Origin of the sequence: Nakamurella lactea DSM 19367, assembly GCF_000426645.1 — a bacterium.
In the GTDB taxonomy this organism is placed as follows: Bacteria; Actinomycetota; Actinomycetes; order Mycobacteriales; family Nakamurellaceae; genus Nakamurella; species Nakamurella lactea.
Window position 1 is genome coordinate 1 of the sequence record NZ_AUFT01000015.1, and the last position, 57,671, is coordinate 57,671.

Here is a 57,671-nt window from a genome sequence, read left to right on the forward strand (position 1 = left end):
AGGGTGACGACACCACCCTCTCCCGTACCGGCCGGGCCCTCGGCTTCTACGCCTTCAACCGGGCCGTGATGCCGCGTCGCTGGCGGGTCCCCAAGCCGCGGGTCCAGCGCGGCTGACGCTGCCGGACATGCCGACCACCACCGCCGGCGTCACCGGACGCGGCGCCGCCCGCCGCGCGGCCATCGTGGCGGCGGCGGCGGAGCTGTTCTCCCGCAACGGCTATGCCGCAGTCGGAATGGACTCGATCGGTGCCGCGGCTGGGGTGACCGGACCGGCCATCTACCGGCACTTCGATTCCAAGGCCGCGGTGTTGGCCGCGGTCTTCGACCGGATCATCGACACCGTGGTGACCCGGCCGGCACCGGCCGCCGAGGATCCGGCACCGGCCGCCGACGATCCCACCGGGCCCACCGGGAATGCCGCGGAACGACTGACCGACGCCGTGCGGACCTACGCCGATGGTGTCGCTGCCAGCCGCACCGTGATGGCGGTCTTCGTCCGCGAGGTGCACCATCTGCCCGATCGGGAGTCCGCACAGCTGATGCAGCGACAGCGAACCCTGGTGCACCGCTGGCGCGAACTGGTGGCCGAGCTGCATCCGGATTGGCCGGAGCAGCGGGTGCGGACCGCAGTACACGCAGCATTCGGGCTGCTCAATGCCGTCGGCACCTTCACCTCTCCACTCACCGACGCCGAACTCGCCGAGCAGCTGACTGCGCTGACGTTGGCCGCGCTCGCCGGCTGACTCTCAGAGGTCGCCGGTCAGCCGGTCCAGCCTGGCCAGCGTTTCGTCCCGGCCCAGGATGCGCATCGACTCGAACAGCGGCGGCGAGATCCGGGCCCCGGAGATCGCCACCCGGATCGGGGTGAAGGCCACCTTCGGCTTGAGCCCCATGCCATCGATCAACGCCGCCCGGACGGCCGCCTCGATCCGCTCGTCGGTCCAGTCGTCGACCCCGGCGACCGCGGCCCGGGCGGCGACGAGGATATCGGCGGTGCCCGCCGGGAGCTCGGCGCGCGCGTCGTCGGCGATCGGCAGTTCGGCGGCGCCGAGGAAGAACGGCCGGACGTACCCGCTGGCCTCGGTGAGCAGCGCCATCCTGGTCTGGATCAAGGGGGCGACCGCCGTCAGCGTCGTCAGCTGCTCGTCCGTGGGCGCCGCTCGCTCCGGGCCGAAGACGTTGTCCGCCACCAGGAACGGCACCATCCGACCGACGAAGTCGGCCTCGTCCAGCGAGCGGATGTACACGCCGTTCAACCAATCCAGCTTCTTCAGGTCGAAGATCGGGCCGGCCGGGTTGACCTTGCTCCACTCGAAGCCGGCGCTGAACTCGTCGAAGGTGAAGACCTCCCGCTCGACCGGGTTGCCGGCCTCGTCGGTCTCGGTGATCGGCGGGTAGGCCAACAGCGCCAGGAAGTTGACCAGCGCGTCCGGCAGGTAGCCCTGCTCGGCGAACCAGGTGAGCCGGGCCGCCGGGTTCTTCCGCTTGCTGATCTTGGACTTGTCGGTGTTCCGCAGCAGCGGCATGTGCGCAAACGCCGGTGGCTGCAGACCCAACCAGCGGTACAGCAGCAGGTGTTTGGGCGTCGAGGAAATCCACTCCTCGCCACGCACCACATGGGTGATGCCCATCAGGTGATCGTCGACCACGACGGCCAGGTGATAGGTGGGGTAGCCGTCGGCCTTGCGGATCACCTGGTCGTCCGGACGGGGTGCCTTCACCTCGCCGCGGATGAGATCGGTGAAGGCGATCGGCGCGTCGCGTGGAATCAGCATCCGGACCACTGGCGTCTCGGCGAAGCCCGGCAGGGTCGCTCGCTCCTCGGCGGTCTTGCCGTAGCAGAGCCGGTCGTAGCCGGTGGGGCGCTTGGCCTTCTGCTGGGCCTCGCGCATGTCGGCCAGTCGCTGCGGGGTGCACCAGCAGTAGTAGGCGTGGCCGTCGGCGAGCAGTTGTTCGACGAACGGCCGGTAGGTGTCCAGCCGCTCCGACTGACGGTAGGGCGCGCACGGCCCGCCGATGTCCGGCCCCTCGTCCCAGGTCAGGCCGAGCCAGCGCAGCGTGTCGTACACCTGCTGTTCGGAGTCCTCGCGGAACCTGGTCCGGTCGGTGTCCTCGATCCGGAGCAGGAACCGCCCGTCGTTCTTGCGCGCGAACGCGAGGTTGAACAGGGACATGTAGGCGGTGCCGACGTGCGGGTCGCCCGTGGGTGACGGGGCGACCCGGTCGCGGACAGCGCCGGGGAGATTTTCGGTCATGGCGCCCCCGATCCTAGGCGGTCGCCAACCGGCCCCGAACGCTCAGGCGACGGCCTTGCGCGGGCGGCCGCGGGCGCGCTTGCGGGCGATCACCACGCCGTGGTCGAACAGCTCGCCGCCCCAGACGCCCCAGGGCTCCTCACGTTCGAGCGCGCCGGCCAGGCAGGCCGCCCGGATCGGGCACTCGGCGCACAAGGCCTTCGCCAGCTCGATGTCGTCAGGTCGCTCGGCGAACCACAGGTCCGGGTCCTCCGACCAGCACGGCAGCTCTCCGTCAACAAGCTTCAACATGCTGGCTACCTGCCCTTCGCCGGACGACCCCGAGCGGACACGACTGTCCGACCCGCTCCACTGTGTGGTTCTGAGGTAGCCACGGGCATGGGGCACGTTCCCTATCCGACGATGCGGGCTACCTCAGATGTGACATCCCGCTTGCCGGCACCGGCCGCTTCGGCGGCTCCCCCACATAGGCCGCGCTGGGCCGGATGATCTTGCGGTCGGCAGCCTGCTCGAGGATGTGCGCGCACCAGCCGACCATCCGGCTCACCGTGAAGGTCGGGGTGAACATGGATCGCGGGATACCGCACTGCTGCATCACCACGCCGGCGTAGAACTCGACGTTCGCGTACAGCTCACGGTCGGGTTTCAGTTCGGCGAGTCCGGCGACCACCTCTTTCTCGACGTCGACCGCGAACTCGATCAACTCGCCGCCCAGCGACCGGCCGATCTCGCGCAGCAGCACCGCCCGCGGATCCGCCGTCCGGTACACGGCATGTCCGAATCCCATGATCCGCTCGCCCGCCGAGACCTTCGCCCGCACCCAGTCCCTGGTGCGATCTGGACTGCCGATCTCGTCCAGCCCGTCCAGCGCCCGGTCCGGGGCGCCGCCGTGCAGCGGACCGGAGAAGGTGCCGATGGCACCGCAGACGGCCGACACCAGGTCGGCACCCGAGGAGGCAACGGTCCTGGCAGTGAACGTCGAGGCGTTGAAGCCATGATCGATGGTGCTCACCAGATAGGCGTCGATCGCCCGCAGGTGGTCCGGATCCGGCACCGCGCCGGTGACGGCCCGCAGCCAATAGTCGGCGGTCGGCAGGTCCGGCTCCGGCTCGACGACCGGCAGGTCGTTGCGCAACCGGTACAGCCGGGCGAGCAGGACGGGGGTGACGGCGCAAACCCGCAACGCCGCGGCCGCCCGATCCGCCGGCGGCGAGCCCCACAGCGGCGGCACATCGTCGTGCGCACCGAGGAAGGACAACGCGGTGCGCAGCGCTGCCAGCGGATGAAAGTCGTTGCCGGCCTTGGCGATCGCCGGCAGCAGCGCCGTGAGCGCGGGCGGCAGCTCGCGAAACCGGCCGACCTGTTCGAGCAGCCCGGTCCGTTCGGCGGCCGACGGCAGCCGGCCGGTGCGCATCAGGAACCAGGCGTCCTCGAAGGTGCGCCGCTGCGCCAGCTCGATCGCCGAGTACGGCCCGTAGTGATAAAAGCCCTCGGTGCCCCGTACGTCACCGATCGCGGTCTCCGCCACCAGCACGCCGGCCAGCCCGGCCGGCACGGTCAATGGCGCCGCGGTTGCTGTCGTGTCTGCCGTCATGTCGGCTCCTCTCGTCAGCGACCACGGTCCGCTGCCCGAACGAATGTTGTCAATGTTGATCACATCAATGTATGACGGTGTCATGACCATCGAGCCGACTCCCCCGCCCGACCACCTGAGCACCGAGCAGGCGGCCCGGGTGCTCGGCGTGAAACCGGAGACGATCTACGCCTATGTCAGCCGCGGCGTGCTGCCGAAGGTGACCGTGTCGGGCCGCCGGGGTTCCTGGTTCCCGGCCGACCTGGTGGAGACGCTCCGCTCGAAGGGGCCGCGGAACGCGCTGACCGGGATGGCCGAGCGGATCCACACCAGGGTCACCCTGCTGCACAACGACCGGCTGTACTACCGCGGGCGGGAGGCGGTGGAGCTGGCCGACTCGTCGACGTTCGAGCAGGTGTGCGCGCTGCTCTGGCAGTCCGAACCGGCGCCGCTGCCGCCACCCGCGGCGGTCGATCGCGGCGGCCTGATCGCCGGTATGCCCCGCCGGCTGGACATGGTGCGGACGTCGATCGCTGTCCTGGCCGGCTACGCCGAGGTCCGCGGTGACCTGTCCGCCGCTGCGGTGACAACAGCTGCGCGGCAGGCGATTTCGACGGCGATCGGGGTGTTGCCGTTGGTCGGTGCTGCGGCCGAACCGGACGCTCCGGCCGCCGACCGGCTGTGGCCCGCGGTCACCGCGCTGCCCGCCCGCCGCGATCGGATCAGGCTGCTGGAGGCCGCAATGATCCTGCTGGCCGATCACGAATTGGCCAGCTCCACCACCGCCGCCAGGGTCGCCGCCGGCACCAGGGCCGACCCGTACGGCGTGCTGACGGCCGCCCTCGGGGCGATGGACAGCCCGGCGCACGGAGCGGCGGCCAGCCGGGCCCGCCGGCTGTTGACCCAGGCCGTTGTCGACCCGGCCGCGGTGATCAGCGAGTACCTGGCCGGGGAACGGCAACCGCCGGGCTTCGGCCAGCTGATCTACACCGAACGCGATCCGCGCGCCGACTTCCTGCTGCAGCGGATCGCCGAGCTGCCGGGGACCGATCGGGGTTTGCTGCGCACCGCCCGGCGGTTGGTGGAGGAGTTCGACGGCCGCCGCGGCTGGTTCCCCAATTCGGATTTCGCACTGGCGCTGCTCGGCGAGGCGACCGGGATGGTCCCGGACGGCGGCGACGTCATCTTCACCATCAGCCGACTCGCCGGCTGGACCGCCCACGCGCTGGAGGAGTACGCCGAACCGCCGCTGCGATTCCGGCTGCACGGGCTGTACGTCGGCGAACGCCCAGGGTTGGGATAAATGGGGCATTTCGCCGGCGCGGGATGGTCGCAAGCGGCGCCCGGTTCTACAGCGTCAGATATCGCTGCAACTCGTACGGCGTCACCTGCCTGCGGTAAGCCTCCCACTCGGCTCGCTTGTTGCGCAGGAAGTAGTCGAAGACGTGCTCCCCCAACGCTTCTGCCACCAGCTCCGAGTTCTCCATGACCGTCAGCGCGGCCTCCAGCGAACCGGGCAGCTTGGCATAGCCGAGGGCACGGATCTCGGCGTCGGACACGCCGGAGATGTCCTCGTTGGTCGGATCGGGGAGCTGGTAGCCGTCCTTGATGCCCTTGAGTCCTGCGGCCAGCACCACCGCGAACAGCAGGTACGGGTTGGTGCCCGCGTCGGGCAGCCGGAACTCGATGCGCTGGCTGGACGACTTACCTGGCGAGTAGTTGGGCACCCGCACCAGCGCAGACCGGTTGGCCTGCCCCCAGGACACCACGGTCGGCGCCTCCTCCCCGATCACCAGCCGTTTGTAGGAGTTGACCCACTGGCAGCTGACCGCGGTGATCTCCGGGGCGTGCTGCAGGACGCCGGCCAGGAAGGCCCGGCCGGTGGCCGACATCTGGTATTCGTCATCCGGGTCGTGGAAGGCGTTGGTCTCCCCCTCGAACAGCGAGAAGTGGGTGTGCATCGCCGATCCGGGCTGATCGGGGAACGGCTTGGGCATGAAGGACGCGCGCACCCCCTGGGTGATCGCCACCTCTCGCACCACGTACCGGAACGACATGATGTTGTCGGCCATGGTCAGCGCGTCCGCATACCGCAGGTCGATCTCCTGTTGCCCGGGCGCGCCCTCGTGGTGGGAGAACTCCACCGAGATCCCCATCGCCTCGAGGGTGTCGATGGCCTTGCGCCGGAAGTGCGGGGCGGCGTCGTGTGAGGCCTGGTCGAAGAAGCCCCCGCTGTCGGCCGGCACCGGCGGGGTGCCGTCCTGCGGCAGACCCCGGAGCAGGAAGAACTCGATCTCCGGATGCACGTAACAGGTGAAGCCCATTTCGGCGGCGGCCTCCATCGACCGGCGCAGCACGTGCCGCGGATCGGCCCAGGACGGTGAACCGTCCGGCATCGCGATGTCACAGAACATCCGCGCCGAGTACGACCGGCCCTCGTCGGCCTCCCAGGGCAGCACCTGGAACGTCGCCGGATCGGGCTTGGCGACCATGTCCGACTCGTGGACCCGCGAATAGCCCTCGATCGCCGAGCCGTCGAAGCCGATGCCGTCGACGAACGCGCCCTCCAGCTCGGCCGGCGCGATCGCCACCGACTTCAGATAGCCCAACACGTCGGTGAACCACAGCCGCACGTAGCGGATGTCGCGCTCCTCGAGCGTGCGCAGGACGAACTGTTGCTGACGATCCATTCGCTCACCTTATGAGGACCATGTTGCGGTCGCGTTACGCGGGAGCGCACCGGACGGGCCGCGGACGGTCGAGGGGGTCCGCTGGCGACTCTGCCGGGGCTGGCGAGCCGGTACGGTGACGCAATGTCCGGACCCGAGGCGCCGGCCGAACCGGCCCCGAACGACGCCCCCGGCGTCGTCGGACCGCTGGTCACCGAGGACGCGGTGAGCTGGTCGCTGCCGGTCGTGGAGTTCGGCGACCGGGTCACCGGGGTCGACCTCGGCGTCGACTGGATTCTCACCGAACCGCACACTTTCGACCGCAGCGGCGGAGACTGGACGCTGCGGCTGACCAGGCCGCTGGCCCACCGGTTCGAATACCAACTCATCCTGCACCGCCCGGACGGCGACGAGTTCGTCACCGATCCCACCAATCCGCTCCGGGTGCCCGGTCCGTTCGGCGACAAGTCCGAGATCCGCTTCCCGGACTATGCCGAGCCGGCCTGGCTGGGTACCGAGGTGGTCGGCGACACCGTCGAGATCGCCGATCCGCCCAGCAGTCTCGCCGTACCGGTGCCGATCCAGCTGTTCACTCCGGCAGGCCTGGCGCCAGAGACCGCTGCGCCACTGCTGATCGCCCACGACGGCAGCGACCTGACGACCCGCGGCGGGCTGTTGTCCTGGGCCTGCGCGCAACCGGAGCCGGTCCGGGTGGCGCTACTGGATCCACCGAACGGATACCGCGACGTCTGGTACGCCGCCGAGCCCGAGTACGCCGACCACATCGGCGGCGTCGTCATCCCCGCCCTGCGCGAGCGGGTCCGGACCTCCGCGACCCTCGGGCTGGGCGTCAGCCTCGGCGCGGTGTCGATGCTCACCATTCACCGGCGCCGGCCGGAATCGCTGGACGCGCTCGCCCTGCAGTCCGGCTCGTTCTTCACCGCTGAACTCGACCCACAGGAATCGCGCTGGCCGCCGTTCGACCAGGTGGTGGCGGCGGTGTCGGCGATGTCGTCCGCGTTGCCGGGCCAGTCGCGGACCGTGCCGGTATTGATGACGGTCGGCGCGATCGAGGAGAATCGGGCCAACAACGAACAGCTGGCCGGCGCACTCACCTTCCAGGGCTACGACGTCGACGCCAGGATCGTGCCGGACGCACACACCATGATCGGCTGGCGCGATGCCTGGTCGCCGGGCCTTGACCAGCTATTGCGCAAACTGGGCTGACGGACGGAAGGTGGCGCGATGACACAGACCGAGTTCCATCAGCTCGACGCCTCGCAACTGGGCGGCGGGACCGCCGAGGTGGTGGTGCACGGGCACTACGGTCGGCCGATCCTGTGGTTCCCGTCCGAGGCCGGGTCGGTGCACGACTTCGTCTCCAACGGGCTGCTGGACGCGGTCCGCGGGGCCGTCGACGAGGGCCGGATCAAGGTCTTCTGCGTCCCGAGTTACGACACCGAGTCGTGGTCTGCGTCCTGGAAGCCGTTGGGCGACAGGGCGAAAGCCCACCTCGCCTACGAGAACTGGATCATCTGGCAGGTGGTGCCGTTCATCCGCGACCACTCCGGCGGCCGGGCCGACATCGCCACCGCCGGCACTTCGCTCGGGGCCTTCCATGCCACCCTGTTCGCGCTGCGGCAGGCCCACCTGTTCCCGCATGCCGTGGCGATGTCGGGCAGCTACGACCCGCGTCGCTGGCGCAGCTGGGGCGAACACACCGATGACGTCTATTTCACCAACCCGATGGAATTCGTACCCGGCCTGCAGGGCGAGCACCTCGACTATCTGCGGTCCGCGGTCCGGATCACCCTGGTGGTCGGATCCGGTCAGTGGGAGGACACCACCGGTTCCCTGGAGTCGACCAAACAGCTGGCGGACGTGCTGCAGGAGAAGGGCATCGGCAACGACCTGTTCATCTGGGGCACCGAATGGCCGCACGACTGGCCGAGCTGGCGCGCCCAGGCCGCGCTGTACCTGCCGGCCCTGGGCTGATCACGTACCGGCCGGTCGGCTGATCACCGGTCCGCATCATTCGCCGGCGAGGTGGTGCCACCCGGGCCGCACTGTGTGAGGATCGGCCCATGAGTGAGCGTGCGAACGAATCATCGGCACTGAGCGGGGAGTCATGACCGGTAAGAAGGACGACACCACGCATCTGATCGGCCTGCTGCTCGGCACCGAGAGCGATTGGCCGCGGGCGTTCGAGACGCTGGTACGCGGGCTCGGTCCGGTCCGGCACCGGGGCAAGGATCACCGGATCAGCACCGAGCGGATCACCATCGAGCCGTTCGACCTGCGCGACCCGGTACGCCACGACGTAGTGATCGACCGGCTCGCCTGGTGGTACTTCCACCCGCGGGAATGGCTGAAGAAGGCCTCGCTGGTCAACGACACCTATCTGTTGAACAACCCGTTCACCTTTCAGGCGATGGAGAAGCACTCCGCCTATTGCGCGATGATCCGGCTGGGATTCGACATCCCGCCGACCGTGCTGGTGCCCTACAAGAATCCGATCGATCACGAGAAGTGGGCCTACACCGCCTCCACCTACAACCTGCCGTTCGACCTGGACGAGGTGGCCGACCGGGTCGGGTTCCCGATGTTCATGAAGCCGTTCGACGGCGGCGCCTGGCGCGGCGTCTCCCGGATCGACGACACCGCCGCACTGCACCACGCCTACGACGCGTCCGGGCAGATGTTGATGCACCTGCAGTCGGCCGTCAGCCCGTTCGATTCGTTCGCCCGCTCCCTGACCATCGGCCCGGAGACCCAGGTGATGAAGTTCCGGCCGGAACTGCCGATGCACGACCGCTACGAGGTGGCGCACAACTTCCTGCCGGCCGAGGCCGGCCAGGAGGTCCTGACGCTGTCCCGCACCATCAATGCGTTCTTCCGCTGGGAGTTCAACTCCTGCGAGGCGCTGGTCACCGGGCAGCGGGTGCAGCCGATCGACTACGCGAACGCCTGCCCGGACATCGCCATCACCTCGCTGCACTACTACTTCCCGTGGGCGATCAGGAATCTGATCAGCTGGAGCGTATTCTGCGCGGTCACCGGCCGCCGCGGCCAGGTCGACACCTCGACCCGCGCCTGGTTCGCCGTCGGCGACGATCCCGACCTGAGTTGGACCGACAAGCTCGGCCAGTACGCGCAGCTCGCGGACGAGTATTTCCAGGCCGACGAGTACCGCGAGTTCTGCGCCACCAGCCTGGCCGCACTACCGGAGATGGTGCACGAGTGGATCGGCAGCAGCGCGTTCGACGACCTGTTGATCGAGACGGTGAAAGCCACTTATCCGGCCGAGGAGCACGACCGGTTCGCCGCCCACTTCCGCGGCCTGCTGGCGATGTGGCACGCAGATCAGGTCGGCGCCAGTCCCGACCAGCCCGACTCTCCGCGGGCGACGGCCCGGCCGAGCGCGCCGGTCTCCGAGGTCCGTCCGACGAGCTGACCGTGTCCCGGTGCAGCGAGCACGCCGGTGTCGGACCATGCCAGGGCGCCGCGCACGACGCAGGCTCGGACGCCGCCGCGCACCGTCATCCCGTCGTACACGCTGTAGCCGGCCGCCGAGTACTGTGCGGCGCCGTCGATCACGCTGTGCCGCAGTGGATCAAGGATCATCAGGTCCGCGTCGGCACCCACCGACACCGATCCCTTGGCCGGCGCCAGCCCGTACAACCGGGCGGCGTTCGTCGAGGTGACCTCGACGAAGGTCTCGATGCCGAACCGGCCGCCGAGCACGCCCTCGGAGAACAGCATGCCCACCCAGGTCTGCAGATCCGCCACGCCCATCCTGGCGCTGGCGACCGTCAGCCCTGAATCGGTCTTGTCGGCCAACCGCCAGGGCGCGTGATCGCTGGCCACGGTGTGCACGGTGCCGTCGGCGATCCCCTGCCACAAGGCGGCCACATCCCGCGCGGACCTGACCGCAGGCATCCCGGTGAACCGGCCGGGTTGCGGGCGGGAGAACACCTCATCGGTCAGATGCAGGTACATCGGCCGGGTTTCGACGAAAACGGGCACCCCATCGGCCCGCGCCGACGCCGCGACCGCCAGTGCCTGCGCACTTGACACGTGCACCAACACCATCGGCGTACCGGTCCGCCGGCACACCTCGACGGCCCACCGCACCGACGACACCTCCGTCTCGACCGGGCGGCTCTGCGCGAAGTGCTCCAGACCACCGCGGCCGGAAGCGATCAGCCGGCGTCCGGCCGCATCGATCAACGCGGCGTTCTCGCAGTGCACCAGGGCGATCATCCCGGCCCGGCCGGCGGCCGCTATCGCCGCCTCGATCAGCGACGGGTCGCCGCCGAAACTCGGATCGACGACTTTCAGTGCAGGGTGACCGGCGCGGGCGAGCGCCGGGATCGCCGCGACGTCCTCGGCCGTCGGGGTGACCAGGCCGGGGATCAGCAGGACGTCCACCCGCGCGTCGCGCTGCGCCGCCGCCGCATCGCGGTTCAGCGCGCCCGACAGCGTCCAGCCGTCCTCGGCGAAGGACATCTGCCCGACCGTGCCGACACCGCCGGCCGCGGCGGCCGCGGTTCCCATGGCGAAGTCGTCGACGAACCCGTTCGGTTCCCCCCCGTTCGACGCCTGCGCCGACAGGTGCACGTGCAGGTCGAGGGCGGCCGGCAGGACGAAACAGCCGGTGGCGTCGATCGTCTCGCAGCTGCCAGCCGCCGCGGCGCGGGCGCCGCCGACCTCACCAACGGCGACGATCCGGTTGCCGTCGATCAGCACATCGAGTAATCCGAGATCACGGACCGGACCGCCGTCCACCGGCGTCACGACTCGGCCGCCGGCCACCAGCAGGCTCATCCGCAGGATCCCTTCACCGTTGGGCGATCAGCAGGTGGTGCCGGCCGGCGGAACCTTCAGGCTGACCAGGTAGTCGGTTCCCGCGGTGTCCACGCAGGCGATCCCGGCCCCCAGAAACGCGGTGTGTCTGGTGCCCTTGACAGTGATCAGTGCCCCGCCCAGATCCTTGGCCAGGTCGACGCCGGCCTGGTACGGGGTGGCCGGGTCGCCGGTGGTGGAGATGACCAGGATCTTCGCCGTCAGGTTGTCGACGTTCGGGGTGTGCGGCGTCAGCGTCGGCTTTGCCGGCCAGGAGTCGCAGACGTCCTTGGTCGCGACCACCGGATCGCCGGAGTCCAGGAACGGCGCCGCCTGGTTGTACTGCTTGTTCAGTTCGGCGACCTGCTGCGGATCGGTTCGCGGATCGTCCATGCAGCGGATCGCCAGGAATGCGTCCATCAGGCTCGAGTAGTGACCGGAGCTGTCCCGGTCCTCGTACAGGTCGGCGATCCGCATCATCAGGTCGCCGTTGCCGCGGCTCAGGTCGAGCAACGCGTTGGCCAACGGCTCCCGGAAGGCCTCGGCGTACATCGCCTGGATGGTGGCGGTGTTCGCGTCGTTGAAGGTCAGCACCCTGCCGTCGGACAACGTCAGCGGTGTGTCCAGCAGCGGCCGGACCAGGTGCTGATAGACGGCTGTGGCGGCGCTCGGGTCCTTCCCGAGCACGCAGGTCGGCTGCTGGGCGCACCACTTCGCGAACTCGTCGAAGGCCTCCTGGAACCCCTTGCCCTGGTTCACCACCTCGGTTCCCGGATCGAGGTTCGGATCGATGGCGCCGTCCAGGATCATCGCCCGGACGTTGGCCGGGAACTGCTCGGCGTAGGAGGTACCGAGGCGGGTGCCGTAGGAGTATCCGACGTAGGTGAGCTGGCGGTCACCGACCGCTGCCCGCAGGATGTCCATGTCCTTGGCCACGTCGGTGGTGCCGACGCTGGCCAGAAAGGCCGCGCCGGAGATGCCTTCGTCCTTGCCGGTGCGTTCGGTGCACCACTGCGCGACCTGGGCGGCGTAGGCGTTCATCGCGGCGATGCCTTCGGGCGTGGTGCTGCGCAGGTTGGCCGCCCGCTCGCCATCCCGCTCGGCGTCGGTGCGACAGGTGACGGCGGGTCTGGAGGCTCCGGTGCCCCGCGGGTCGAATCCGACCAGGTCGAAATGCTGTCGCAGGTCGATCTTCTCGGTGGCGAACTGGGCGACCGTCGACATGCCGGAACCGCCGGGTCCGCCTGGGTTGAAGATGACCGACCCCAGACGGTCGCCCTGGTCGCCGGTGGCCGGCGCCCTGAGTACGCCGACGGTCGCCTGGCCGCTGGCTGGGTCGTCGTAGCTGACCGGAACCTTCAGCCTGGCGCACTGCAATCCGGCCGTGCCGTAGGTCTCCCGGTCGCTGTCCGTCTGCGCGAACTCCGCGCAGTCCTGCCACTGCAACTGCTGTGAGTAGTAGGCCTCCAGGCCCTTCGGCACCGGCCCCAGGTCGCCCGGCGCCGGGTTCGCGGGCGTCGGACTTGCGGCAGTGCCGCCGGCGGCGGTGCTCCCGGCAACGGTGCTCCCAGCAGCGGTGCTCACCGGTATCGCGCTGCCGACCACCCCGGCGCCGCAGCCGGCCAGCAGCAGCCCGGCGACGGCGAGCAGGCCGATCCGGGCGGCTGGACGGGAACGGCGGATTCGGGCACTCAGCGGTCGCGGCACACGATCGATCATGTCATCACTGGTTGTGAGCCGAGAGCGAGCGAAGGACACGGCGGGTGGAGCGCAGCCCAGCGACATCCGCCAACCAACCGGCATCACCGCGCTTTTCCGTATAGTCCGAACCATGGCGACATGGCTCAGATGTCGGTCTACGACTACCGACGGACTCAGCACCGCGGCTAGTGGCCGTCGCAGCACCGACCCTGGTGGCCATTCCACGGACGCGCGACGTCCCGGGATGGACAAGACGCTGCAGGATGTTCAGACCGCCCAGAACCGTCGCGCGGTCGCGGGGCTGCTCGCCGGGCTCGCCGGATTGGCAGCAGTAGCCGGATGCCACTCCAGCGCAGTTCCGGAGATGGCATTCGGATCATGGACCGTTTGCAACACGACGCGTCCGCAGCGTCCGTCAGTCCGCTTACGAGTGACAGGCTGCCAGCAAATCGTGGGCGTGTCCGGTCAACCGCATCGGGCCGGGACGGCTCGTCCGTCGCGTCCGTCGTGGTGAGGGGGTGTCGTTCTGGGTGACGAATCGGCCGGCCCGACAGCGCGGCGGAGCGCCGGAGCGGGCGTCCCGATCCCACAATGGCGGCCGCCAGTACCACCACCAGGTCGGATCTGTCGCCAGGCGGCGGTTGCTGCCGTCAGCCCCGGGGTGGTTCGTCGTTGCCGGTCCAGGCGGCGTCCTCGGCGTCGAGTTGCTCCTCGCGCGCCTTCACCGCCGCAAGGGCGCCCTCCGCCGCCTCCCTGCTCGGGTAGGGACCGAGGTGATCGGTGCCCTTACCCTGGCCCTCCTGCTCGACCTGCCCGGTGATCACGTTGTAGTACCACTGCGTGTGCTGACCGATCTCATCGCCCATCGGCACAGCGTGCCATGCCGACAGCGGGCGTCAAGTCAGCGGTTGCCCAATGGTCAGGTGACGGCGCGCATCTCGAAGTTCCGGTCGTCCACGGACACCAGCTCCACGGTGACCCTGGTGCCTTCAGTGAGCCCGTCGCTGGCGCACTTGGCCTGGATCGGCGGCTCGTCGACGGCGATCGTCGCCCGCTTCTTCTCCTGATCGATCTGCACCACGACGCCGGTGAACTGCTCGCCCTCGCGTCCCTTCAGCAGGAACGCGGACACCACGCCGACGCAGTTGCGCTCCAGATCGTGGGCCGTCCGGTCGGTCGCCTCCATGGTGTCGGCGATCGCGTCGAGCGAACTGCGCACCCAGTCCGGCACCTCGGTGCCGGCCACCTGGGCCAGGCAGATCTCGGTGCCGAACCGGTCGACCAGCCGGCGCAGCGGGGCGGTGACGTGGGCGTACGGCGCCCCCACCCCGGCGTGCGAGTGGTCGGCCGGCGGCGTCCCGGTGAACGGCGTGTAGCCGGCGCCCCTGAGCAACTTCAGCGCGTCCTGCAGGAACGCGGCGTCCGCCGGTTTCGAGCCGTCTAGGCCGGCGATCACGTCACCGGGCGGGAGCTCGTCCGACCACGGAATGCCCAGTGCCGCAGTCTCTTTGCGGAGTCTGGCGACGTCGCGGTCGGACGGTTCGGGCAGCGTGCGGAGCACGCCGTAGCCGCCGCCGAGCATGATGGTCGCCGCGCACATCCCGGTCAGCAGGCTGATCTCGGCGTTCCACTGCTCGATGGGCAGCACCGCACGGAGCTCCAGGGTCCAGTTGCCGTCCGGGCCGCGCTGGACCTCCACGTCCGGCAGGTCGAGGGAAATGGCGTGCCGCGCCCTGGCCGCCGCCAGCCGCAGCTTGCCGACCTCGGGCAGCAGCGCGATGGAGGGGTGCAGCCGACCGGCGTCGGCGTCGGCCTGGGCGCCCGGATAGTCCAGTTGTGCCACCGACCGCACCATCGACCTGGTCAGCCGCACGTCGGTCGGCGCGCCGGAGGCGTCCAGCGTGATGGTCCACAACACGGCGGCCCTGATCTGATCCGGCAACAGGCTGGCCGCGCCTTCGGACAGCTCAAAGGGGTGCAACGGGCTGATCAGGTCGGGACTGTAGTAGGTCTGCCCGCGCCGTCGGCTCTCGGCGTCGACCGCGCCACCGGCGCCGACGTAGCTCGCCACGTCGGCGATCGCGTAGCGAACCAGATAGCCGCCGTCCGGACCGGCCTCCAGGTGCACGGCCTGGTCGAGGTCCTTGGAGCCCACCGGATCGAGGGTGACGAACGGAATGTCGGTCGCGTCGTCGGGCGCGGTCGGTAGGTGCTGGGCGATCTGCACCGCCTCGTCGACGGCCGGCTGCGGGTAGCCCGCCGGGATCTCCAGGTCGCGCCGGATGCCGGCGAAATCGATGTCGGTGGCAGCGGTGTTGATCTTTCGGAACGGCATCGGCACAGGTTACGTCCGGTGGTCCGGCGCCGCCGTGGCACGCCGGATCAGCCGTACTGGAACTCCCAGCCGCCGTCGGTGTTCAGGTCCAGGACCACCGTGCCCTTGGCGCTGCTCACGTCGAGCACGACAGAGCCCTTGACGAAGGTGCCCTTGGCGATCAGCCGGGAATCGACGTACGGCAGTTGTTCCTCCGATTTCAGGCAGCCGCCTGCCTCCTCGGTGTCGGTTCCTGGTTGCGCGGTGCCCTTGGCGTCGTAGGCGACCCAGGACGGGGCGGCGAACGAACTGCTCCACAGCTCGGCCGATTCCGCACTCACGTCGCGCGGTTCCACTTCGAGGTCGATCCGCAGGAAGTGGCCCCGGCGCGACTTGGCTGCCCCGGCAACACATTTCGGATCGAGGGTGATCTTGCTGACGACGAAGATCAGCTCGCCGTCCGGCTGATCGTCCGAGGTGAAGGTGACTCCGTTGGCCTCACCCGGCTTGGCGATCAGGTCCCCGTAGGCGTTCTTCTTGCGGCCCGGTTCGGGGTTCGGCAACTTCCAGGTCCTCGTGCTCGTCACCCGGGTGGTCTGCCCAGAAGTTGCGGCCGAGGAGGCCGGCGGAGAGGGCACTGCGGGGGTTGAGGTCGGGGCTGACGTCGGAACAAGTTCCGATGGCGGTGTCGGGACTGACGTCGGTGTGGCGACTGGGGTCAGCGTCGGGACCGAGGTCGGGGCGAGCGGATCGGAGGACGGTGCCGGCGGTGGCGTCGGCACCGGGGTGGTCGCCGCCACTGCGGCGCCGCCGACGGAGTCTGCGCAGCCCGCTGTCAGGCCGAGGACGGCCATGACGGCGATGGCCAGGACGGGAACACGAGGCATCCGTCGACGATATGTCACCGATTGTCACCCTGGACCCGTCCGCCATGGCAGCACGACGTGTGAACGGCACCTGACGGGAGGCAACGACCATGCCGTGCCGGGGCCGGTGGGTCGTCCCGCTGGAGCCGACGAACTGCCGGCCCCAGCGGAGTTCAACCCCGACCCCGCGGTGCCCCTGCGTTCGCGATCACGAACTGCACCGATCATTTCACACGACCGTGCAGGTGGGCGGCCCTTCGATACGCAATCGTTGCAGCCTGTCCGGACAACTTTGGCGCAGCGACGAGTTCGGCGGGCTTCGTTACGACCGACAATGGCAAATCCTGCCGATAGTGGATCAGGCGACCTGTAAGCCGGGTCCTGTTCCCGGCGGGAGACTCCCGCCGGGCGGCGACCATCCATCTCGGCGTGCCGTTGCCGACACGCTCCAGCGGTCTACCCGCAGACTCGGGCGGGCCGCCCTCGAACGCCTGCGCACCTCCGGCCGGAGCCGGAAGTTCTTGACCTTGCTCCGGGTGGGGTTTACCGAGCCGCCCCGGTCACCCGGGACGCTGGTGGTCTCTTACACCACCGTTTCACCCTTACCGGCGGGCGAACCCGCCGGCGGTCTGTTCTCTGTGGCACTGTCCCGCGACTCACGCCGGGTTGCCGTTAGCAACCACCCTGCCCTGTGGAGCCCGGACTTTCCTCGGCGACACCGCTGCTCACGTTCACAACGGTGCCGACGCGGCCGCCCGGTCGCCTGATCCGTCGCCGATCCTACGGCCTGCCGCGCAGATGTCCGGTGTCGTTGATCGAGCAGACCATGGTGGCGCCGTCCCGGTCGACCGTGATCATGCTGATCGAGCAGGTGTCGACCCTGATCTTGTAGGCGACGTCCAGCGGCGCGGCCAACGCCTCGACCAACAGCATCTTCGTGGTCGCGGCGTGGGTCACCAGCACCACCGTGCCACCGCGATGCGCGGCCAGCACCCGCTGGACCGTGCCGCGTCCGCGGTCGCGGACCTGCGCGAACGACTCGCCGCCGGGCGGCGCGGCCTGCGGGTCGGACCGCCAGGCCTCGAACTCCGCCGGCCACTTCCGGGCGATCTCGGCGGCGGTGAAGCCGGACCACTCCCCCAGCCGACCGTCCAGCAGTCCATCGTCGGTGGTCACCGCCACTGCGGCGGAACCCGTTGCGGCGGCGATGATCTCGGCGGTACGGCGGCAACGCTGCAGGGTGGAGCTGACCACCGCGGTCACGCCGTCGCCGGCCAACCTGGCCGCCACCGCCCTGGCCTGCGCCACGCCCCGCTCGGTGAGTGCGACGTCTTCCCGGCCGGCGAACCTGCCGTGCTCCCCCCAGGTGGTGACGCCGTGCCGCACCACCAGCAGTGTGGTGGTGCCGGGTCCGGCGCCCGGCCGGTGCAACTGCAGTGACGGCGGGCCGGCGGCCGGGTCATCGGTGTCGTCGGTGTCGGCGTCAACGAACTCGTCGGCGTCAACGGGCTCGTCGGCATCGAGGTGGTCAGCATCGATGTTGTCCGTCCCTGGGCCGGCAGCGCCCTGGGCGGCTTGGTCGTCGCTGCCCGGGTGCTCGGTCGCGGTCACAGCGGTGTCCGTCAGCCCCGGACCAGAATGGCGCCGCACTCGGTGCACCGCATCACCTGATCGGCGGGGGCGGATCGGATCTGCGACAACGCGACCGAGTCCAGCTCCAGTCGGCAGGCCTGGCATTCGGCGCCGCGCAGTTCTGCGGCGGCGATCTTGCCGGTCTTGCGGATCCGTTCGTACAGCGCCAGCAGGTCGTCCGGTACCTGGCCGGCCTGCTCGGCCCTGGTGGCGCGCAACCGGGCGAGCTCGTCGTCGAGGTCGGCGAACTGGTCGTCCCGGCGCGATTCGGCGGCCGCGATCTCGGCGGCCGCGGCATCGAAGTCCGCGGTCGCGGTCGCCAGCACCGCATCGGCTTTCTCCCGGAGCTCCATCAGCTCCAGCGATCTGTCCTCAAGGGTCGCCTGCCGGCGGGCCAGGGTGTCGATCTCGTGCTGCAGGTTGCTCAGGTCCTTGGCCGGCCCGGCCCCCGCGGCCATCCGCTCGGCGTCCCGATCGGCCCGGGCCCGCACCTGATCGATCTCGAGGTCGAGCTTGCGGCCGTCCCGCTCCAGGTCGGCCACCTCGGTCTCGGCATTGACCTTGGCCACCCGCAGCGACGCGGTGCGTTCGGTGCCGGCCGCGATCAGCGCGAGTTCGGGCAGGGTGTTCCTGCGGTGGTCGGCGGCGGCAATCGCCCGGTCGGTGGCGGCAATGTCGAGCAGCCGCCTTTGATCTGTTGGATCGGCCTGAGGCACGGTCGGCGTTTCCCTTCCTGGTCGTGGTGGGCACGCTACCGGGATCGGCAGGAGTGGAACAATGATCTGGTGCCCAGTCAAGCAGTCCCCGGACCCGCGGGTTCCGCCGGAGGTCCTGCAGGCAACCGCCCGTTCCGCATCAGCGTGGTGTGTTCGGGGAACATCTGCCGCTCACCGATCGGCGAGAAGGTGCTGCAGGCGGCCTTCGCCGACGCCGGTCTGGGCTCCCGGGTGGAGGTGAGCAGCGCCGGCACCGGCAACTGGCACGTCGGCCAGGGCGCCAACGACACAGCGGTGGCGGTGTTGACGGCGGCCGGCTACCCGACCGAGCACACCGCACGGCAGATCGCCGCCGGCGAACTCGAAGAACTCGACCTGGTGCTGGCAGCGGACCGCGGACACGTCGAGGAACTGCGCCGGCTGCTCGGCGATCCGGACGGGCACGATCAGAACAAGGTGGTGCTGCTTCGCAGTTTCGACCCCGACGCGGCTGACGACGAGATCCCCGATCCCTACTACGGTCCGCGAGCCGGATTCGAGGACGTGCTGGCGATGACCAGGTCGGCCGCTCCGCACATCGTCGCCGCCGTCCGGGAGCGGCTGGACGGATGACCAGCACCCGAACCCGACCGTCCGGCCGGCCCGACGTGCCCGGGCGCCCCAGCGTTGGTGCCCGGCTGGCGTTCCTTCGATCGCCCGGCTGGCTGGGCGCGATCGCCGGGGCCTTGGCCTTCGCCGCGGTGTGTTTCTGGGTGTTGGCGCCATGGCAGTTCCACCGGCACGTGGAGCGCGACGTCCGCAACTCGGAGATCGCGGTGGCGGCCCGGGCCGAGCCGGTTCCGCTGGACCAGCGGCTGACGTCGACCGACGGGATCGACCCGGGTGAATCCTGGCAGCAGGTGACCGCGACCGGCCAGTTCCTCGCCGACCGGCAGGTGGTCGTGCGGTTGCGGCAGGACGAGAACACCGGGAACCCGGCGTCGGAGATCCTGGCGCCGTTGCAGCTCGCCGACGGTTCGATACTGCTGGTCGACCGGGGCTACGTCCCGATCGACCAGCTGACCGGCGGTGTCGCCGCCCCGGCAGCGCCGAGCGGTGAGCTCACCGTCACCGGCCGGCTGCAGCCGTTCCAACCCGACCCGCTGAAGCGGGCGCCGGTCCGGGTCGGGGAACGGCTCGAGGTGTACGGCATCGCGGCCGACTCGATCGCCGACCTGCCGGGTCCGGTACTCGGCGGCTTCATCCAGTTGGTCGACGGCAGCCCGGGAGTGCTGACCCCGATCGGTGTCCCGCAGATGGATCCGGGGCCCTACTTCTCCTACGCCTGGCAGTGGCTGGCCTTCGGCACCATGTCGATCCTGGCCATCGGATTCTTCGTCTTCCGAGAGTTCACCGACCCCCGTGATCCGGACCCGCAGGATCTGGACCCGCAGGATCCGCAGGCAAGGCAGCCCCCTCGGACCGCGGCGCGGGCCGCGGCGGAATCGGTCGGCGTGCCGGTGCCGGAACCGGGCTCGGAGTCGCCGCCGGCGCCCGGCCGGTCGAAGCGGACCAGGCCCCGCAGAGGATTCGACCGCGGCTCGCTCTACGACCCGTCCTGAGCCGCCGTGACCGAGCCGGCGTCAGCCCCGCGAGTCGCCCCGGCGGACCGCGCGGCCCTGGCCGAGCAGGCCATCCGCGCCCGCAGTCTGCGACGGCTGTGGGCACTGCCCGGCACCAGGCTCGGTGTGGTGGCCTGGCCGCCGTCGTTCGGTCAGAGACTGTTCCTGCGGTGGCACTACTGGTGGCAGGCGCATCTATTGGACGCCCTGGTGGATGCCCAGATGCGGGCACCCGATGACGAGCGCCGCGCCACGATCACCCGGTTCATCCGCGGGCACCGACTCCGCAACGGAGGTCGCTGGGGCAACAACTACTACGACGACATCGCCTGGTGGGCGCTGGCCCTTCAGCGCGCCGACGAATTGGCCGGCGTGCCCTCCGGCGCCGCCGTCAGCGGGATCACCAGCACCATCGTCGGGGCCTGGTCCGACCTGGCAGGCGGCGGGATCCCGTGGCGGCGCGGCGACGTGTTCCGCAACACCCCGGCCAACGGTCCGGCGGCGATCCTGTTGGCCCGCACCGGGTATCAGGACCGGGCGCTGGCCACCGCCGACTGGATCGATCAGCGGCTGCGGATCGTCGGCACCGACCTGATCGCCGATGGCCTGGTGCCCGGCGAGGCTGACGGCGAGGCCGCCGTCGACGAGACCGTCTACACCTACTGCCAGGGTGTGGTGCTCGGCGCCGAGCTGGAGCTCGCGGTTCGCGCGGGGCGCGATCACGGCCGGATCCACCGGCTGGTGACGGCGGTCGGCACCCACCTCGCTCCCGGTGGCGTGCTGACCGGACACGGCGGCGGCAACGGTGGGCTGTTCACCGGCATCCTGGCCCGCTACCTGGCCCAGATCGCCGTTCGGCTACCCGACGCCGACCGGCAGGACGCACGCACCAGGTCGGCCGCGGCCGAGTTGGTGCTGCGGTCCGCCGACGCCGCCTGGCGTGGTGCCCGGCACGGTCGCGACGGGCCGATCTTCGGTCCGGACTGGGCCGACCCTGCTCGGCAACCGGGTCGCGGCGGCACCGGTGCGGTCAGCGGCAACGCGATGGTCGCCGCGAGCCGCGAGCCGGAGCGGGATCTGTCGGTGCAGCTGTCCGGCTGGATGTTGATGGAAGCGGCGGCCCTGATCGGTACCGGCCCCGCACGCACAGCCGGCAGCGAACTCCCTACCGGCTCCGAACGCACGGCCAAGTCCGAACTCGCTGCCGGCCCCGGACTCAGAGCTGGATCCCGGGATGCCGGACCGACGGATCGATTCGGACGTCAGACCGACCACTGAGCAACCAGTACCCGCACACCAGGGCCACCAGCCCACCGGCCGCCGTCAGCCAGGGACCTGCGCCGGCGCTGCCCTCGCCGGCGGCGAGGACGCCACCGGTGCCGGGATCGAACCCGCGCCACAGGCCCCAGCCGAGGCCGACCAGGCCACCGACCACCAGCACCAGGGCGGCGATCCGGAACGGGTGTCGACCGGCAGGCCGGACCAACGCTGCCGCCGCACCCGCCAGCACGGTGACGCCGCCGACGATCAGCGAGACCAGGCCCGGCCGGAAGGTGCCGAGGCCCCCGGTGGCCAGCAGATCATTGAGATTGCTGCCGACCAGCGGATTGTCGCCCGCGATGGCGCCGAAGCCGGACACCGAGGTCCGCCCGCCGGTCTCGGTCGTCGTGGTCAACCAACCCAGGAACGCACCGATCAGCATCAGCGCGCCGCCGGCGACGGCGATCAGGCCGGCCGGCAGCCCGGTCCGTCGCGGCGGTGTCTTCATTGCCGCGAGGGTACCGATCAGATGCGGCCGGCCGCCGCGAGCAGGCAGGCCAGCCAGGCGCCGGCCACCAGAAAGGGGCCGAAGGCGATCGACGATTTCGCGGTCCAGCGACCCGCCGCGATGCCGCCAACGGCGACCACGGCGGCCAGCACGAATCCGAGGCAGACACCGATCAGCAGGATCTGCCATGAGACGAAACCCGTTGCCGCGCCCAGGGCCAGGGCCAGCTTCACATCGCCCCAGCCCATGGCCGCCGGTGCCAGCAGCGCGGGCACCGCGAGCACCGCGGCGACCACCACCGCGGCCAGCAGGGCCCTGGGTACGCTGCCGGCCGCCGTCGCCGTGCGGGCCGTGATGAGCACCACCCCGACGGTCACCAGCGCGCCCGGGAGGGTGAGGACATCCGGCAGTCGATGGTGCCGCAGGTCGACCGCGCTGACGGCGACTCCGAACAGTCCCAGCCAGCAGAGCAGCCCGAGCAGCGGGCTCCCCCAGCCGATCACCGCCGCGGCGGCGGTGACCAGTGCGGCGGCCGCCTCGACCGGCCCGGCCGGCAGCACCGCGCCGCGGCGCAACCGGGCCAGCAGCAGCCGGATGCCGAGGCCCACCGATGCCCCGAGCAGCAGCCCGGCCGCACCGGCCGTCAGAGCCCCCGCCAGCGTCATCGGATCAGCGTGTCACGACGCCGACGACCGGCCGGAGTTGTCCACAGCAGCCGCGGCCGGTGATCGACTGTCGGCGCCGCCCGGGTCGCCGGGCAGCGGCGGCTCGGGCTCGCCGGGCAGCGGCAGCTCGGGCGCGCCGGGGCCGACCGCCGACCGCAGCGCGTCGCGCATCGCCGCCGCCGGCGCCGGCCGAGACGTGTGCAGTTCGAACTGTCGTAACGCCTGGTGCAGCAACATGTCCAGGCCGGTGGCAGTGGATGTGCCGACGCCACCGGGCCGCCCGGCCCTGGCCGCCGCCAGCGCCGTCGGCCACGGGTCGTAGACCACGTCGAGCAACGCAGGCGCCGGCGCCAGCAGCTCGGCGAACGGATCGGCGGCCCCGGCCGGGACCGTGGACAGCACCAGGTCGGTGCCGCGCACCGCAACGGACAGCTCCTCGGCAGTGAGACCACACTCGGCTGCCGTCAGACCGAGGGTGGCGGCGAGTTCCAGCGCGGCCCGCCGGCCCTCGGGCCGCCGGCCGGCCACCGTCACCCGGGTGGCGCCGAGCTCGGCCACCGCAGCCAGCGCGGACAGCGCCGTGCCGCCGCCACCGAGCAGTAGCACCGACCCTGGGTCCGCCAGGGCGTGCGCGCGCAGCGCGCCGAGCACGCCGTCCACGTCGGTGTTGTCGGCCGACCAGCCGGATCCGTTGCGCACCAGGGTGTTCGCCACCCCGAGCAGCTCGACCCGATCGGATCGGCGGTCGGCCAGGGCAGCGGCGGCGGCCTTCGCCGGCATGGTCACCGACAGGCCGGACCACTCGTCGCCGAGCGATGCGACCAGGCCGGGCAGGCCGGCACCGTCGCAGTCGATCGCCCGATAATCCCAGTCGGTCAGACCGATGGCGGCATAGCCGGCCCGGTGCAGCACCGGCGACTTCGAATGGCCGACCGGCGAACCGACCACCGCACAGCGGTGCGCGGCAGGCTCAACCGTCGAAGACACCGTTGGCCCTGGCCTTCGCGACGCAGGCTTCGTGTTCGTCGAAGGTCACGCTGAAACACGACTTGCCGCTCTTGTCGATCTTGACGAAGTACAACCAGGTGCCCGGCGCCGGATCGTAGGTCGCCTTCAGCGCGTCCGGGCCCGGCGAGCTGATCGGGGTCGGCGGCAGACCGGCGTGCGCATAGGTGTTGTACGGGCTCGGATTGGCCCGGTCGGCGTCCGAGGTGGCGATCTGGGCCCGGTTCAGCGCATAGTTCACCGTCGAGTCGAACTGCAGCTTCATCCGCTTGGTCAGCCGGTTGTCGACCACCGTGGCAACCTGCTGCATGTCGGTGACGATGCCCTCGCGCTGAACCAGCGAAGCGATGATCACCGCCCGATAGGGCGTCAGGTGCTGCGCATCCGCGCCGGTGATGATGTTGGATCCGTTCCACCAGGCGGTCGCGGTGGAGAAGACGGACTTCAACAGGGCCTGGGCATCGGCGCCGGGTGGCACGTCGTAGTCCCCTGGCAGCAGCAGGCCCTCCAGCCGCTTGTCGGGGTCGGGTGCCTTGGCGACGTCGGCCGCTGCCCATTCGGGCAGGCCGATCTGGTCGATCGGCATGGTCCTGGCCGCCTGTTGCAGCTCGGCCACCGTGGCGCATTTCGTCGCACCGTTGAGCGGCACACAGGCCGCCTTGGCGATGTCGGTGAGGTACCCGGGGGTGGTCTTTCCGCCGGCCGTGCTGCTCAGCGCGACGTCCGCCAACTGGCGGCCGGGAATGATCTGCAACTGTCCGACGTGGTTGGCCGCATCGACGATCTGATCGGCCGCGGCCGCCGCCGACGAGTGCTGACGGACCCGGTAGTAACCCGGGTTGAGCGCAGCGACGTCCGCGTCGTTGGCCGCGCTGTCCTCGAACGCCTGGGCGCTGGCGACCACCCCGGCATCGGCCAGCTTGCGGGCGATGGTCGGCAGGCCGTCACCGCTCTGCACCCGGACGATCACCTCGGTGTCGCCGGTGCCGGCGAAGTCGCGTACCTCCTCGGTGCCGGGGCTGCGCCACCAGATGAAGCCGGCGACGATGCCGGCGCTGATCAGCGCCAGCACCAGCAACGCGATCAGCACGGATCTGCGGCGGCGCCTGGTGCGCTTGCGGGCGGCAGCCCTGACGGCGGCCTGCCGCTCCCGAGCGGCCACCCGGGTGGTCCGGGGTGAGGCATCGACCTGTGGCTTATCGGCGGTGGACCGCAGTGCGGCCCGCAGCGCGTCCAGGTCGACGCTGCCGGTGTCGTCGGGGCGGACGGCGGCCGGGCCGGAGGTGGGGTCGGCCCCGGCGGCCGGCACGCCAGCCGACCCGCGCCGGCGACCGCCCGCCCGCCGCCGCGGGTCAGCCGTCACCTGCTCGGTCACCACCGGGTGCTCACCGGTGTGCCCACCGGTGCCGAACAGGCCGAGCTGGTCGTCGTTCATCGATCGGCCGCCAACGCATCCAGCCTGGTCTGCAGGATCGCCACTGCGGCCGCCTGGTCGACGATCTGCCGACGGTTGCGCGAGTTCACGCCGCGCTCGGCCAGCACCCGGTTCGCCGTCACGCTGGTCATCCGTTCGTCGACGAACACCACCGGGAGGGCGCCGATCCGCCGGGTCAGCGCCGCGGCGTAATCGCGGGCCGCGGTCACGGCCTGCCCTTCGGTGCCCTGCAAGGTCCTCGGCAGACCCACCACCACCTCCACGGCCGCACGTTCGGCGACCAGCGCTGCCAACTCGTCCAGGTCCCGCCCGGCGCTGTCCCGTTGCAGGGTCGTCACCGGAGTGGCCAGGATCCCGTGCGGGTCGCTGATCGCGACCCCGACCCGCACGGTACCGACGTCGACCCCCACCCGTACACCACGTGGCGCTGGTGTGTCGGCCGGCGGCCTGCCGGCCGGGCCCCCGATGGGGAGGTCGGCATCGGTCCCTGACCCGGCAGTGCTCACGACTCCAGGGCGCCTTTCAGCGCGGCGATCGCGGCCGGGATCCCGGCCGGATCGGTGCCACCACCCTGAGCGAGCTCCGAGCGGCCACCGCCGCGGCCACCGATGGCCGGCAGGAAGCTCTTGACCAGATCCCCTGCCCGGTGTCCGGCGTCGACCGCCGCGGGGGTGCAGGCGACCACGAACGACACCGCATCCGCCGACGCCGAGAACAGCGCCACCACCCCGGCCTTGCCGGCCAGCCGGCCCCGCACGTCCGAGGCAAGGTTGCGCAGGTCGCCGCCGGACACCCCGTCCGGGGCGGTCGCGGCCACCAGGTGCACCCCGCCGATCTGCTCGGCGGAGTCGGCCAGCGCGCCGGCCGAGGCCAGCACCGCGGCGGCACGGTACTTCTCCAGTTCCTTCTCGGCCGACCGCAGCCGCTCGACCAGCTGCTCGACCCGCGCCGGCACCTCCGGCGCCGGCACCTTGAGCAGTCCGGCGAGTTCCGCGACCAGGGCCCGTTCGGCGGCCAACGACCGGAACGCCTCCATACCGACCGCCGCTTCGATCCGGCGGACGCCGGAGCCGATGGACGATTCGCCGATCAGCGAGACCGGCCCGATCTGGCTGGAGTGATCGACGTGGGTACCGCCGCACAGCTCGATCGACCACGGCCCACCGATCTCGACGATCCGGACCGTCTCGTCGTAGGTCTCGCCGAACAGCGCCAGCGCGCCGAGCTGGCGGGCCTGCGGCAGCGAGGTGTACTGCACCGACACCGGCAGATCCTTGCGGACCGCCAGGTTGGCCACCTCCTCGATCTCGCTGCGGGTCTCGGTGGACAGCCCGCTGTTCCAGGCGAAGTCCAGCCGCAGGTATCCCGGCTTGTTGTACGAGCCGGACTGCAGCGCCTCCGGCCCGAGCACCTGGCGCAGCGCCGCGTGCACCACGTGGGTACCCGAGTGTGCCTGCCTGGCCCCGGTCCGCCACTCCGGATCGACCTTGGCCAGCACCGACTCACCCTCGTGCAGCTCACCGTCGGTGACCCGGACCCGGTGCACCCAGAGCTTGCGGCTCACCTTCTGCACGTCGAGCACCTCGGCCGAGGAGTTCGGGCCGAGGATGACGCCGGCGTCCGACTCCTGCCCGCCAGACTCGGCGTACAGCGGGGTGCGGTCGAGGATCACCTCGACGATGTCGCCCTCGGCCGCCGAGGTCACCCGCTTGCCGTCGGCGATCAGCCCGCGCAGGGCGGCTTCGGACTGCAGTTCGTCATACCCGGTGAATTCGGTCGGGCCGCCGGTGTCCAGCAACTCCTTGTAGACCGACAGGTCTCCGAAGCCACCCTTGCGGGCCTTCGCGTCCGCCCTGGCCCTGGCGCGCTGCTCGTCCATCAGGGCGGTGAAGCCCTTGGTGTCGACGCTCAGGCCGGCCTCGGACGCCATCTCCAGGGTGAGGTCGATCGGGAAGCCGTAGGTGTCGTGCAGGGCGAACGCCGACTCCCCGGTCACCGTGCTGCTCGATTGCGCCTTCGCCTGCGCCGCAGTGGATTCGAACAGCTTGGTACCGGAAGCGAGGGTCTTCAGGAAGGTCTGCTCCTCCTTCTCGACGGTCCGCTCGATCCGCGAGTAGTTCTCCGTCAGCTCCGGGTACGACTCGCTCATCAGGTCCCGGACCTCGGCCGTCAGGGTCGGCAGCACCGGTTCGGTGACGCCGAGCAGCCGGGCGGAACGGATGGTCCGGCGCAGCAGCCGGCGCAGCACGTAGCTGCGGCCCTCGTTGCCGGGCGTCACCCCGTCGTTGATCAGCATGGTGCCGGAGCGGATGTGATCGGCGATCACCCGGAACCGGACGTCGTCGGTGTGGTCGGTGCCGTAGACGCGTCCCGACAGCTTCTCCGCGGTACCGATGATCGGCCGCAGCAGGTCGGTCTCGAACACGTTGTCGACGCCCTGCAGCAGGAACGCGACCCGTTCGACGCCCAGGCCGGTGTCGATGTTCTGGTTCGGCAGCGGGCCGAGCACCGGAACCCCCTGCTTCGGGCCGGCGTCGCCGCGCAGGTCCTGCATGAAGACCAGGTTCCAGATCTCCAGGTAGCGCTCCTCGTCGGCGATCGGCCCACCCTCGACGCCGAACTCAGGGCCGCGGTCGTAATAGATCTCGCTGCACGGGCCGCACGGGCCGGCAACGCCCATGTCCCAGAAGTTGTCCTCGACGCCGCGGCGCTGGATCCGCTCGTCGGGCAACCCGGCGATGTCCTTCCAGAGCGCAATGGCCTCGTCGTCGGTCTCGAAGACGGTGACCCAGATGCGCTCCGGGTCGAAGCCGTAGTTGCCGTCGTCGATGCTGCCGGTCACCAGCTCCCAGGCGTGCTCGATGGCGCCGGCCTTGAAGTAGTCGCCGAAGGAGAAGTTGCCGGCCATCTGGAAGAAGGTGTTGTGCCTGGTGGTGATGCCGACGTTCTCGATATCGAGAGTGCGCACACATTTCTGCACGCTGGTGGCCCGGTCGAAGGGCGGCGTGGCCTGGCCGAGGAAGTACGGCTTGAACGGCGCCATTCCGGCAATGGTGAACAACACCGTCGGGTCTTCGCTGATCAGCGAGCCGGAAGGGACGACGGTATGGCCGGAACGCTCGAAATGATCGAGGAACCGGCGGCGAATCTCATGGGTCTGCATGGCGGTGGCTTTCGGGTGTCGTGAGTGTGCTGGCGAACGGACCATCTGCGTCGGGGCGCTGCCGCAACGCGATGACGTCGCGCGCTGCTTCGCCCCGGGGTCGGGACACGGTGGCGGGGCGCGGCAGGAGTTCCGCAGGCTGACCGGACAGGTCAGGCCGAGCGACGGTCCTGCCGCTCGGTAGCGGCCGCGCCGGCAGCGGCGTCGACGGCCGCACCCGGCAGTGGGCCGGGCACACCCTGCGGCATCTTCTCCGGGCCGAGCAACAACACCGCCCCGTTGGAGTTGTCGATCACCGGCCGGTAGCTGGCGCGGCGGTTGGCCGCGCCCTGCTTGACGTCCGAGGCGAAGGAACCCACCGCGTTGCCGACCTCGGCAATCGCGTCGGCCAGGTCGGCGGCGATCGCCGACGGCGTCAGCTTCGCCTTCAGCGCCTCGCGCGCCGCCACCTTCGCCCGGCGGGTACGCCGGGTCGCCGCGACGCCGAGTGCGACGCCCGCGGTGAACACGTACCTGCGCTTCACGGTTCTCCTTCGGCTGGGGTTCGGTGTCCCAGGCTACCCGGAAGGCGGTACCGAATGGCAGGTGCTGGGCGACCTGCATGCTTGACCCGCACGATTCACAGGCATCATTCATGAATGGTCAACTTCCGCGGGTGGTGCCGGTGACCGCCGTCAACGGGCTGCCGGCCCACATCCTGCTGGTGCACGGGGTGGTGGTGCTGGTGCCGCTGGCCGCGCTGCTGCTGGTGCTGGCCGCGCTGTGGCCGGCGGCGCACCGCCGGCTGGGTGTCGTCACCCCGGCGGTCGCCCTGATCGCCCTGGTGCTGGTCCCGATCACCACGTCGGCCGGCGAGGCCCTGCTGGCCCGGCTCCCGTTCCGGGAGACCAACCCGCTGATCCGGGCTCACACCGAACTGGGTGACGAGCTGCTGCCCTGGGTGGTCGGCCTGTTCGTCGCGGCACTGCTGGTCTGGGGACTGCCGCTGCTGGCCGAGCGGGTCGGGCCGGCTGCGGTCCTCCGGGCGCGCTGGTTGCACTGGGTGGTCGCCGTGCTCGCGGTTGCGGTGAGCGTGGTGACGGTCGTCCAGGTGGTGCGGATCGGCGAGGCCGGATCCCGCGCCGTGTACTCCGGTGTGGTGTGTGCCGACCCGGTGCAGCCGGGTGGCACCTGCTCCACCACACTGGGGGCATGAGCCAGCGAGCAGCCGCCGGAACCGTGATCGACCGGAATCCGCTGGACGAACCCGGCCGGGTGCGGCTCGGCGAACGGCTGGCCGAACTGGTTTCCGGCGACGTCGCGTTCGACGGCGCCACCCGCGCGGTCTACGCCACGGATTCGTCCAACTACCGACAGGTGCCGCTCGGCGTGGTCTTCCCGCGGGACGCCGCCGACGTGGTCGCGGTGGTCCGGGCCTGCGCCGAAGTCGGCGCCGCGGTACTCGGCCGTGGCGCCGGCACCGGACTTGCCGGCCAGACGGTGAATGTCGGTGTGGTGCTGGACTTCTCCCGGCACATGACGGCAATCCTGGAGTTGGATCCCGAGCAGCGGGTGGCCAGGGTGCAGCCGGGCCTGGTGCTGGACGATCTGCGCGCGGCCGCCGAGGTGCACGGCCTCACGTTCGGTCCCGACCCGGCCACCCACGCCTGGTGCACCCTCGGCGGGATGATCGGCAACAACTCCTGCGGCACCCACGCGTTGTATGCCGGTAAGACGGTGGACAACGTCCGCCGGCTGCGGATCGTGACCGCCGCCGGCGAGGACCTGTGGGTCGGCCGCTATGACGCCGACGAGTACTCCGCGGCGGTCGCCGGCGGCGGCGAACTGGCCCGGCTGCTCGGCGGCGCCCGTGAGCTCGGCCGCCGGTACGCCGAGGAGATCGCCGACCGCTACCCGGACATCCCGCGCCGGGTCTCGGGCTACAACCTGGACCAGGTGGTACCCGGCCGGCCGACCGACCTGGCCCGGATGTTGGTCGGGTCGGAATCCACCCTGGCGCTGGTGGTCGAGGCGGAGTTGGACCTGGCGCCCTCCCCCGCGGTCCGGCACCTGGTGGCCCTCGGTTATCCGGACATCTTCCTGGCCGCCGATGCCGTGCCCTCGCTGGTCGAGTTCGGCCTGCTGGGCCTGGAAGGGATGGACGACACACTGGTCAACCAATCGGCGGCGATCGGACTGAACGAGGCCGGGATCGCATTGCTGCCACCGGGCCGCGGCTGGCTGCTGGCCGAAATCGGTGACGACGATCCGGCGATCGCCGAACGCCGGGTCGGCGAGTTCCTGACCCGGCTGCCGGCCGACGTACAGGCCAGGCGGATCACCGATCCCGTTGAGGTGAAACAGCTCTGGGCAGTGCGGGAGGCGGGCTTGGCGGCCACCGCCCGACCACCGGGTCGCCCGCCGAACCACGAGGGCTGGGAGGACGCCGCGGTACCGCCGGCCCGGCTCGGCGAGTACCTGCGGCGGATCACTGCGCTGTGGGCCGAATACGGCTACTCCGGCGCCTGGTACGGCCATTTCGGCCAGGGCTGTGTGCACACCAGGAACCCGTTCGACTTCTCCACCGTTTCCGGATTGGCCGACTTCCGTTCGTTCATCGAGCGGGCGGCCGATGTGGTGGTCGAGTTGGGCGGCTCGGTCTCCGGCGAACACGGCGACGGGCAGGCGCGCGGCGAGTTGCTCGAGCGGATGTTCGGGCCGGAGATCATCCAGGCGTTCCGGTCGCTGAAGGCACTCTTCGATCCGGCCGGCATCCTCAACCCGGGCAAGCTGGTCGATCCGTTCCCGTTGGACACCAACCTCAAACACGGCCCACAGCACCATGTCTCGAAGCTCGGCAAGCAGACGATCATGGCGTTGTCACACGACGGCGGGTCGCTCGCCGAGGCCGCCGAGCGGTGCGTCGGCGTCGGTCGCTGCCGCCGGGACGATCTTGGGGTGATGTGTCCCAGCTACCGGGCGACCCGGGACGAACGGCACTCCACCCGGGGTCGGGCGAAGGCGCTGCAGGAGATGTTCACCGGCGAGGTGTCGCCGGAGACCTGGCGCAACGACGACGTGCACGACGCCTTGTCGTTGTGCCTGGCCTGCAAGGGCTGCGCGGTCGATTGTCCCACCGGGGTGGACATGGCGACCTACAAGAGCGAGTTCCACGCGCACTACTACGCGGGCCGGGCGCGCCCCCGGCACATGTACGCGCTCGGGTTGCTGCCCTGGGCGACCCGGCTGGCCGCCCGGATGCCCGCTCTGGCGAACCTGGTGCTCGGCATGCGCGGGGTGAGCCCGTTGGTACGCAAGGCGGCCGGGGTCACCACCTCCCGCCCGGCGCCGCGGTTCACCCGGAAATCGTTCCGCCGCACCGCGCGGACCGAGCAGCGCCGACTGGCCCGTGACGCCGGGCGGTGGAAGACGACCTCCGGTGCCCGCTCGACAGCGACACCGTCAGCCCCGACGGTGGTGCTCTGGCCGGACACCTTCACCGATGTGTTCGATCCGCAGCTCGGCACCGATGTACTCGGCGCCCTGCGGGCGGTCGGCGAACGGGTGCACGTGCCCACCGAGTGGGCCTGCTGCGGCCGCACGCTGTACGACCCCGGCATGCTCTCGCTGGCCCGGCGTTCCCTGCGAAACGTGCTGGACATCTTGGATCCGTATGTGTCACAAGGGATTCCGGTGGTGGTACCGGAGCCGAGCTGCCTGGCCGCGTTCCGCGACGAGCTGCCGCAGCTGCTGCCGGACGACCCGCGGGCTGGTCGGCTGGCCGGGCTGGCCCGGTCGCTGTCCGAGCACCTGCTGGCCGTCGGGCTGCCGACCCGGCCGGTGCCGGCGGCGGGCAACGCCGAGCAGGTCATCGTGCACCCGCACTGCCACGGGCGGGCGACCGTCGGGGTCGACCCCGATCGAGAGGTGCTGCAGCGGCTGGGCTACGACGTGGTGGTGGCCGACGCCGGCTGCTGCGGGCTGGCCGGCTCGTTCGGCTTCGCCGCCGAGACCGCTGCCCTGGGTCGGCAGATCGGCGAACAGGACTGGCTGCCGCGGCTGCGCGCGCAGGGCGGCGAACGAACGGTGGCGATGGACGGCTTCTCGTGTCTGACGCAATACACCCAACTCGCCGACGCACCGGCCCCGTCGACAGTAGCCGCGCTGATCCACCGCGCCCTGGGCTGACGCAACCGGCACAACTCAACCCGGCACAACTCAACCCGGCACAACTCAACCCGACGCACCCCAACCGACGCACCCCAACCGACCGACTCGGAGCGTTCCTCCCCGCCGCACCACCGAAAGCGCACCCCAACCCGCCGACTCGGAGGATGACTCCCCGGCGCGGGTCGACAGCGAACCCAAGGACTCGGTCGGGCCGGCTGCGGCGCCGTCGCCAAGGCTGCGGTGAGCCGCAGCAGTGACGGTGCATCCGGTCGGCCCGCCCGGCCCTCTTCTGGCTGACGGACGACGCGCATCCCAGAGCCGTCGGCGCACTCATCGGCAGGAGCCGCCGTGCCCGATCAGACATCACCCCTGGCCTCCAGGCTGCACGCGGTCAGGCTGACCCGCACCGATTCGGCGATCATTGCCGCCCGCCGCCCCTCTCGCTGGCGGCCACGGCCGGCGACGGTGCCGGCCGCCGAGAGCGCCCATCCGGTGGCGCCGGCCGCGCCGGCGGCAGACACGATGATCTTCACCGCGCCCGACCGGACGACCTACTACCTGCCACGGCTGCGGCTGCGCAGTTCGCAGCAGGCCTACGACGTGCGGATCCAGCCATCGGCGGACGGCCGCTGGACCGTCAGATTCGGCGTCGAGCCGTTCCCGGCTCCGGAACTCGGTGATGCCGCCAGATCCGCCACCGCACTGACCGTCGCCATCACGGCAGCGCTGCAGTATTCGACGCCGATCACCCGCGTGCACACCGCCACCGAGGTAACACCGGACGCCGGGGGTTGGACCGTGGGCTTCGCCGTCACCCTCGAGGAGAAGGACGCCATCCTGTGGGCCATGCGGTCGGACGTCGGCGCCGTACTCGAGCTGACCCGCAGCGCAACAGTCGCCGTGCCGGTATCCACCGGCGGGACGAAGCCCGTCCCGACCAGATGGATCACGGTGCTGGAGGCGGGAAACCTGGCAGTCACCGACCAACTCGTCCCGCCCGAACAGTTCGTCCCGGTGGAACCCGACAAGCTCATCCCGGTGCACCCGGACGACGATCCGCACCCGGAATGGATCACCAACTGGACGTCGGTGCCGGCCGCCGTCATCGACCTCACCACCGCGGTGGACACCTCGAGCGCAGAAGCCGCGGCCACCGGTGAGGTGACTACCGATCAGCTCGCCACACGGATAGCCGCCGACCGCGCCCGCGACATCACCGGCGGCACCGCCCACTTCTTGTCGAGCAGGTCGTTCCGGGTTGCCCGCGAGGCGGCTGCCGGCGAGCCTCTGGGGCTGATCACCGACGATCAGGTCGGCGTCGCGGCCCGGATCGTCCGAGATCACCGCACGGCAGGGTGGCTGTCGACGAGCGCGGCAGAGCGGCTGTTCGCGATCGACCCCATCCGCGGCGACCGCCCGGTGGTCGTGACCGGGCCGGCGGAACCGGTGGCCGCCGTCAGCTACCAGGACCTCGCTCCGGTCTCATCGATCCCGCTGCGGTTCGATCCGGCCGTACACCCGGAGATCTTCGGCGGCGGAACCGGTTCCCCCCAGCCCGGCTTCACCCGCCACCAGGTGCGCTACCCGGACACCGACGCCGGTCGGGTGCACGTCTACTTCCAGGACAACGCCCGCCCAGAGGTGTTCTCCTACCTGCCCGACGAATTCCGGCTCGGCCGGACCGACGAACCGCCGCTGCGCCCGGCCCTGGCCTTCGGCATCGACCAGGGGCAGCAGAGCCAGGACGCCACCGTGGAGCTCACCGTCCACCTCGAACCGTTCGCTGACGACGCCCGGCTGGCAGCTGCGGGTCAGGCGCTGACCGCCGCCATTCCCACTGCGCCGCAGGGTCAACCGCAGCCCATCCCGGTTCTGCAACCGGCGCAGGCACCGGCGACCTTGTCGCTGGCACTACCGGCCGGGGCGCAACTGGCGACTCCGCAGATCGACCTGGCGAACGGGTTCCCGCTGTCGGCCACCTTCCCGTTCGCGGCGTTCCAGAGCGTGTTCGCCGCGCTGGCGGCAACCGACGTAGTGGCCGACGCGCTGCGCGGCGCGGTGACCGTCCAGGCCGGTGGGGTCACGCCGGACCAGGTACCGGTGAGCATCCGGTTCGGCCAGACAGTCGGCCCGGTCCTCACCACCGCACTGGCGCCGGCAGACCAGGCGAACCCGTCGGCGGACGGTGCATTGAGCGTGACCCTGACCAATGCCACCGAGAGTCCGGTGCGGATCACCGCACTTCTGATCACGCTGAGCCGGGCCGGCAGCACGGTCGGCTGCACCGTCGAGGGCCCCGCGCTGCCGACCGACCTGACCGCCGGGGCGAGCTGCGCAGCGACGCTGACACCGGCCGCGGCGCTGCCCGGCGACGGGGAGATCGCCGTCGACATCGACCCCGGCGGCGTCACCGTGCTGCCCGACGCGGAGGCGATCCTCGCCGTCACCCTCGACAGCCGGATAGACCAGATGTCGGCGCGGCCGCTGACGATCATCACCACGCCGGCCAAACTTGCCGGCGGCGGCAACCCGGTCGAGACGGTCGTGGTGGAGATCGACGGCATCCGGACCGACGCGCCGGTCCTGGACGCCGCGACCAGCAAGATCGTCACCTCCGTCCCGGTCCCGCTGGCCGACGTCCTGTTGCGCCGGGACGATGGCGGGCGCTACCGATTCCGGCAGACCGTCATCCACACCTCCGGCGAGACCACCGCGGACACCGACTGGCGGACCGGATCCGCCGGCGTTCTCGTGGTCCCGGTGTGATATGACGACCCCGGGTCTGACCGGCCTGCCCGACTGGCACCATCCCGAAAGACTGGGCGGGGTGCGCTGTTTCGCGGCCTACGATCGGCCCGGCGGCTGGTATCTGCCGCCGGTCAGGTTGATCGTTCCGCCCGCCGGAGGTATGCGCGTCGACAAGTACAGCGCCGACCTCGGCGACACCGTCGCCCGGTACGGCGTGCTGGCGATCACCTTCGCCGCTGGGTACGACCTCCAGCAGGCCGCCGTTTCGGCCCTCGGCACACCCGTCCGGCTGCAGCGGTTACCACTGGCGGCCGGCACCGCGCTGGTGACCGCGTTCACCGACGACGCGGCGGTGCCGGCAACGACAACAGGGATGACGGAGCCGGGAACGACCGGACCAGGCGGCCTCGGCGTACCGATCGCACTGGACCCGGCCGGCGCCTCGTCCTTCACCTGCACTCTGCTCCTGGACGCCAACGTGACCGAGTTGGCCGTTCAGAGCTATCTGGCCGGAGCCAGCCCGTTCACCGCCTACGCGGTGCTGTCGGCGTTCGGCGTCGGTGCCAGGTACGCCGCGGCGATCGACCTGACCCTCGACGCGCTGCCCACCGGCGAACTGACCCGGGGAGATCTGGTGGCCAGGTGCCGGGCCGACCCGGCGTCCCTCGGCGTCCGTCTCACCACCGACGCACCCGGCAACCGCAACGGACCGGCCGATCCGTCGCGCGGCCCCAACCCCGCCGACCAAGCCGATCAAGCCGATCTTGCCGAGGCGGTCGTCGACCGGATCGTGGCCCGCTTCGGCACACCGGTGCCCGCGCCCCTCGACGCCGCGGCCGCCGACGCCGCGACGGCCGACGAGAACGCCGTGCGACTGCGACTGGACCCCGGGGCGGCCGCCGGCGGCGTCGTTCACGAGGACCTGCGGGACGCCGTGGTCGTCCCGCGCTTCTTCCCGGTCATCGCCAATCCCGGTGCGCTGCTACCGACGGGCGCCGGACAACCCGCGGTGATCGCGGTCCACAACCTGCCGGCGCTGGACTCGGGCTGGCGGCGGATCACCGTCCGCACCACGGCCAGAGCGCCGATCATCGGTGCCGCCGCGCTCGGCGCGCACCTGCAGATCCCCGCCGAACCGCCCGCGCGCCCGCAATCGATCGACGAGATGCCGATCTTCGACGAGGCCGGCACGGTGACGGTGCCGGTCCGGCTCGCCCCGGAGGCGCCGATCACCGGGACGGTCACCGGGTACGTCCTGCTGGACTCGGAGACCGAACTCCGCAGCGGGCAGCCGCGAACGCTGGACGAGGCCGGCCGGTCCGGGCTGCGCCGGCTCGAGCTGATCATCGGTACCGATGCCTTCGGTGCGCGGGTCGTGCCGGTCGACCTGGACAGCGCACTGCACGACTGCGCGGTGACCATCGACTACCGGCGGGACGACAGCCCGATCACCTCGAGCGGGGCCATCGGGGCGACCGCCGCGGCCGTGATCACCGCCGCGACCTTTGTGCTGCCACCGCCGGAGGCGGTGCGCGGCCGGGAGTGGTTCCAGGTAACTGCTGTCGACGCCGACGGCCACCAGGCCACGGCCCCATTGCCGGTGGGCACCGCGACCGTCGACCCGTTCCTGTTCCCGGGCACCGGCCCGGCGCAGGTGCGGGTGACCGCGGATTTCACCCGTGCGACGCAGGACGTGGTCAGGGTGCAGATCATCGGCCAGGACGCCGACCGCGACCTGGTGCCGGCCGGGGGCCGCCTCGACCTGACCAGGGCCAAGCCCTCAGACACCGCGCACTGGTTCGCCCGCTCGCCCTTCGCGACCGGCTACCGCTGGCGTCTGCTCGGCGCCGCCGACTGGTCCGATCCCGTCCCGGCCGGGGACCCGCTGACGGTGACCGCACCATGACCGCCGGCGGGCCGGGCCAGCCGGCCGGCGGGTGGACCGTCGTCGACGGCATCACGGTGTTCCCCACCGACGATCCGGCCGCCTGGCAGTACCTGCCGCCGGGCGAGGTCGTCCGGCTGCCGGACGGCCGCCGGTCGCTGTCGGTGGTCGAGGCCGGACCGATCGCCTACCTGACGGTGACCACACACCTGTTCGCCGGGCCGGACCTGCTCACCGCGCTGCGCCGATCGCTCGCCGACCGCGTGTCGGTCGCGGCCGACCGGATCGCGCTCACCGTCGTCCCGGTGCGGCGGGCCGCCGCCGAGCTGATCATCGGCGAGGGCAACACGCCGGCCGCGACGTCGTTCACGTCAGGCACCATCGGCTGGGACGCGGCCTTCCAGGTGAGCCTGGATGCCGATGCCGCCCGACAGGTGCGGGCCGGGCTGTCCGGCCGGCGCGACCGACTGCGCATCCGCTATCGGGTCATCGTCGTCCCTCGCACCGCCGGCGTCACGGGCACGACGATCAGCATGACCAGCAGCACCGTCATCACCAGCAGCAGTTCGACCAGCAGCAGCACCAGCAGCGGTCGCCCGACCGACTCCTCGGCCCGATCGGCCGGTGACCGGGACGAGGTGAATCCCCCGGACGGCGGAGAAGATCCCCCATTCGCCGCGACCGCAAACGCGGATCCGGACCCTCAGATAGGACAAACCACCACCGCGTCGGCCGGCCGGCACGAGGGTTCGCATCCGACTGATCCGGCGCCGCCGACACCGACACCCGGCGTGGAGTTCGTGCTCGACATCGACGCCGCCGACTGGATCTGAAGCCGCCGACCGATCGGCGGACGCCCCATCAACCGGCCCGAAGGGACGATCATGCTCAAGCTCGACGACATCCGACTGGTCGAGGGGTACCAGGTCCATGGCGACACCGACAGCGCCTCGACGTTCTACATCTTCCCCGGACCACCGACGTTCGCGAAGGCGGCCAACGGCGCTCTGCAACTGCGATTCATCGAGTACGAACAGCTGCGGGTGCAGGGCGACGACGTGTTCGGCGGCTTCGTGGTCTTCTCGGCCGATCTGTCCATCGCCGACGACATCGTCGAGAAGATCACCGCGGCCCTGCAGCAGGAGGTCAACAAGCGCTTCCAGGGCCAGCAGGCACCGCAGGTGACGATCGCGCCGGTGAACTGGACCGGCGGCACGGTCAGCCTGCTGCTGCAGGAGGGCGGTGCGCTGGCGGAGAAGATCCACGGTGCCGCGACGCCCAGCCTGTACGGCAACAACGTCGCCAGTTTCGCGCTGGAACTCACCGATATCGGCACCGCCGTCTTCAAGAACACGCTGTCCACCGGCGCGAACTCGGCGATCACGGTCGTCTACAACCTCGAATTCTTCGGCCAGCTGCCGCCCAACAAGGCCTGGGGGACCTGGTTCGCCAGCAAGTTCTACTCGTTCTTCCAGAGCGTCGACATCGAGGACAACTTCTGGTCTGAGGACAGCTACACCGAGACGATCTCTTCCTCGCGCTACAACTCGGAGGTCACCGACGTCGGTGGCACCAGCATCGACAACCCGAACCTCACACCGCAGGAGAACGCCCAGCTGTCCGCCGACATGCTCGCCGTCGTCCAACAGCAGCTGGCCGCCGCGGTGGAGCGCAACCTGCTCACCGCGGCCGCCGACGTCGACCCGAACGTCAAGTCCCTCACCGATGACCAGGACTTCGAGAACGTCAAGCGGACAGTCAGCAGCACCCAGATCAGCGACGTGCACGTCTCGTTCAGCCAGACCAAGTCGATCATCGTCAAGAAGTCGCCGCAGGGACAGCTGCCGTCGGTGACGTCGTTGACCGACGGTGCGGGCACGCCGATCAAATGGGAGGACTACTACACCAAGATCTCGGCCGACGAGTTCTTCCGCACCAAGCGCGTGACCATCAGCGTCAACGCCGACTTCGAGCTACTGCCCATCCACAGCGTGGTGGTCACGGTGACCTACCCGCACAGCAACCCGGCGAAGACCCAGCAATTCATCTTCACCAAGCCCGACCAGACCGAGGAGTTCGAGTCGCTGGTCACCGACGGCAAACGGGACGTGAGCTATTCCTACACGGTCAACTACAAGGGCAGCGCCTTCACCTACACCTCGCCCGAGAAGACCGAGGACGGCGACAAGCTGATCATCAACGTCGACGACCTCGGCGTGCTCGTGCTGGACGTCGCTCCGGACGGTATCGACTTCACCGCCGTCGCCAGGGCCCAGGTGCACCTGTCGTACGCCGGCGAGAACCCGGTCGACAAGACGATCAACCTGATCCAGGCGTCAAGCACCGCCCAGGTCAGGGAAATCATCCGCGCACCACGGACGAAAGCTCTTGACTACCAGGTGACCTACTCGTTGACGGACGGCCGGGAGGTCGAGGGCAAGCCGGGCACCGTCCCGATCGGCGCGAAGACCCTCAGCGTCTCCGACCCGTTCGGCGCCCCGAAGCAGGTGACCTTCCGTGCCACCGGCGACCTGGAGAACACGATCTCCGAGATCACCCTGCAGGCCACCTACAGCGATCCGGACAACGACTACACGCAGCAGACCTCCTTCGTGCTCAGCAAGGACTCCCCCGACTTCCAGTGGTCCTTCCCGGTCATCGACGACACCAAGGGCACCATCAGCTACACGGGGTTCGTCAGCCGTAAGGACGGCACCACCGTCGACATCGAGCCGACGACGTCCACCGCGGGCGTCATCGCCGTCGGCGACAAGGTCGAGCAGAATCTGACGATCACCGTCGACCCGACACTGCTGGACTGGGCGAAGCTGAAGATCGCGCTCGTCACGCTGTCCTACGACGACGATGCCAACGAAGTGCACCTGCGCAAGGACCTGACGTTCAAGGCGGACTCGCCCGGCGCGCAGACCTGGACCGTCCCGCTCAAGGATCACACCCAGCAGACATACACCTGGACGGCGACCCTGTTCGGCCTGGACGGCACCCGCACCACTGTCGGTCCGACAACCGAACCACAGACCACGACGATCTTCCCCGAGTTGCCCGCCTGACCCGGCGGGACAAGAGCTCACCAACCGACGGAGACCGCGATGTTACTTCTGGACAGCCGCTGCGCCTTCATCGACGGGGTGTCGGTGTTCCCCGACCACATCGATCCGAAGACCTGGTACTTCCTGCCCGGCACGCCGCGGCTCAGCACCCGCAACAACCCGGTGTCCGACGCCGACGACCCGAGCTTCCTGCTGCTGGCGTACACCGGCGAGAGCGGTGGCGGAGGCTTCCTGGACTTCGACGTCAACATCGGCATCGACGAGGACCAGCGGGCCGCCATCGCCGGCCGGATCGCCAGCAACGAGCACCTGCTCGACCGGCCGAACCTGGTGCCGGTACCGCTGGTCGGCGGCACCGTCCGGCTGCAGTTGCTCGGTATGGCAACGGGCGAGCCGACCCCGGTCGACGATGGTCATCCCCGGTTCGTGCTGGCGATCGACCAGGGGACCAACCCGGCGTTGTACAACGACAACCAGGCGAGCTTCTCGGTCCAGTTGGACCAGGCCGGCTTCACCGTCGTCGACCAGTGCATCGACGGCGCCATTCTGCCCATCGCGGTGATCTACCAACTGGACTTCCTCGGCCTGCGGCCGGCGTACAACGTGCACTTGAAGATCGACTGGGATCGGGTGCAGAAGCACCTGGACGACAGCTTCTCGGCCAAGGTGCTGTGGTTCTCCACCGAGATCAACTCGGTGGTCGACGAGTTGGTCGAATCACGGGCGATCGAGTTCACCGCCGACGTGCTGGTACCCGAGGACGGCAGCGCAGTGGTCGACCGGGCCGGCGCGGCCATCGCCCAGGTCCGGCAGATGATCACCGACGCCTTCTTCACCCCGAGCGTGCCGCCGTGGACGCCGGAGAAGCCGAGCGACTGGGAGAAGGCGCTCGGCGCGATCGGTCGGCTGGCCACCCAGGGTGCGGCCCTGGCCGCCGGTGGCGGTGGCGGTGGCGCTCAGGACAACGTGTCGTTCTCCTACAAGCACACCGACTACACGCGTATCGATCGCAAGCACCTGGACGTCAACTTCTCCGAGCGCGCCACCGTGCAACGCACCATCTATCCGCAGGGCCACCTCGGTCAGGTGCTCTCGCTGATCTCGGCCAGCGGCCGGCCGCGTGCGGACTTCGTCAAACGCGTCAATATCGACGACCCGTGGTTCAAGCGGCGGCACCTGAAGGTCTTCTACTCGCCCGGCCTGGCCGCTCCGCAGATCTCCTCGATCAATGTGCACGCCGACTACCGGGGCCAGAGCACCAACGCCTTCCTGACGGCGCCGCAATGGACGGCCGAGTTCGACTGGGCCAACATCCTGGAAAACGGCGCGGTGGTGCGGGACGTTCAGGTCTCCTACGAGGTCAACCTCACCGACGTCGACACGACCGAGCGCCCCGCCAGCTTCTCCTCGACTCCGCAGGCGTGCACCGAACCGGAGGAACTCCTCGTCCCCGAACGCGATCTGTTCGCGGTGCGGCCGATCAACGTGCGAACCGAAGGCATCGCCTGGACCGACTACTCCTCGATCCTGCTCGAGTTGCGCTACGTCGACGTGGACAACGCGATCAACCAGACGGATCAGTTCCGGTTCGTTGAGACCACCCAGGACTCCACATGGCTGATGTTCGTGGTGGACCGCAGCAAAACCACGTTCCAGCAACGCATCACCTATTTCGCCATCGGACAGCCGGACGTGACCACCGACTGGTCGGATGTCACCGAGGAGTCGGTCACCGTGCGGGATCCGTTCGCCGCGTCCCGGCGGACGATCGCGATCACCCCGCCGCACGTGTGGACCGACCTGGCCGCGGCGTTCGTCGACGTGCGTTACGACGACGAGGACACCGATGTGCACGAGGCGAAGTCGTTCACCTTCCAGGACGGGGCCGCACCCGAGAGTTTCGAGTTCACCCCGCGGGACCCGAACCAGGTGACGGTTCACTACACGGTCACCTTCCAGTACACCGACGGCCGGACCGTTGTCCTGCCGGACTCGATGACCGACGACATCCGGATCACCGTCAGCCCGGATATGAAGGGCAGACGGATCGTCACGGTGCATCGTCCGGCCGACTTCACCCAGCGAAAGATGCGTTCGGCGACCGTCGAACTGCGCTTCGAGGACCCGTTGGGTGGGATCAGCGTCGCCGACACGATCGTGCTGGATGCCAGCACCGAGACCGGCCGCTTCGAGTACCCGATCGCCGATGGAACAAGGGACCGCTATCAGTACCGCAGCAAGATCATCCTGCAGAACGGGATGTCCAGGACCACCGACTGGACCGATTCGGACGCCCTCGATCTGCAACTCACGGTCGCCTGATCGGCGATCGACCCGCCCGGCCACCGTATCGGAGCCCGCCATGTTGAGCCTGTCCAACCCGCTGGTCATCGACGGCACCTCGGTCTTCCACGATCATGCCGATCCCAACCAGTTCTGGTACCTGCCGCCGTCCGTGGCGTTCGCCCGCCGGGCCGGTGCCCCGTCGTTCCAGTTGCTGCTGTACAAGAAGCAGGTCAACGACGCCGGCCTGGTCGGCGGTGGGTTCGCCATGTTCACCGCCACCGCGACGTTGGATGACAGCACCAGATCCAGGATCGTCTCGCAACTGACCGCCCAGCCGGGCGTCACGGCGACGCCCCGGCTGACCCAACCGCCATTCGACGGCGGCAGCGTGCAATGCATCGCTTTCAACCTGCAGGGCTCGGGCGGGACCCATGCAGATCCGGCGCCCGCCGGCGCCTTCAATGCGGTCGAGGCGATCCTCGGCACGTCCGTGCCGTCGATGGATGATGCGAACAACGCCGCCTTCAGCCTGACGCTCTCGCAGGAGGGGGCAACGATCATGCGGGCGGCGATGTCGGACGGATTCACCCCGGTAGGCGTTGTCTACCAACTGCATTACCTGGCCATGCGGCCGGCGATCGACGTCGAGATCACCGCCGACTACGAGATGATCTACAACCATTTCAGCGCGAGCATCTCCGCCCAGTACATGTTCGTGAAGGCCGGGATCGACGCGGCCTTCGAGTGGCTCAAGGAGAACGGGGCGATCACCATCAAGGTGCTCAACTTCACCGGCGAGGCGGACGAGGCCGAGCAGGAGAAGTGGGCGCTCGACTTCTTCAAGGACGACCTGCTGGCGAAGTGGTTCGAGCCGACTCTCTCCCCCGGCAAGCTCGCCACCGACCCCGCCACCACCACGTTGCCGGACCAGCCCAAGGACGACAAGCCCAAGGACGACAAGCCCAAGGACGACAAGCCCAAGGACGACAAGCCCAAGGACGACAAGCCCGCCACCACGACCCAGCAGCCGGCGGCACTGACACAGACGGCGAGCAGCCCGACGCCGCTGCCTGCCGGGTTCGGCGTCACCCACACTCCGGCGACCAGCGGGCAGACCGAGAAGATCACCGTCAAGCCGGCTGGCGCGACCGTCACCGTTGACGGGCAGCCGGCAACCGTCGCCGCCGACGGCACCGTGACCATCGACGTGAAGGCACAGACATCACATCCGATCACCGTGTCCTGGCCCGGCACCACCACGCCGGCACCCGCAGCCCAGACGTTCCAGCTGTTCTTCGACTTCGACAAGCCGGCCGCCGCCGGTTGGGCGGCCAATCCGCCGTGTCCGGAGCTGAAGCGTTATCTGGACAACTCGGTGCAGGACAGCAGGTTCCAGGACGCCTCGGGAGTCGCCCCGGCCGGCGGCCAGGGCGCAGCCAGCTGGTCCGGCGGGGAGCGCGGCGGCGATCGGCTGCGCGCCTGGCTCGCGTCGCTGCCGGCGCCCAAGACCGTCAAGCTCGACGCCTACGCCAGCCACGAGCACCAGATTGCCGAGTCCGAACAGGACCGGGCCAGCTACAACCAGGCGTTGTCCCAGCGCCGGCTCGATGTCGCGCAGTCGATCGTCATGCAGTCCGGTGGCGCGGTCGGCGGTCTGGCCGCGCACGGGGACACCAAGGCGGCCGCCGAGCCGGGTGCTCACACCGACCCCGCCGGCGACCCGGTGGAACGGGTGGTCACCATCGCTGCCGCTGCCGGGCAGCCGACGACGACCGCCGCCAAGACCTGGACGGGCACCTTGTCCCGGCCGGCCGACAAGAGCTCGGGCGGGAGCGGCGGGAGCGGCGGGAGCGGCGGCGGGACGAAACCAACTGTCGACCCGACAAAGGCCGTCACCGAGACGGCAATCGCCTTCAAACTCAAGTTCGTGCACCAGGAGGAGCGCAAGAAGCTCACCTTCCGCTACAGCAAGTCAGAAGCCACCCAGCGGGTCGTCGCGCCCCAGGGCTTCCTCGGTCTGCTGGCCGGCGACCTGACCGACACCGCCAAGTTGATCAAGGAGATCGACCTCGACGACTCGTTCTTCCGAACGCTCGAGATCACTGCCAGCCCCGCCAGCAACTTCGCCGAGCTCGGCCTCGTCCGCTCACAGGTCTCCATCGACTATGGCGACCCCGCCACCCCGGACGACTTCCGGCACCGCGAAATGACCTTCACGTCAGGCGACCTGGCGGCCAAGTCGGTGACCATCGCGCTGAACTCCCGCCGCGACGTGACCTACGACGCCACCATCGCCTACGACTTCGACCCACTGTCCGAGTGGGCCGCCGACAGCTCGCACTACGAGGTGCAGTTGACCGACACCGATCGTCGTGACCTGGTGCTGAACCCCGTCGAGTTTCTGGATCTGCGGCAGATCGTCCTCGAGGCGGGCGTGGTCGACTGGGACATCGTGACGTCGCTGGAGGTCCGGCTCGATGCCGCCGGTTACGCCACGCCCGAGCCGCGGGGTCTGGTCACGCTGACCAGAGAGCAGCCGAAGGGCACCTTCCGCATCCGCGGCGACCGGCGGACCGGGGGGGGTCGATCCGTCAGCTACCGGATCACCCAGCACCTCACCGATGGCACCTCGGCCAGCAGCGAGGCGCAGGAGTTGGTGGACAACGCGCTGCTGGTCGGCGACATGTTCGATGGTGCCCTCGACCTGGTGTTCGTGCCGCAGTTCGACGCGGCGGCGGTGAGCACCGCGTTCGTGGATGTCGCCTACGACGACGACGCCAACGACTACCACCGCACGGCACATCTGGAGATTCCGGGAACGCAGACCGAACCGGCCCGGCTGCACCTGGCCCTGCGTGACCCGGCGGTCGCCGGCTACCGGTTGCGGCTGACGCTCAGCGGGCCGGGGCTGTTCGACCAACGGCCGTGGCAGGACATCACCGAGACCCTGGTGCAGTTGCGATGACCACCCTGCTCGCCGGGTCGTCCGTTGCGGGGGCAGCGCCACGCACGATGGCGGCCGCCGGCATGGCACTTCGCCGGCTGGCGCGCATCGACCGGGCGGCCGGCCAACGCGCGGCGGCGGCGATCGCCGGTGCGCTCGGCCCGGTCGACGGCTCGGCCTGGCCGGAACTGGCGGACCGGTTCTCCCGGCTGACGAATACCGGGCTGGGCCTGGAGTTCGCCTGGAGTTCGAAGGACGCCGCCGTCCGTTGGATCGCCGAGTGCGGCCCGCCGGAGATGGCGGAGCGGGACCGGCTGGTGATCGCCGCCCGCGCCGCCTTCGGCAGTGAAATCGCTGATCGTCCCTCGATGCCGCGCACCCCGCCGACCGGAGTCCCTGCGCTGCAGCGGCTGCTGGACCGGACCGCCGCCCTGCAACACGACATGCCGCTGCGCTTCGGCGCCTGGACAGCCGGCCGCCACCGGAGCAACAGCCCCGACAGCCGCAAGGTCTACGCGGAACTCACCGGACTCCGGGTTCCCGCCGCGGTGCGCGGACTCGGCCTCACGCCACCGTCCGGCCGGTTGCATCCGGTGCTGCACAGCCACGGGCTGGTCTGCCGGATGGTCGGCCTCAACGACGACGGCACCATCGAGCTGTACACCCGCACGACAGATCCGGACGAGCCGCTGATCCGGGGACTGGAGAAGTCGATCACCGGTCGCGACGCCGTGCTGTGGGCCGCCGTCACCGAGCTCGCCGGCACCACCAGGTTGCCGCGACCATCCGGCGTCAGCATGGTGCTGGACGAACGGGCCGAGCCGCTGGCCGTCTGCTGGTTCTCCTTCGCCAAGGCGCTGTTCCCGGATGACGCGGCGACCCTGGCAGCGCTGCGCCGGGCGCCGGCCGCGCCTGGTTCGGTTGCCGTGCTGAACGCGTTGGCCGCGGGCGAGCCGGATGGCAGGTGGCGGTTCGGCATCGTCGGCGTCGGCGTGAGCAGGGACGGAAAACTATGGAGTCAGGCCGGTATCAGGCCGACGTGACCGGTCCTGCCGGTGCGCCGGCGGGAACGCACGGGCTGCCGAGCGTGGTGCGACTGCCCGGCCGCGAGCGCGACCAGGTCCGGGACGATCACAACGGTTTCGTCACGGCGCTGGCGGTCCGCGCCCGCCGGCTGGCCGGTCGATCCGTGCCGCCGAGTTGGCTCGACCAGCTGGAGGCGTGCCGGACGGGCCCTGCCGGCTTCGGCTTCTGGCCGGCCGGCGAACGACCCAGCTGGGCGCCCGACGTCGGCGGGGACGTCGACGACACGGCGATCATGACACTCGAGCTGTGGCACGCCGGGCGCCTTTCGGATCGGGCGGCGATCCGGATCAGCTGTCTCGGGGTAGCGGCTCACCGCGTCGTCCGGCCGCGGCAGCCCGGGCCGGCCTGGATCGTCCCGGGCGCCTTCGCGACCTGGCATCGCAAGGTCGGCGGTGGCCAACTGGTGGACTGCACCGTCGGCGCCAACGCCCTGGCACTGCTGGCCACCATGGGACTGCTGCGATTGCCCGGCTGCGCAGAGACGGTCACCACCATCGAACGGGCGGTCGCCTGGGCCGGCACCAGCGCATGGCGCGCAGCGGCCATGACGCCGTTCTACAGCAGCGCCCTGGAATTCAGCCTCGCGTTGCGCCACGCTGTCTCCGCCGGCTGCCTGCCGCTGGGCTCCGTCGCCGAGCTGGCCGATGGGCTGGCGGCCAGCTGGGGCGTTGCCGATCCGGCCGCGCCGAACGCCGTCGTATGTTCCAGCCCCTATGCGACGACCACCTGGCACTCGCCCGCGCTCCAAGCCGACCGGGCCGCGTCGGCGCTACCACCCGGGTGACCCACTCGAGCCGACCGCCGCCTGATCGATGTTCTGTCCGTCAGCCCTTCGCGCCGGTGGTCGCGATGGAGATGCCGAGGCCGATCATCGATACCCCACCGACGGTTTGCACTGCGGCGGTGCGGCGCGGCGACCTGCTGAACCACGACCGGACGGCGCTGGCCAGGACCGCCCACAGGCTGTCGGACACCAAGGCGACCCCGAACGCGACCAGGCCCAGCAGCAGCATCTGCGCCGTGGCACTCCCGGCGCCCGGATCGATGAACTGGGGCAGCACGGACGCGAAGATGATGAACCCCTTGGGGTTGGCGACGCCGACCAGGTATCCCTCCGCCGCCGAGCGCCAGAAGCCTCGATCGCCCTCGGTGGCCTCCGTTGTCTCGTGCAGCCGCCGGCGCTTCCGGATCGCCTGGATACCCAGGAACACCAGATAGCCGGCACCGGCGATCTTGACCGCGGTGAAGGCGATCATCGACGTCGCCAGGAGCCGTCCGAGACCGAGCGCTACCAGCGCAGCGACCGTGTACAGCCCGAGTGCGTTGCCGACCACCGATGCCAACGCGGTGCGCCGGCCGTGCGCCAGCGCCCGCCCGACGACGAACATGACGCTCGGGCCAGGAATCGCAATCAGGATCATGGCAGCGACACCGAATGCCAGGAATTGATGGAGAGCCATGGCTCATGGTCGCACGCCGGACCGATCGAATTGCCGTCAGCTCCCGGTCGAACCGACTCCACCAAGTCGGAGCGCTTCTCCCCGCCACAACAGCAAAATCGCACCCCAACTTGCCGACTGGGAGCGTTCTCCCCGGCTCGGCGCGACCGGCGACGGTCGCGCGATGAATGGGTTACGCCATCTCGGGGACCGTTGCGAAGGCCGCACGCAGAGACTCGGCCGACAGTTCGGAGTCCGTCATCCGGCCGTTCAGGTAGGCGTCGTAGGAGGCAAGATCGAGCATGCCGTGCCCACAGAGCGCGGTGACGATCACCTTCTCCTCACCGGATTCCTTGCAGGCCAGAGCCTCTCGGATGGTCGCCGCCAATGCATGGGTCGGCTCCGGGGCCGGCACGATGCCCTCGGTCCTGGTGAACTGCAGCGCGGCGGCGAAGCACTCGGTCTGATCGACGGCCAGTGCCTCCATCAGGCCGAGTTCGTAGATGTGCGAGATCAGCGGCGCCATTCCGTGGTAGCGCAAACCGCCGGCGTGGATCGGATCCGGAATGAAGTCATGCCCGAGGGTGTGCATCTTCATCAGCGGCGTCAGCCCGGCGGTGTCGCCGAAGTCGTAGCGGTACTCACCGCGGGTCAGCGACGGGCAGGCGGCCGGCTCGACGGCGCGGATCACCGGATTCTGTCGGCCGGCCAGCTTCTCCCGGATGAACGGGAAGGCCAGCCCGCCGAAATTGCTCCCGCCGCCGGTGCAGCCGACCACCAGGTCTGCGCCGCTCTCGCCGGCCTTGGCCAGTTGCAGCAGCGCCTCCTCGCCGATGATCGTCTGGTGCAGCAGCACATGATTCAGCACCGAGCCGAGGGCGTACTTGGTGTCGTCGCGCTGCGCCGCGACCTCGACCGCCTCGGAAATCGCGATACCCAGGGAACCGGGATGTCCGTCGGCGAAGGCTCTTCCGGCCTCGGTCAGCCGCGACGGGGAGCGGTGCACGGTGCCGCCGAACGTCTCGATCAGGGTCCTCCGGTACGGCTTGGCGTCGTACGACGCACCGACCTGCCACACCTCGCACTCGACGTCGAACAGTGCGCAGGCGAAGGCCAGCGCGGTCCCCCACTGGCCGGCACCGGTCTCCGTTGTCAGCTTCTTCACGCCCGCCTTGGCGTTGTAGAACACCTGCGGCACAGCGGTATTGGGCTTGTGCGAGCCGGCCGGCGACACTCCCTCGTACTTGTAGTAGATCCGCGCGGGGGTGCCGAGCGCGCGTTCCAGCCGGTGCGCCCGGAACAGCGGTGACGGCCGCCAGAGCCGGTAGACGTCCTGTACCTCGTCGGGGATGTCGATGTAGGAGTCGGTGGACACCTCCTGGGCGATCAACTCCATCGGGAACAGCGGCGCCAAGTCCTCCGGGCCGACCGGCTGATGGGTACCGGGGTGCAGCGGTGGCGGCGGTGGAGCGGGCAGGTCCGGCACGATGTTGTACCAGCGGGTGGGCATCTCGGACTCGTCGAGGGTGATCGGAAAACGTAGCGCGCAGACTTCGTCCTTCAGGGCGGAGTTAGCGCATCAACCTGGAGCCACACTCAGTGCCGACAAGGCACTGTCGGTGGTGGATGGGACGGTCAGGTCATGGTGGTAGGCAGGATATTCCGGTTGCGGGTGACCCCGGAACAGGACGCCGCCCTGCATGACTGGGCGGGTATTTGCCGTGCTGTGTGGAACACCGGGTTGGAGCAGCGTCGGGAATACCGGCGGCGCGACGGGTGGGTCAACTATCCGCAGCAGGCCCGGGAGCTGGCTCAGGCCAAGACCGACCCGGATCTGGCGTGGTTGACGCAGGCGCCGTCGCATGTGTTGCAGCAGACGTTGATGGATTTGGATCGGGCCTGTCGGGCGGTGGGTACTTGGCGGGTCCGCTGGCGGTCGAAGGATCGGTGGTCCCCGTCGATGCGGTTCCCTGATGGTCCGCGGATGCGGGTGCAACGGCTGTCGAAGCGTTGGGGGCGGGTGAACCTGCCGAAACTCGGGTGGGTGAAGTTCCGGTGGACCCGCGACCTCGACGGTCGGGTCCGCTCGGCGACGGTGAACGTCCGCGACGGCCAATGGCACGTCACCTTTCTGGTCGAGGACGGGATCCTGGAAGTCCAACCGCCGGTATCGGACCCGCGGCCGGCGGTCGGCGTCGATCGGGGTGTCAAGATCGCGGCAGCTTTGTCGGACGGGCGGATGCTCGATCAGACGTTCATCACCGCCGCCGAGCAGGACCGGCTGGTCCGGTTGCAGCAGCGCCTGGGCCGCCAACACGGACCGCGCTCGAAGCCGTCGAAGGATCGGCAACGCAAGAACCCGAAGGCCCGCGGTCGGCGGCAGCAACCGTCGGCGCGGTATCTGCGGACCAAGAAGCGGATCGCGGCTGTTCAGGGGAAGGTCCGGCGGCGGCGGGATGACTGGTTGACCAAGACCGCCCGCCAGCTGGTCCGGGAGCATTCGCTGGTCGCTATCGAGAACCTGAACACCAAGGGCATGACCCGCAGCCCCGCGGCGAAACCGGACCCGGACCGGCCAGGCGCCTTCCTGGCCAACCAGCGGTCGCAGAAGGCCGGGTTGAACCGGGCGATCCTCGGGAAGGGCTGGGGCCGCTTCGCGCTTACCCTGGCCCATCAGGCCCGTTACACCGGGTGCAGGATCGTGCAGGTCCTGGCGGCCTTCACCAGTCAGCGTTGCCACCAGTGCAGTCACACCGAGGCCGGGAACCGCGAGAGCCAAGCGGACTTCCGATGCACAAAGTGTGGTTGGCGCGGCAACGCCGACATCAACGCAGCATGCAATATCTTGGCCGCGGGACTCGCGGTTGCTGGACGCGCAAGCCCCACCCCGGTGGGCAGCGTCAACCCGCAGGCCGCCTGAGCGGAGCCCTGGAATCCCCGCCCGTCAGGGCGGGGAGGATGTCAACTTGTGCTGCTGGACCGCCGCCATTTCTGCCTCGTCTCATGTGCCGGCCACTCGCCGTCGAAACCACTCGATACGCTGGATCCATGAGCCCGGAGTGGTGGCGCAACGCCGTCGTGTACCAGATCTACCCCCGTTCCTTCGCGGACGCGGACGGAGACGGCGTCGGCGATCTGCCGGGCATCACCGGTCGGCTGCCGGCGCTGGTCGAACTGGGGGTCGACGCGCTCTGGCTGTCGCCGTTCTACCGCTCGCCGCAGGCGGACGCCGGCTACGACGTCGCCGACTACTGCGACGTCGACCCGCTGTTCGGCAGCCTCGCCGACTTCGACGCGCTGATCGGACAGGCACATCGCCTGGGGCTCAAGGTGATCGTCGATCTGGTGCCGAACCACTCCTCCGACGAACACCCCTGGTTCCAGGCGGCGTTGGCCGCGCCGGCCGGCTCGCCGGAACGCGCCCGCTACCTGTTCCGGGACGGCGTCGGACCCGGCGGCAACGAACCGCCGAACAACTGGCCGTCGGTGTTCGGTGGACCGGCCTGGACCCGGACCACCGACGCGGACGGCTCGCCGGGGCAGTGGTACCTGCACCTGTTCGACACCAAGCAACCGGACTTCGACTGGACCAACCCGGAGGTCAGGGCCGAATTCCTGCGGGTGCTGCGGTTCTGGCTCGATCGCGGGGTCGACGGGTTCCGGGTCGACGTCGCCAACGCGCTGATCAAGGCGGACGGGCTGCCCGACGTCACTTCCGACGCCGAGACCAACATGATGAGCACGATTCTCACCGCCACCAGCGGCGCCGGGGACGCCATCGTGCACAGCGGCCCGACCTCACCGATGTGGGATCAGGACGGCGTGCACGAGATCTATCGCGACTGGCGCAGGCTGCTCGACGAGTACCCCGGCGACCGGATGATGGTTGCCGAGGCCTGGGTTTCCCCGCTGTCCCGGCTGGCCAGGTACGTCCGGCCGGACGAGATGCACCAGGCGTTCAATTTCGAGTACCTGTCGGCGCCGTGGGATGCCGCCGCCATCCTCGCCGTCATCGACTCGTCGATCGCAGTCAACGACAGCGTCGGCGCCCCGACCACCTGGGTGTTGTCCAACCATGACGTGGTCCGGCACGCATCCCGGTTCGGACTGGCCGACCTCACCCTGCGGCCCAACGGGATCGGCGCCACTGACGATCAACCCGACGCCGTCCTCGGCCTGCGCAGAGCCAGGGCCGCGACCCTGCTGATGCTCGGGCTGCCGGGTTCGGCCTACCTGTACCAGGGCGAGGAACTCGGGTTGCCGGAGCACACAGCACTGGACGACGACCTGCGCCAGGACCCCACCTGGATGCGGTCCGGGCAGCTCGAGCGCGGCCGGGACGGCTGCCGGATTCCGCTGCCGTGGGAGGCCGACGCACCTGGCCTCGGGTTCGGCCCGACCGGCAGAACCTGGCTGCCGCAACCCGAATCGTATTCGGCACTGGCTCGCGACCGGCAGGTCGGGGTGAACGGATCCACCCTCGAGCTGTACCGGGCGGCGCTGGCCACCCGCCGCGAGCGCGACCTGGGCAACGGCGCGCTGCGGTGGGTGCCGTCAGCCCCGTCGGTGCTGACGTTCAGCAACGGACCGGTGACGGTGATCGCGAACCTGGGTGACGGTCCGGTGCCGCTGCCGCCGGGCGAGCTGCTGCTCGCCTCCGGCGAGCTCGTCGACGGTGCGCTCCCGCCGGACACCGCGGCCTGGCTGGTCGGCTGACGCCCCCGGCCGGTCAGCTCGTCAGCTCGTCAGCGGGAATGACGACGCCGGGCGCTTCCGCGGGCACCTCGGCCGCCACCGTGGTGGCGGCCGGCCGGACCGGTCGCCACCACAGCCAGCCGGCAGCAGACCCGATCACCAGCGCTGCGGCGACCAGCAGTAGCCGGTAGTCGACAACGGCGACGATCGCCGCGCCGACCGCGATCGACGTCAATTGCGGTATCTGCAGGGCCATTCCGGTGGCCGAGGCCACCCTGCCTTGCAGGTGATTCGGCGTCAGCTTCTGCCGGGTGGTCGCCAGCGCGACGAATGCCCACGGGATCGCGGCCCCGCCGACCACCGATCCGATCAGGGCGAAAGTGGTGCTACCGAACAGGAACGGGATCGACGACACTGCCAGGGTGCCAAGACCCACGGCGACGCTGCGGATCGGGCCGAGCCACTTCAGCAGCCGTACCGCGGTGATCCCACCGAGGATGCTGCCGGCGCCCTGCGCACTCATCAGCACCCCGAAGAACGCCGGCTCACGCCCGAGGCCTTTCTCCACCACGACGAACAGCAAGGAGTCGAACAGCCCGATCACGGCGAGCGATACCGCCATGCCGATCACGATCGACATCAGTTCCGGGACTCGACGCAGGTGCCGGAAGCCGGCCATCATCGCGGTCCAGCCCGCATCGGTCGCCGATGAGCCGGTCGGCCTCGGCTCCCGGGTTCTGACGGTCAGCAGTCCCAGCGCGGTCATCACCAGCAACACCGAGGTGGCCGCGGCCAGCGCCGGCCCGCCGTAGACGGTGTAGAGCCCTGCGCCGACCAACGGCGTCAGGATCCGCAGCCCCTGGTCGATCGTCATGAACAGGGCGTTGGCCGGTCCCAGGTCGTCGTCGGTGAGCATCGTTCGCAGCAACCCGGACTGGGCGGCGCCGTTCAGGCTGCCGAGCGCACCGTAGACAACGGTCACCAGGTACAGGATCCACAGGTCGGAGGGCCGCTGGACGGCCAGCAGGCCGAGCACCGCCGCCGCCGCGATCAGGTTCGAGGCGATGAGCAACGGCTTGCGGCGCAGCCGATCCGCCAACAGTCCGAACAAAGGTGCGGCCAGCATCGGCGCACCGAGACAGAAGAACACCAGCCCAGCGGCACCGCTGCTGCCGGTCAGATCCTTGGCCCAGACGGCCAGCGTCAGGAACAGCGCGCTGTCGGCGAAGTTGCCGATCGACCAGGCGGCCAGCAGCCGGCGGAAGTGCGGCACCCGCATCAGCGACTTCACGACTCGTTCCTCGCCGCGGCCCGCTCACGCTGCTCGGCATCCAGTTGATCCTGGTACTCAATCAGGTAGGTGGTGGCGGCGAACAGCCGGACCAGTCCGCCACCGTCCGGGCGTTTACTCGGATCGGTGAGCCGCTCCAGATACGGTTCGACCAGCGCGGCCAGCCCGGCCTCGATCCCCTTCGCCTCGTCGGGCGTCAGGTACATGGTCGCACCACGCTGGAAGGTGGTGCCCCGCCACTGCTTCGGGTTCGGGCGCCCGTCGGCCGCCCGCATCCGCGCGACGTCCCATTCCCGGAACGCGGCACTCACCGCGGTACTCGCCTGCAGCGACTGCGGGTCGTCCGAATCCCCCACGAAATTCTGCGTCGGATCGACGACGCGCCAGGGCTTTTCCCGGCCCGCCGCATCGTCGGCCCGCTCGATGTAGCCGTGTTGCGCGAGCTTGCGCAGGTGGAACGAACAGTTGGACGGGCTTTCGTTGACCATGTCGGCCAGGACGGTCGCGGTTGCCTCACCCTTGGTGAGCAGCGCCTCCAGCAGCTGGATCCGCAGCGGGTGTGCCAGCGCCCGCATCGCCTTCGGGTCGGTGATGTCTGCCATCCATCCAACCTAAACATGAAATGTTTCTTTCGCAAGATATATTTCGCGCGGTTTGCTTCAGATGGCTGGGACCGGAGATCAACCGACGAAGAAGTGCCAGCCGATCCACCACCAGGCCAACAGCAATCCGAACTGCGCGGCCCGATGTCGGAGCGCCCCGCGCAGCAGCGAACCGAGCGTCGGGACCCGTGCCGTACCGAATCGGGCTACCAGTTCCACCGCCACCAACAGCGCAGCGATCAGCGCATACGCCAGCACGGTGATCAGGTGACTGCTCACCGCCTCTCCCCCGGCGGCCGATCTCCCGGCCGCAGGCACGCCCGGACCAGCCAACAACCGGCCGCCAGCCATATCGCAAGTGCGATCATCCGGAACACCGTCGACCCGAGGAGGGGCTCGATCAGCGTGGAGAGCGTCGGGTGGTCGTAGCTGCCGGTCTGTGGATCGGGCTGCTGCAGAAAGCTGGAGAGTTCGAGCAAGGCGGCGAGCACCAGCAGACCCGCCCAGGTCAGCCAGCCGCGGGGAGCCCGTCCGGCCGGCGCCGGGCCTCCGGTCCGGCCGGTGGCAGCCGGAGGGGCACCGGCCACCCGCCACAGGGCGGCGATGCCGGCGACGGCCAGCGAGATCCGGACCGGCCAACCGGCGACGTCGGTCGCTCCGATGACGACGCCGAACAGGATCGCCCCGGCGGCCACCAGCCAACTGGGAACCGGTGCGCGCCGCGGCGTCGACACCGGGAACCGTCGGTACCGGTCGATGCCGATGACCACGACCGTCAGACCGAAGACGACGACGTCGAACACGTTGCGCCGCACCACGTGTACTGCCAGCGCAGCGAGCAGGATGGGCACCGTCGGATCGGCGAAGCCGATCCGACGTCCGGCAGGCCTCGTTCGCTCCCGTGCCACCGATCGAACGTTACGCCCGAGTCCGACGTTCCCTGGTTCGCAGTACCGCGGCCAGCAGCAGCAGGCCGACAGCGAGCAACGCGCCGTGGCCGATCCGCAGCGCGGGCGGTGCCCAGAACTGCGGGATGAACAGCGCGAAGCCGAGCGCCATCACCGCACCGCTCCACCACGGGAAGCGGCGGGCGAGTCCGACCGCCACCAGCACCGCCCCGACACCGAGCAGCAGCAACCCGGCGCCGAAGGTCGTCATCGCCACCCCGCCGGTCCGGATCCGGTCGGCCAGATCGAGGACGGTGCCGGGATTCAACGCGTCGGGCGCGCCACTGGTGGCGTCGACCCCGAGCGCATGCAGGGCAAACGCCTCGGACCCGTAATAGAGGGCCGTCAGACCCACCCCCAGCCCGGTAAGCGCGGCACCGACCGCGGCCACCCGCTCGCCGCCACTGCCGGCCAGCATCCGCGGCACGCCGACGAACGCGGCCGCCACCGCGAGGAAGCCGGCCACCGCCGCCAGATGCGCCACCAGCCACCAGGGTGAGGCGAACTGTGTCGCCGTGTCCGCGCCGCCACCGGGCGCATAGGGGCGCACCGCCGGGTACACCGCGAACAGCAACCCGGCCGCGGCCAGCAGCACCGGCGACATCCGGGTCGCCGCGGCATCGATCGGCCCGGCCGGCCGTTCCGTCGTCATCGTCATTGCTCCGCCTCGATTCTGTAAGCACCGCTCTCTACGTGGAGCGGGACTCACATCATGACAGAGAATCGAGAGCGGCGCTCTCTTATTTTCCGGCCGGCCGCATCAGGGGATCAACAGCACCTTTCCGGTGGTCCGACGGCCGGCCAGATCCTGGTGCGCGTGCGCGGCCTGATCGAGCGGATAGGTCGCGCCGACCCGCAGGGTCAGCCGGCCGTCGGCGATCCAGCCGAACAATTCATCGGTCCGGCCGATCAGTTCCTCGCGGGTGACGGTGAAGTCCTTCAGGGTGGGCCTGCTGACCGACAGGGAGCCCAATGGGTTGAGCCGCTGCAGGTCGAACGGCGGCACCGGACCGCTCGAAGCGCCGAACAGGATCATCCGCCCCCGTCGACGCAGCGAGGCGAGCGATCCTTCGAAGGTGTCCCTGCCGACGCCGTCGTACACCGCGGCGACGCCGTCACCGCCGGTGAGCTCGCGGACCGTGGCGGCGACATCGTCGTACCCGACGATCACGTGGTCGGCCCCGGCGCCGCTGGACAGCTCACCCTTGTCTGCCGTGGACACGGTGGTGATCACCGTTGCCCCGAGGATCTTGGCGACCTGGGTCAGCAGCAGGCCGACACCACCGGCTCCGGCATGGATCAGCACCGTGTCACCTGCGGCGATCGGATACGAGTCCCTGGCCAGGTACTGGGCCGTTGCGCCCTGCAGCGGCAATGCCGCGGCCTGTTCGTCGCTGACGCCGTCCGGTACCGGCACCAACCGATCCGCCGGGCCGGTGACCGCGCCGGCGTAGGAGCCGGGTAGCGATGCCCAGGCCACCCGATCGCCGACCTTCACCAGATCGACGTCAGCCCCGACCGCCGTGACCCGGCCCGCACCCTCGGAACCGGGTACGTACGGCAGGTCGAGCGGATACCTGCCTTCGCGCTGGTAGATGTCGATGAAGTTGACCCCGGCCGCAGCGATCTCGACGGTGGCCTGACCTGGGCCGGGCTCCGGGACCGTGATGTCGGCCGGGACCAGCACCTCCGGTCCGCCCGTCCTGCTGATCTGGATAGCTCGCGTCATTCTCGACGTCCCTCCGGTGGTGGGTGAATACAGGTTCCTCAGGTACGGCAACCCGCACCGACGAACGGCTATTCCGGCGACGACGGCCGCTCGCGAATCGCCTTCCGCAGCTTCGGTAGTCGTTCGGACAGGCCCCTCTCGGCGCCACGCCCGGTCGGCGTGTAATAGTCGGTTCCGACCAGTTCGTCGGGTGGGTACTGTTGCCGCGCAACGCCTTCGGCCAGATCGTGCGGATAGACGTAGCGCTGGGCGTTGCCGAGCTTGGCGGCACCCGGATAGTGCCCGTCACGCAGCGGCGGCGGAACCAGACCGGCCTTGCCGGCCCGCACGTCGGCCATCGCCGCGTCGATGGCGGCGACCACCGCGTTCGACTTCGGCGCGGTCGCCAGGTGAATCGTGGCCTGCGCCAAGCCGATCCGCGCCTCGGGCAGCCCGACCAGCTGCACCACCTGCGCTGCTGCCACGGCGACCTGAATTGCCGTCGGATCCGCCATCCCAATGTCCTCGGAGGCGTGCACCATCAGCCGGCGCGCGATGAACCGCGGGTCCTCCCCGGCCTCGATCATCCGGGCCAGATAATGCAGCGCGG

48 protein-coding genes and 1 other RNA gene (1 of these 49 running past the window's edge) are annotated in these 57,671 nt (G+C 70.0%); 21 read left to right on the forward strand and 28 right to left on the reverse strand.

Annotated elements, in window-relative coordinates; genetic code table 11:
* Positions 1 to 116: DUF3043 domain-containing protein (locus tag K340_RS37560; RefSeq protein ID WP_154674269.1), on the forward strand; the 116-nt coding region annotated here is incomplete at its 5' end.
* A gap of 11 nt (positions 117 to 127) precedes the next feature.
* Positions 128 to 745, forward strand: a complete 618-nt coding sequence (locus K340_RS0114405) for a TetR/AcrR family transcriptional regulator (protein WP_037364836.1) — start codon at positions 128 to 130, stop codon at positions 743 to 745.
* A 3-nt stretch (positions 746 to 748) separates the two neighbouring features.
* Here the strand turns inward: K340_RS0114405 and gltX are convergent, their stop codons facing one another.
* The 3 genes from gltX to K340_RS0114420 form a co-directional block, all read right to left on the reverse strand.
* On the reverse strand, positions 749 to 2,257 hold the full coding sequence (gene gltX / locus K340_RS0114410) for a glutamate--tRNA ligase (RefSeq protein ID WP_029137233.1): 1,509 nt from the start codon (positions 2,255 to 2,257) through the stop codon (positions 749 to 751).
* 42 nt (positions 2,258 to 2,299) lie between these two features.
* A complete protein-coding gene (locus tag K340_RS0114415; RefSeq protein ID WP_029137234.1) occupies positions 2,300 to 2,548 on the reverse strand; it encodes a WhiB family transcriptional regulator in 249 nt (82 codons plus the stop codon).
* 118 nt (positions 2,549 to 2,666) lie between these two features.
* Entirely contained in the window at positions 2,667 to 3,851 is a 1,185-nt protein-coding gene (locus K340_RS0114420; protein WP_084614475.1) for a citrate/2-methylcitrate synthase, read from the reverse strand.
* 82 nt (positions 3,852 to 3,933) lie between these two features.
* Between K340_RS0114420 and K340_RS0114425 the strand changes: the two genes are divergently transcribed.
* Positions 3,934 to 5,133, forward strand: coding sequence for a citrate synthase (locus K340_RS0114425; protein WP_029137236.1), 1,200 nt, complete (start codon positions 3,934 to 3,936; stop codon positions 5,131 to 5,133).
* A 46-nt stretch (positions 5,134 to 5,179) separates the two neighbouring features.
* Here the strand turns inward: K340_RS0114425 and glnA are convergent, their stop codons facing one another.
* Complete coding sequence (gene glnA / locus K340_RS0114430) at positions 5,180 to 6,520, reverse strand: type I glutamate--ammonia ligase (RefSeq protein WP_029137237.1); 1,341 nt, start codon at positions 6,518 to 6,520, stop codon at positions 5,180 to 5,182.
* Between the two features lie 123 nt (positions 6,521 to 6,643).
* Between glnA and K340_RS30165 the strand changes: the two genes are divergently transcribed.
* From K340_RS30165 to K340_RS30170, 3 genes are all read left to right on the forward strand, one after another.
* Positions 6,644 to 7,726: an alpha/beta hydrolase gene (locus tag K340_RS30165; RefSeq protein WP_051266364.1), complete on the forward strand. Its 1,083-nt coding sequence runs from the start codon at positions 6,644 to 6,646 to the stop codon at positions 7,724 to 7,726.
* An 18-nt stretch (positions 7,727 to 7,744) separates the two neighbouring features.
* Positions 7,745 to 8,494 carry an esterase family protein gene (locus K340_RS0114440; RefSeq protein WP_029137238.1) on the forward strand — a complete coding sequence of 250 codons (750 nt, stop codon included), beginning with the start codon at positions 7,745 to 7,747 and terminating at the stop codon, positions 8,492 to 8,494.
* A gap of 133 nt (positions 8,495 to 8,627) precedes the next feature.
* On the forward strand, positions 8,628 to 9,953 hold the full coding sequence (locus tag K340_RS30170; protein ID WP_211229445.1) for an ATP-grasp domain-containing protein: 1,326 nt from the start codon (positions 8,628 to 8,630) through the stop codon (positions 9,951 to 9,953).
* Here the strand turns inward: K340_RS30170 and K340_RS0114450 are convergent.
* The 8 genes from K340_RS0114450 to K340_RS0114480 all read right to left on the reverse strand — a co-directional run bounded on the left by K340_RS0114450 (position 9,863) and on the right by K340_RS0114480 (position 18,573).
* Positions 9,863 to 11,326: a dihydroorotase gene (locus K340_RS0114450; protein ID WP_029137239.1), complete on the reverse strand. Its 1,464-nt coding sequence runs from the start codon at positions 11,324 to 11,326 to the stop codon at positions 9,863 to 9,865. The two genes, K340_RS30170 and K340_RS0114450, sit on opposite strands and share 91 nt — an antisense overlap.
* Before the next feature lie 27 nt (positions 11,327 to 11,353).
* On the reverse strand, positions 11,354 to 13,063 hold the full coding sequence (locus K340_RS0114455) for an alpha/beta hydrolase (RefSeq protein WP_084614477.1): 1,710 nt from the start codon (positions 13,061 to 13,063) through the stop codon (positions 11,354 to 11,356).
* A 632-nt stretch (positions 13,064 to 13,695) separates the two neighbouring features.
* Positions 13,696 to 13,911, reverse strand: coding sequence for a hypothetical protein (locus K340_RS0114460; protein ID WP_037364839.1), 216 nt, complete (start codon positions 13,909 to 13,911; stop codon positions 13,696 to 13,698).
* Between the two features lie 53 nt (positions 13,912 to 13,964).
* Positions 13,965 to 15,380 (reverse strand): RNB domain-containing ribonuclease, encoded by a 1,416-nt coding sequence (locus K340_RS0114465; protein WP_029137242.1) that lies wholly within the window; start codon positions 15,378 to 15,380, stop codon positions 13,965 to 13,967.
* Between the two features lie 47 nt (positions 15,381 to 15,427).
* A complete protein-coding gene (locus K340_RS0114470; protein WP_029137243.1) occupies positions 15,428 to 15,946 on the reverse strand; it encodes a hypothetical protein in 519 nt (172 codons plus the stop codon).
* A gap of 633 nt (positions 15,947 to 16,579) precedes the next feature.
* Positions 16,580 to 16,992, reverse strand: an RNA gene (rnpB, locus tag K340_RS34395) — RNase P RNA component class A.
* Between the two features lie 13 nt (positions 16,993 to 17,005).
* The gene (locus tag K340_RS30175; protein WP_161632110.1) at positions 17,006 to 17,836 is read right to left on the reverse strand and encodes a histidine phosphatase family protein; all 831 of its coding nucleotides are present in this window, start codon (positions 17,834 to 17,836) and stop codon (positions 17,006 to 17,008) included.
* An 11-nt stretch (positions 17,837 to 17,847) separates the two neighbouring features.
* Positions 17,848 to 18,573 (reverse strand): zinc ribbon domain-containing protein, encoded by a 726-nt coding sequence (locus K340_RS0114480; RefSeq protein ID WP_029137244.1) that lies wholly within the window; start codon positions 18,571 to 18,573, stop codon positions 17,848 to 17,850.
* Between the two features lie 138 nt (positions 18,574 to 18,711).
* Between K340_RS0114480 and K340_RS0114485 the strand changes: the two genes are divergently transcribed.
* From K340_RS0114485 to K340_RS30185, 3 genes are read left to right on the forward strand one after another with little or no spacing between them, the layout of a single operon-like run.
* Entirely contained in the window at positions 18,712 to 19,185 is a 474-nt protein-coding gene (locus tag K340_RS0114485) for a low molecular weight protein-tyrosine-phosphatase (RefSeq protein WP_029137245.1), read from the forward strand.
* Positions 19,182 to 20,174, forward strand: a complete 993-nt coding sequence (locus tag K340_RS30180) for an SURF1 family cytochrome oxidase biogenesis protein (RefSeq protein ID WP_051266368.1) — start codon at positions 19,182 to 19,184, stop codon at positions 20,172 to 20,174. Before K340_RS0114485 ends, K340_RS30180 begins: the two co-directional genes overlap by 4 nt.
* A 6-nt stretch (positions 20,175 to 20,180) precedes the next feature.
* Positions 20,181 to 21,452 carry a glycoside hydrolase family 76 protein gene (locus K340_RS30185; protein WP_084614480.1) on the forward strand — a complete coding sequence of 424 codons (1,272 nt, stop codon included), beginning with the start codon at positions 20,181 to 20,183 and terminating at the stop codon, positions 21,450 to 21,452.
* Here K340_RS30185 and K340_RS0114500 read toward each other — a convergent pair.
* The 7 genes from K340_RS0114500 to K340_RS30205 all read right to left on the reverse strand — a co-directional run bounded on the left by K340_RS0114500 (position 21,391) and on the right by K340_RS30205 (position 28,734).
* Positions 21,391 to 21,942, reverse strand: a complete 552-nt coding sequence (locus tag K340_RS0114500; protein ID WP_029137246.1) for a hypothetical protein — start codon at positions 21,940 to 21,942, stop codon at positions 21,391 to 21,393. The two genes, K340_RS30185 and K340_RS0114500, sit on opposite strands and share 62 nt — an antisense overlap.
* Before the next feature lie 17 nt (positions 21,943 to 21,959).
* Positions 21,960 to 22,607, reverse strand: coding sequence for a prepilin peptidase (locus K340_RS30190; RefSeq protein ID WP_051266370.1), 648 nt, complete (start codon positions 22,605 to 22,607; stop codon positions 21,960 to 21,962).
* 12 nt (positions 22,608 to 22,619) lie between these two features.
* Positions 22,620 to 23,594 carry a shikimate dehydrogenase gene (locus tag K340_RS30195; protein WP_084614481.1) on the reverse strand — a complete coding sequence of 325 codons (975 nt, stop codon included), beginning with the start codon at positions 23,592 to 23,594 and terminating at the stop codon, positions 22,620 to 22,622.
* Positions 23,578 to 25,047: an endolytic transglycosylase MltG gene (gene mltG, locus K340_RS30200; protein ID WP_051266372.1), complete on the reverse strand. Its 1,470-nt coding sequence runs from the start codon at positions 25,045 to 25,047 to the stop codon at positions 23,578 to 23,580. Before mltG ends, K340_RS30195 begins: the two co-directional genes overlap by 17 nt.
* Positions 25,044 to 25,457 (reverse strand): Holliday junction resolvase RuvX, encoded by a 414-nt coding sequence (ruvX, locus tag K340_RS0114520; RefSeq protein WP_245599566.1) that lies wholly within the window; start codon positions 25,455 to 25,457, stop codon positions 25,044 to 25,046. The genes mltG and ruvX overlap by 4 nt, the downstream gene beginning before the upstream one ends.
* Before the next feature lie 92 nt (positions 25,458 to 25,549).
* Positions 25,550 to 28,210, reverse strand: a complete 2,661-nt coding sequence (gene alaS / locus K340_RS0114525; protein WP_029137248.1) for an alanine--tRNA ligase — start codon at positions 28,208 to 28,210, stop codon at positions 25,550 to 25,552.
* Positions 28,211 to 28,362: 152 nt separating this feature from the next.
* Positions 28,363 to 28,734, reverse strand: a complete 372-nt coding sequence (locus tag K340_RS30205; RefSeq protein WP_037364841.1) for a hypothetical protein — start codon at positions 28,732 to 28,734, stop codon at positions 28,363 to 28,365.
* A 110-nt stretch (positions 28,735 to 28,844) separates the two neighbouring features.
* Between K340_RS30205 and K340_RS30210 the strand changes: the two genes are divergently transcribed.
* The 10 genes from K340_RS30210 (at position 28,845) to K340_RS0114585 (ending at position 47,163) form a co-directional block, all read left to right on the forward strand.
* Positions 28,845 to 29,405, forward strand: coding sequence for a DUF2231 domain-containing protein (locus K340_RS30210; protein WP_051266451.1), 561 nt, complete (start codon positions 28,845 to 28,847; stop codon positions 29,403 to 29,405).
* Positions 29,402 to 32,377: an FAD-binding and (Fe-S)-binding domain-containing protein gene (locus K340_RS30215; RefSeq protein WP_051266373.1), complete on the forward strand. Its 2,976-nt coding sequence runs from the start codon at positions 29,402 to 29,404 to the stop codon at positions 32,375 to 32,377. Before K340_RS30210 ends, K340_RS30215 begins: the two co-directional genes overlap by 4 nt.
* Before the next feature lie 330 nt (positions 32,378 to 32,707).
* Complete coding sequence (locus tag K340_RS0114550; protein ID WP_154674270.1) at positions 32,708 to 35,125, forward strand: hypothetical protein; 2,418 nt, start codon at positions 32,708 to 32,710, stop codon at positions 35,123 to 35,125.
* Position 35,126: 1 nt separating this feature from the next.
* Complete coding sequence (locus K340_RS0114555; RefSeq protein WP_029137250.1) at positions 35,127 to 37,013, forward strand: hypothetical protein; 1,887 nt, start codon at positions 35,127 to 35,129, stop codon at positions 37,011 to 37,013.
* Complete coding sequence (locus tag K340_RS0114560; protein ID WP_029137251.1) at positions 37,010 to 37,825, forward strand: hypothetical protein; 816 nt, start codon at positions 37,010 to 37,012, stop codon at positions 37,823 to 37,825. The genes K340_RS0114555 and K340_RS0114560 overlap by 4 nt, the downstream gene beginning before the upstream one ends.
* Before the next feature lie 51 nt (positions 37,826 to 37,876).
* Positions 37,877 to 40,063 (forward strand): hypothetical protein, encoded by a 2,187-nt coding sequence (locus tag K340_RS0114565; RefSeq protein WP_029137252.1) that lies wholly within the window; start codon positions 37,877 to 37,879, stop codon positions 40,061 to 40,063.
* Positions 40,064 to 40,102: 39 nt separating this feature from the next.
* Positions 40,103 to 42,385 (forward strand): hypothetical protein, encoded by a 2,283-nt coding sequence (locus K340_RS0114570; protein WP_029137253.1) that lies wholly within the window; start codon positions 40,103 to 40,105, stop codon positions 42,383 to 42,385.
* A 40-nt stretch (positions 42,386 to 42,425) separates the two neighbouring features.
* Complete coding sequence (locus K340_RS37040) at positions 42,426 to 45,314, forward strand: hypothetical protein (protein ID WP_029137254.1); 2,889 nt, start codon at positions 42,426 to 42,428, stop codon at positions 45,312 to 45,314.
* Positions 45,311 to 46,336 carry a hypothetical protein gene (locus tag K340_RS0114580; RefSeq protein WP_154674271.1) on the forward strand — a complete coding sequence of 342 codons (1,026 nt, stop codon included), beginning with the start codon at positions 45,311 to 45,313 and terminating at the stop codon, positions 46,334 to 46,336. The genes K340_RS37040 and K340_RS0114580 overlap by 4 nt, the downstream gene beginning before the upstream one ends.
* Entirely contained in the window at positions 46,306 to 47,163 is an 858-nt protein-coding gene (locus K340_RS0114585; RefSeq protein WP_029137256.1) for a hypothetical protein, read from the forward strand. The genes K340_RS0114580 and K340_RS0114585 overlap by 31 nt, the downstream gene beginning before the upstream one ends.
* 40 nt (positions 47,164 to 47,203) lie before the next feature.
* Here the strand turns inward: K340_RS0114585 and K340_RS0114590 are convergent, their stop codons facing one another.
* The gene (locus K340_RS0114590) at positions 47,204 to 47,839 is read right to left on the reverse strand and encodes a LysE family translocator (RefSeq protein ID WP_029137257.1); all 636 of its coding nucleotides are present in this window, start codon (positions 47,837 to 47,839) and stop codon (positions 47,204 to 47,206) included.
* Between the two features lie 172 nt (positions 47,840 to 48,011).
* Positions 48,012 to 49,349, reverse strand: a complete 1,338-nt coding sequence (locus tag K340_RS0114595; RefSeq protein ID WP_029137258.1) for a TrpB-like pyridoxal phosphate-dependent enzyme — start codon at positions 49,347 to 49,349, stop codon at positions 48,012 to 48,014.
* Between the two features lie 111 nt (positions 49,350 to 49,460).
* On the opposite strand from K340_RS0114595, the gene K340_RS30220 reads away from it, so the two are divergent.
* Together K340_RS30220 and K340_RS0114605 are read left to right on the forward strand one after the other, a co-directional pair.
* A complete protein-coding gene (locus K340_RS30220) occupies positions 49,461 to 50,738 on the forward strand; it encodes an RNA-guided endonuclease InsQ/TnpB family protein (protein WP_051266378.1) in 1,278 nt (425 codons plus the stop codon).
* A 128-nt stretch (positions 50,739 to 50,866) separates the two neighbouring features.
* Positions 50,867 to 52,534 carry a glycoside hydrolase family 13 protein gene (locus tag K340_RS0114605; protein ID WP_245599567.1) on the forward strand — a complete coding sequence of 556 codons (1,668 nt, stop codon included), beginning with the start codon at positions 50,867 to 50,869 and terminating at the stop codon, positions 52,532 to 52,534.
* 13 nt (positions 52,535 to 52,547) lie between these two features.
* On the opposite strand, the gene K340_RS30225 is transcribed toward K340_RS0114605, so the two are convergent.
* The 7 genes from K340_RS30225 to K340_RS30235 form a co-directional block, all read right to left on the reverse strand.
* On the reverse strand, positions 52,548 to 53,804 hold the full coding sequence (locus K340_RS30225; protein WP_051266380.1) for an MFS transporter: 1,257 nt from the start codon (positions 53,802 to 53,804) through the stop codon (positions 52,548 to 52,550).
* Complete coding sequence (locus K340_RS30230) at positions 53,801 to 54,406, reverse strand: ArsR/SmtB family transcription factor (protein ID WP_051266382.1); 606 nt, start codon at positions 54,404 to 54,406, stop codon at positions 53,801 to 53,803. Before K340_RS30230 ends, K340_RS30225 begins: the two co-directional genes overlap by 4 nt.
* Before the next feature lie 78 nt (positions 54,407 to 54,484).
* Positions 54,485 to 54,685 (reverse strand): DUF6186 family protein, encoded by a 201-nt coding sequence (locus tag K340_RS0114620; protein WP_037364844.1) that lies wholly within the window; start codon positions 54,683 to 54,685, stop codon positions 54,485 to 54,487.
* Positions 54,682 to 55,314 carry a hypothetical protein gene (locus K340_RS0114625; protein ID WP_029137261.1) on the reverse strand — a complete coding sequence of 211 codons (633 nt, stop codon included), beginning with the start codon at positions 55,312 to 55,314 and terminating at the stop codon, positions 54,682 to 54,684. The genes K340_RS0114620 and K340_RS0114625 overlap by 4 nt, the downstream gene beginning before the upstream one ends.
* A 10-nt stretch (positions 55,315 to 55,324) precedes the next feature.
* A complete protein-coding gene (locus tag K340_RS0114630; RefSeq protein ID WP_211229446.1) occupies positions 55,325 to 56,011 on the reverse strand; it encodes a hypothetical protein in 687 nt (228 codons plus the stop codon).
* Between the two features lie 102 nt (positions 56,012 to 56,113).
* Complete coding sequence (locus K340_RS0114635) at positions 56,114 to 57,082, reverse strand: quinone oxidoreductase family protein (RefSeq protein ID WP_037364846.1); 969 nt, start codon at positions 57,080 to 57,082, stop codon at positions 56,114 to 56,116.
* Positions 57,083 to 57,150: 68 nt separating this feature from the next.
* Positions 57,151 to 57,671, reverse strand: the 3' end of a protein-coding gene (locus K340_RS30235) for a replication-associated recombination protein A (RefSeq protein ID WP_084614500.1). 772 nt of this gene lie beyond the right edge of the window; 521 of the gene's 1,293 nt are visible here — the last part of the coding sequence; its start codon lies off the right edge, out of view; the stop codon is at positions 57,151 to 57,153.

Bases quoted from the DNA above. Each gene is read 5' to 3' on its own strand.
- K340_RS0114405 (WP_037364836.1), top strand. From the start codon at position 128: ATGCCGACCACCACCGCCGGCGTCACCGGACGCGGCGCCGCCCGCCGC.
- gltX (WP_029137233.1), bottom strand. From the start codon at position 2,257: ATGACCGAAAATCTCCCCGGCGCTGTCCGCGACCGGGTCGCCCCGTCA.
- K340_RS0114415 (WP_029137234.1), bottom strand. From the start codon at position 2,548: ATGTTGAAGCTTGTTGACGGAGAGCTGCCGTGCTGGTCGGAGGACCCG.
- K340_RS0114420 (WP_084614475.1), bottom strand. From the start codon at position 3,851: ATGACGGCAGACACGACAGCAACCGCGGCGCCATTGACCGTGCCGGCC.
- K340_RS0114425 (WP_029137236.1), top strand. From the start codon at position 3,934: ATGACCATCGAGCCGACTCCCCCGCCCGACCACCTGAGCACCGAGCAG.
- glnA (WP_029137237.1), bottom strand. From the start codon at position 6,520: ATGGATCGTCAGCAACAGTTCGTCCTGCGCACGCTCGAGGAGCGCGAC.
- K340_RS30165 (WP_051266364.1), top strand. From the start codon at position 6,644: ATGTCCGGACCCGAGGCGCCGGCCGAACCGGCCCCGAACGACGCCCCC.
- K340_RS0114440 (WP_029137238.1), top strand. From the start codon at position 7,745: ATGACACAGACCGAGTTCCATCAGCTCGACGCCTCGCAACTGGGCGGC.
- K340_RS30170 (WP_211229445.1), top strand. From the start codon at position 8,628: ATGACCGGTAAGAAGGACGACACCACGCATCTGATCGGCCTGCTGCTC.
- K340_RS0114450 (WP_029137239.1), bottom strand. From the start codon at position 11,326: ATGAGCCTGCTGGTGGCCGGCGGCCGAGTCGTGACGCCGGTGGACGGC.
- K340_RS0114455 (WP_084614477.1), bottom strand. From the start codon at position 13,063: ATGATCGATCGTGTGCCGCGACCGCTGAGTGCCCGAATCCGCCGTTCC.
- K340_RS0114460 (WP_037364839.1), bottom strand. From the start codon at position 13,911: ATGGGCGATGAGATCGGTCAGCACACGCAGTGGTACTACAACGTGATC.
- K340_RS0114465 (WP_029137242.1), bottom strand. From the start codon at position 15,380: ATGCCGTTCCGAAAGATCAACACCGCTGCCACCGACATCGATTTCGCC.
- K340_RS30180 (WP_051266368.1), top strand. From the start codon at position 19,182: ATGACCAGCACCCGAACCCGACCGTCCGGCCGGCCCGACGTGCCCGGG.
- K340_RS0114500 (WP_029137246.1), bottom strand. From the start codon at position 21,942: ATGAAGACACCGCCGCGACGGACCGGGCTGCCGGCCGGCCTGATCGCC.
- K340_RS30190 (WP_051266370.1), bottom strand. From the start codon at position 22,607: ATGACGCTGGCGGGGGCTCTGACGGCCGGTGCGGCCGGGCTGCTGCTC.
- mltG (WP_051266372.1), bottom strand. From the start codon at position 25,047: ATGAACGACGACCAGCTCGGCCTGTTCGGCACCGGTGGGCACACCGGT.
- alaS (WP_029137248.1), bottom strand. From the start codon at position 28,210: ATGCAGACCCATGAGATTCGCCGCCGGTTCCTCGATCATTTCGAGCGT.
- K340_RS30210 (WP_051266451.1), top strand. From the start codon at position 28,845: ATGAATGGTCAACTTCCGCGGGTGGTGCCGGTGACCGCCGTCAACGGG.
- K340_RS30215 (WP_051266373.1), top strand. From the start codon at position 29,402: ATGAGCCAGCGAGCAGCCGCCGGAACCGTGATCGACCGGAATCCGCTG.
- K340_RS0114555 (WP_029137250.1), top strand. From the start codon at position 35,127: ATGACGACCCCGGGTCTGACCGGCCTGCCCGACTGGCACCATCCCGAA.
- K340_RS0114560 (WP_029137251.1), top strand. From the start codon at position 37,010: ATGACCGCCGGCGGGCCGGGCCAGCCGGCCGGCGGGTGGACCGTCGTC.
- K340_RS0114565 (WP_029137252.1), top strand. From the start codon at position 37,877: ATGCTCAAGCTCGACGACATCCGACTGGTCGAGGGGTACCAGGTCCAT.
- K340_RS0114570 (WP_029137253.1), top strand. From the start codon at position 40,103: ATGTTACTTCTGGACAGCCGCTGCGCCTTCATCGACGGGGTGTCGGTG.
- K340_RS37040 (WP_029137254.1), top strand. From the start codon at position 42,426: ATGTTGAGCCTGTCCAACCCGCTGGTCATCGACGGCACCTCGGTCTTC.
- K340_RS0114580 (WP_154674271.1), top strand. From the start codon at position 45,311: ATGACCACCCTGCTCGCCGGGTCGTCCGTTGCGGGGGCAGCGCCACGC.
- K340_RS0114585 (WP_029137256.1), top strand. From the start codon at position 46,306: ATGGAGTCAGGCCGGTATCAGGCCGACGTGACCGGTCCTGCCGGTGCG.
- K340_RS0114590 (WP_029137257.1), bottom strand. From the start codon at position 47,839: ATGGCTCTCCATCAATTCCTGGCATTCGGTGTCGCTGCCATGATCCTG.
- K340_RS30220 (WP_051266378.1), top strand. From the start codon at position 49,461: ATGGTGGTAGGCAGGATATTCCGGTTGCGGGTGACCCCGGAACAGGAC.
- K340_RS0114605 (WP_245599567.1), top strand. From the start codon at position 50,867: ATGAGCCCGGAGTGGTGGCGCAACGCCGTCGTGTACCAGATCTACCCC.
- K340_RS30230 (WP_051266382.1), bottom strand. From the start codon at position 54,406: ATGGCAGACATCACCGACCCGAAGGCGATGCGGGCGCTGGCACACCCG.
- K340_RS0114630 (WP_211229446.1), bottom strand. From the start codon at position 56,011: ATGACGATGACGACGGAACGGCCGGCCGGGCCGATCGATGCCGCGGCG.
- K340_RS0114635 (WP_037364846.1), bottom strand. From the start codon at position 57,082: ATGACGCGAGCTATCCAGATCAGCAGGACGGGCGGACCGGAGGTGCTG.